At 48.4% G+C, this 57,671-nt stretch carries 55 protein-coding genes (2 of these 55 only partly in view); 49 read left to right on the forward strand and 6 right to left on the reverse strand.

Annotated elements, in window-relative coordinates:
• The 11 genes from MHH48_RS12850 to MHH48_RS12900 all read left to right on the forward strand — a co-directional run.
• Positions 1-875, forward strand: partial view of a PBP1A family penicillin-binding protein gene (locus MHH48_RS12850; protein WP_076321135.1) — the end only. The gene continues 1,810 nt to the left of window position 1, outside the view; the window shows 875 of its 2,685 coding nt (coding positions 1,811-2,685); the start codon falls outside the window, past its left edge; it ends in the stop codon at positions 873-875.
• A gap of 99 nt (positions 876-974) precedes the next feature.
• On the forward strand, positions 975-1,532 hold the full coding sequence (locus tag MHH48_RS12855; RefSeq protein WP_071218240.1) for a DUF402 domain-containing protein: 558 nt from the start codon (positions 975-977) through the stop codon (positions 1,530-1,532).
• The gene (locus tag MHH48_RS12860) at positions 1,532-2,185 is read left to right on the forward strand and encodes a YdcF family protein (protein WP_076321136.1); all 654 of its coding nucleotides are present in this window, start codon (positions 1,532-1,534) and stop codon (positions 2,183-2,185) included. Before MHH48_RS12855 ends, MHH48_RS12860 begins: the two co-directional genes overlap by 1 nt.
• A gap of 81 nt (positions 2,186-2,266) precedes the next feature.
• Entirely contained in the window at positions 2,267-3,250 is a 984-nt protein-coding gene (locus MHH48_RS12865; RefSeq protein WP_076321137.1) for an AAA family ATPase, read from the forward strand.
• Between the two features lie 121 nt (positions 3,251-3,371).
• The gene (hflX, locus tag MHH48_RS12870; RefSeq protein WP_076321138.1) at positions 3,372-4,664 is read left to right on the forward strand and encodes a GTPase HflX; all 1,293 of its coding nucleotides are present in this window, start codon (positions 3,372-3,374) and stop codon (positions 4,662-4,664) included.
• 143 nt (positions 4,665-4,807) lie between these two features.
• Positions 4,808-6,061, forward strand: coding sequence for a methionine gamma-lyase family protein (locus MHH48_RS12875; RefSeq protein WP_076321139.1), 1,254 nt, complete (start codon positions 4,808-4,810; stop codon positions 6,059-6,061).
• Positions 6,062-6,143: 82 nt separating this feature from the next.
• The gene (locus MHH48_RS12880) at positions 6,144-6,554 is read left to right on the forward strand and encodes a MerR family transcriptional regulator (protein ID WP_076321140.1); all 411 of its coding nucleotides are present in this window, start codon (positions 6,144-6,146) and stop codon (positions 6,552-6,554) included.
• Between the two features lie 61 nt (positions 6,555-6,615).
• Positions 6,616-7,944, forward strand: coding sequence for a type I glutamate--ammonia ligase (gene glnA / locus MHH48_RS12885; RefSeq protein WP_076321141.1), 1,329 nt, complete (start codon positions 6,616-6,618; stop codon positions 7,942-7,944).
• Between the two features lie 48 nt (positions 7,945-7,992).
• Positions 7,993-8,337 (forward strand): hypothetical protein, encoded by a 345-nt coding sequence (locus tag MHH48_RS12890; RefSeq protein ID WP_179090575.1) that lies wholly within the window; start codon positions 7,993-7,995, stop codon positions 8,335-8,337.
• Positions 8,338-8,497: 160 nt separating this feature from the next.
• Positions 8,498-9,034: a sigma-70 family RNA polymerase sigma factor gene (locus MHH48_RS12895; protein ID WP_076321142.1), complete on the forward strand. Its 537-nt coding sequence runs from the start codon at positions 8,498-8,500 to the stop codon at positions 9,032-9,034.
• Positions 9,027-9,815, forward strand: a complete 789-nt coding sequence (locus tag MHH48_RS12900) for a hypothetical protein (RefSeq protein WP_076321143.1) — start codon at positions 9,027-9,029, stop codon at positions 9,813-9,815. The genes MHH48_RS12895 and MHH48_RS12900 overlap by 8 nt, the downstream gene beginning before the upstream one ends.
• Positions 9,816-9,909: 94 nt before the next feature.
• Here the strand turns inward: MHH48_RS12900 and lexA are convergent, their stop codons facing one another.
• On the reverse strand, positions 9,910-10,536 hold the full coding sequence (gene lexA, locus MHH48_RS12905; RefSeq protein WP_076321144.1) for a transcriptional repressor LexA: 627 nt from the start codon (positions 10,534-10,536) through the stop codon (positions 9,910-9,912).
• Between the two features lie 175 nt (positions 10,537-10,711).
• Here lexA and MHH48_RS12910 point away from each other — a divergent pair, with 175 nt between their 5' ends.
• From MHH48_RS12910 to MHH48_RS12930, 5 genes are all read left to right on the forward strand, one after another.
• On the forward strand, positions 10,712-11,080 hold the full coding sequence (locus MHH48_RS12910; RefSeq protein ID WP_076321339.1) for a LysM peptidoglycan-binding domain-containing protein: 369 nt from the start codon (positions 10,712-10,714) through the stop codon (positions 11,078-11,080).
• Positions 11,081-11,344: 264 nt separating this feature from the next.
• Complete coding sequence (locus MHH48_RS12915) at positions 11,345-11,551, forward strand: DUF896 domain-containing protein (protein ID WP_076321145.1); 207 nt, start codon at positions 11,345-11,347, stop codon at positions 11,549-11,551.
• A gap of 160 nt (positions 11,552-11,711) precedes the next feature.
• Entirely contained in the window at positions 11,712-12,236 is a 525-nt protein-coding gene (locus MHH48_RS12920; RefSeq protein ID WP_076321146.1) for a hypothetical protein, read from the forward strand.
• Between the two features lie 42 nt (positions 12,237-12,278).
• The gene (locus tag MHH48_RS12925) at positions 12,279-13,070 is read left to right on the forward strand and encodes an HAD family hydrolase (RefSeq protein ID WP_076321147.1); all 792 of its coding nucleotides are present in this window, start codon (positions 12,279-12,281) and stop codon (positions 13,068-13,070) included.
• A gap of 282 nt (positions 13,071-13,352) precedes the next feature.
• A complete protein-coding gene (locus MHH48_RS12930) occupies positions 13,353-13,757 on the forward strand; it encodes a FixH family protein (protein ID WP_076321148.1) in 405 nt (134 codons plus the stop codon).
• A 91-nt stretch (positions 13,758-13,848) separates the two neighbouring features.
• Here MHH48_RS12930 and MHH48_RS12935 read toward each other — a convergent pair whose 3' ends face one another.
• Entirely contained in the window at positions 13,849-14,385 is a 537-nt protein-coding gene (locus MHH48_RS12935; RefSeq protein ID WP_076321149.1) for a cupin domain-containing protein, read from the reverse strand.
• A gap of 169 nt (positions 14,386-14,554) precedes the next feature.
• On the opposite strand from MHH48_RS12935, the gene metH reads away from it, so the two are divergent.
• The 22 genes from metH (at position 14,555) to MHH48_RS13045 (ending at position 39,446) form a co-directional block, all read left to right on the forward strand.
• Positions 14,555-17,995, forward strand: coding sequence for a methionine synthase (gene metH, locus MHH48_RS12940; protein ID WP_076321150.1), 3,441 nt, complete (start codon positions 14,555-14,557; stop codon positions 17,993-17,995).
• 86 nt (positions 17,996-18,081) lie between these two features.
• A complete protein-coding gene (rnz, locus tag MHH48_RS12945) occupies positions 18,082-19,011 on the forward strand; it encodes a ribonuclease Z (protein WP_076321151.1) in 930 nt (309 codons plus the stop codon).
• Positions 19,012-19,382: 371 nt separating this feature from the next.
• Positions 19,383-20,177 (forward strand): TIGR01457 family HAD-type hydrolase, encoded by a 795-nt coding sequence (locus MHH48_RS12950; RefSeq protein WP_076321152.1) that lies wholly within the window; start codon positions 19,383-19,385, stop codon positions 20,175-20,177.
• A gap of 51 nt (positions 20,178-20,228) precedes the next feature.
• Complete coding sequence (gene mutM, locus MHH48_RS12955; RefSeq protein WP_076321153.1) at positions 20,229-21,047, forward strand: DNA-formamidopyrimidine glycosylase; 819 nt, start codon at positions 20,229-20,231, stop codon at positions 21,045-21,047.
• Positions 21,037-21,885 (forward strand): deoxyribonuclease IV, encoded by an 849-nt coding sequence (locus MHH48_RS12960; protein ID WP_076321154.1) that lies wholly within the window; start codon positions 21,037-21,039, stop codon positions 21,883-21,885. Before mutM ends, MHH48_RS12960 begins: the two co-directional genes overlap by 11 nt.
• Positions 21,886-21,902: 17 nt before the next feature.
• A complete protein-coding gene (locus MHH48_RS12965; RefSeq protein ID WP_076321155.1) occupies positions 21,903-22,241 on the forward strand; it encodes a cyclic-phosphate processing receiver domain-containing protein in 339 nt (112 codons plus the stop codon).
• Positions 22,238-22,585 carry a thioredoxin family protein gene (locus tag MHH48_RS12970; RefSeq protein ID WP_083659555.1) on the forward strand — a complete coding sequence of 116 codons (348 nt, stop codon included), beginning with the start codon at positions 22,238-22,240 and terminating at the stop codon, positions 22,583-22,585. Before MHH48_RS12965 ends, MHH48_RS12970 begins: the two co-directional genes overlap by 4 nt.
• Complete coding sequence (locus MHH48_RS12975; RefSeq protein WP_076321156.1) at positions 22,582-23,355, forward strand: ATP-binding cassette domain-containing protein; 774 nt, start codon at positions 22,582-22,584, stop codon at positions 23,353-23,355. Before MHH48_RS12970 ends, MHH48_RS12975 begins: the two co-directional genes overlap by 4 nt.
• Before the next feature lie 5 nt (positions 23,356-23,360).
• The gene (locus MHH48_RS12980; protein WP_076321157.1) at positions 23,361-24,437 is read left to right on the forward strand and encodes an SAM-dependent methyltransferase; all 1,077 of its coding nucleotides are present in this window, start codon (positions 23,361-23,363) and stop codon (positions 24,435-24,437) included.
• Between the two features lie 160 nt (positions 24,438-24,597).
• On the forward strand, positions 24,598-26,064 hold the full coding sequence (locus MHH48_RS12985; RefSeq protein WP_076321158.1) for a serine/threonine-protein kinase: 1,467 nt from the start codon (positions 24,598-24,600) through the stop codon (positions 26,062-26,064).
• Positions 26,065-26,092: 28 nt separating this feature from the next.
• Entirely contained in the window at positions 26,093-27,202 is a 1,110-nt protein-coding gene (locus MHH48_RS12990) for an SAF domain-containing protein (protein ID WP_076321159.1), read from the forward strand.
• 53 nt (positions 27,203-27,255) lie between these two features.
• Positions 27,256-27,963 (forward strand): hypothetical protein, encoded by a 708-nt coding sequence (locus tag MHH48_RS12995; RefSeq protein WP_076321160.1) that lies wholly within the window; start codon positions 27,256-27,258, stop codon positions 27,961-27,963.
• Positions 27,960-28,829, forward strand: coding sequence for a hypothetical protein (locus MHH48_RS13000; RefSeq protein WP_076321161.1), 870 nt, complete (start codon positions 27,960-27,962; stop codon positions 28,827-28,829). Before MHH48_RS12995 ends, MHH48_RS13000 begins: the two co-directional genes overlap by 4 nt.
• Complete coding sequence (locus tag MHH48_RS13005; protein ID WP_076321162.1) at positions 28,816-30,726, forward strand: ATPase, T2SS/T4P/T4SS family; 1,911 nt, start codon at positions 28,816-28,818, stop codon at positions 30,724-30,726. Before MHH48_RS13000 ends, MHH48_RS13005 begins: the two co-directional genes overlap by 14 nt.
• On the forward strand, positions 30,716-32,788 hold the full coding sequence (locus tag MHH48_RS13010; RefSeq protein ID WP_076321163.1) for a hypothetical protein: 2,073 nt from the start codon (positions 30,716-30,718) through the stop codon (positions 32,786-32,788). The genes MHH48_RS13005 and MHH48_RS13010 overlap by 11 nt, the downstream gene beginning before the upstream one ends.
• A 74-nt stretch (positions 32,789-32,862) precedes the next feature.
• Positions 32,863-33,321 carry an ABC transporter permease gene (locus tag MHH48_RS13015; protein WP_076321164.1) on the forward strand — a complete coding sequence of 153 codons (459 nt, stop codon included), beginning with the start codon at positions 32,863-32,865 and terminating at the stop codon, positions 33,319-33,321.
• A 24-nt stretch (positions 33,322-33,345) separates the two neighbouring features.
• The gene (locus MHH48_RS13020) at positions 33,346-33,741 is read left to right on the forward strand and encodes a hypothetical protein (RefSeq protein ID WP_256720406.1); all 396 of its coding nucleotides are present in this window, start codon (positions 33,346-33,348) and stop codon (positions 33,739-33,741) included.
• Between the two features lie 5 nt (positions 33,742-33,746).
• A complete protein-coding gene (locus tag MHH48_RS13025) occupies positions 33,747-34,301 on the forward strand; it encodes a hypothetical protein (protein WP_076321165.1) in 555 nt (184 codons plus the stop codon).
• A complete protein-coding gene (locus tag MHH48_RS13030) occupies positions 34,288-35,283 on the forward strand; it encodes a hypothetical protein (RefSeq protein ID WP_076321166.1) in 996 nt (331 codons plus the stop codon). The genes MHH48_RS13025 and MHH48_RS13030 overlap by 14 nt, the downstream gene beginning before the upstream one ends.
• Before the next feature lie 122 nt (positions 35,284-35,405).
• Positions 35,406-36,959 carry an ABC-F family ATP-binding cassette domain-containing protein gene (locus MHH48_RS13035; RefSeq protein WP_076321167.1) on the forward strand — a complete coding sequence of 518 codons (1,554 nt, stop codon included), beginning with the start codon at positions 35,406-35,408 and terminating at the stop codon, positions 36,957-36,959.
• 422 nt (positions 36,960-37,381) lie between these two features.
• Positions 37,382-38,191: an aminoglycoside phosphotransferase family protein gene (locus MHH48_RS13040; protein WP_076321168.1), complete on the forward strand. Its 810-nt coding sequence runs from the start codon at positions 37,382-37,384 to the stop codon at positions 38,189-38,191.
• Positions 38,192-38,408: 217 nt separating this feature from the next.
• The gene (locus MHH48_RS13045; RefSeq protein ID WP_076321342.1) at positions 38,409-39,446 is read left to right on the forward strand and encodes a ThiF family adenylyltransferase; all 1,038 of its coding nucleotides are present in this window, start codon (positions 38,409-38,411) and stop codon (positions 39,444-39,446) included.
• 98 nt (positions 39,447-39,544) lie between these two features.
• Here the strand turns inward: MHH48_RS13045 and MHH48_RS13050 are convergent, their stop codons facing one another.
• On the reverse strand, positions 39,545-42,895 hold the full coding sequence (locus tag MHH48_RS13050) for a discoidin domain-containing protein (protein ID WP_076321169.1): 3,351 nt from the start codon (positions 42,893-42,895) through the stop codon (positions 39,545-39,547).
• Between the two features lie 226 nt (positions 42,896-43,121).
• Here MHH48_RS13050 and MHH48_RS13055 point away from each other — a divergent pair, with 226 nt between their 5' ends.
• Positions 43,122-43,844: a response regulator transcription factor gene (locus tag MHH48_RS13055; protein ID WP_076321170.1), complete on the forward strand. Its 723-nt coding sequence runs from the start codon at positions 43,122-43,124 to the stop codon at positions 43,842-43,844.
• 50 nt (positions 43,845-43,894) lie between these two features.
• Here MHH48_RS13055 and MHH48_RS13060 read toward each other — a convergent pair whose 3' ends face one another.
• Positions 43,895-44,389 (reverse strand): C40 family peptidase, encoded by a 495-nt coding sequence (locus MHH48_RS13060; RefSeq protein WP_076321171.1) that lies wholly within the window; start codon positions 44,387-44,389, stop codon positions 43,895-43,897.
• 267 nt (positions 44,390-44,656) lie between these two features.
• Positions 44,657-45,301, reverse strand: coding sequence for a thiamine diphosphokinase (locus MHH48_RS13065; protein ID WP_076321172.1), 645 nt, complete (start codon positions 45,299-45,301; stop codon positions 44,657-44,659).
• 137 nt (positions 45,302-45,438) lie between these two features.
• Between MHH48_RS13065 and MHH48_RS13070 the strand changes: the two genes are divergently transcribed.
• A complete protein-coding gene (locus MHH48_RS13070) occupies positions 45,439-46,086 on the forward strand; it encodes a trimeric intracellular cation channel family protein (protein ID WP_076321343.1) in 648 nt (215 codons plus the stop codon).
• Positions 46,087-46,165: 79 nt separating this feature from the next.
• The gene (locus MHH48_RS13075; RefSeq protein WP_076321173.1) at positions 46,166-46,630 is read left to right on the forward strand and encodes a low molecular weight protein-tyrosine-phosphatase; all 465 of its coding nucleotides are present in this window, start codon (positions 46,166-46,168) and stop codon (positions 46,628-46,630) included.
• 303 nt (positions 46,631-46,933) lie between these two features.
• On the opposite strand, the gene MHH48_RS13080 is transcribed toward MHH48_RS13075, so the two are convergent.
• A complete protein-coding gene (locus MHH48_RS13080) occupies positions 46,934-47,662 on the reverse strand; it encodes an alpha/beta hydrolase-fold protein (protein ID WP_076321174.1) in 729 nt (242 codons plus the stop codon).
• A gap of 256 nt (positions 47,663-47,918) precedes the next feature.
• On the opposite strand from MHH48_RS13080, the gene pdhA reads away from it, so the two are divergent.
• The 8 genes from pdhA to MHH48_RS13120 form a co-directional block, all read left to right on the forward strand.
• Positions 47,919-48,986, forward strand: a complete 1,068-nt coding sequence (gene pdhA, locus MHH48_RS13085; RefSeq protein ID WP_076321344.1) for a pyruvate dehydrogenase (acetyl-transferring) E1 component subunit alpha — start codon at positions 47,919-47,921, stop codon at positions 48,984-48,986.
• A 167-nt stretch (positions 48,987-49,153) separates the two neighbouring features.
• Positions 49,154-50,131, forward strand: a complete 978-nt coding sequence (locus MHH48_RS13090) for an alpha-ketoacid dehydrogenase subunit beta (RefSeq protein ID WP_076321175.1) — start codon at positions 49,154-49,156, stop codon at positions 50,129-50,131.
• A 29-nt stretch (positions 50,132-50,160) separates the two neighbouring features.
• On the forward strand, positions 50,161-51,480 hold the full coding sequence (locus MHH48_RS13095; protein WP_076321176.1) for a dihydrolipoamide acetyltransferase family protein: 1,320 nt from the start codon (positions 50,161-50,163) through the stop codon (positions 51,478-51,480).
• 3 nt (positions 51,481-51,483) lie between these two features.
• Positions 51,484-52,899, forward strand: a complete 1,416-nt coding sequence (lpdA, locus tag MHH48_RS13100) for a dihydrolipoyl dehydrogenase (protein WP_009589200.1) — start codon at positions 51,484-51,486, stop codon at positions 52,897-52,899.
• Between the two features lie 138 nt (positions 52,900-53,037).
• Complete coding sequence (thyA, locus tag MHH48_RS13105; RefSeq protein WP_076321177.1) at positions 53,038-53,832, forward strand: thymidylate synthase; 795 nt, start codon at positions 53,038-53,040, stop codon at positions 53,830-53,832.
• A 58-nt stretch (positions 53,833-53,890) separates the two neighbouring features.
• Positions 53,891-54,379, forward strand: a complete 489-nt coding sequence (locus tag MHH48_RS13110; RefSeq protein WP_076321178.1) for a dihydrofolate reductase — start codon at positions 53,891-53,893, stop codon at positions 54,377-54,379.
• 341 nt (positions 54,380-54,720) lie between these two features.
• Entirely contained in the window at positions 54,721-56,208 is a 1,488-nt protein-coding gene (locus MHH48_RS13115; protein ID WP_076321179.1) for a glutamate synthase subunit beta, read from the forward strand.
• Positions 56,209-56,324: 116 nt separating this feature from the next.
• On the forward strand, positions 56,325-57,671 hold the 5' portion of the coding sequence (locus tag MHH48_RS13120; protein ID WP_076321180.1) for a type IA DNA topoisomerase. It continues 945 nt past the right edge of the window; the window shows 1,347 of its 2,292 coding nt (coding positions 1-1,347); it begins with the start codon at positions 56,325-56,327; its stop codon lies beyond the right edge, outside the window.

The following is a 57,671-nucleotide window of genomic DNA, read 5'->3' on the forward strand; positions in this document are numbered from 1 at the left end:
TGTGGATGGGTTATGATAACCCAGACCGGCAGCATCTGCTGAAACGAAGCAGTTCGATCTCAGCTTCCTTATGGGGCAAAGTGATGGAGAAGGCTGTTCAAGGCTATGAAGCGAAGAGCTTCCCGAGTACCGAGCCGGTAAAGCCGCCTGTTGAAGAACCGACATTAACCGCAGTCAGCGGTTTGACGGGCTCCTATAATGGAGAGACTCAGACCGTATCACTGAGCTGGAATCCGGTTCAGGGCAACGTGCAATACCGCGTGTATCGTAAGGAAACGTCGGAATCGGAATACACCCCGATTCTCGATGCCTTGAATGGTACGTCCATTGAGGATTTGAGCGCAATGGAGGGATTGACCTATGATTATTATGTGACTGCTATAGACCCGTCTACGAGCCAGGAGTCGGCACCTTCGAACATCCTGCAGATTGTGGCCGTTTCCGAGGAATTGCCGCCTGAGGATCTCGAACCCGATCCGGGGGACATCCAGGAACCGCCTCCGGTTGATGAAGGTGACAACGGAGCAGGCAATGAGTTCCCTCCTGGGAATGAGAATGGCAACGGGAACGGAAATGGCAACGGTAATGGTAATGGTAATGGCGAGCCAGGCAATGGGAATGGTGAAGGCCCAGGCAATGGCAATGGTAACGGTAATGGAACGAACCCTCCTGACAATGGAAACGGAGCCGGGAATGGCCAAGATGGTCAAAATCCTGGCAATGGATCTGATGGCTCAGGAGATGGATCTAACCATGGTGACACAGGCACTGGAGGAACCGACAGCGATTCGGGTGATATTCCTACGGTACCGGGAACCATTGTGGATCCGTCAGATCCGGTTGATGGTTCTGACCAGTTCCAAGATAGTCCATAATGAACTTGAGAGCCTCCGCATGATTGCGGAGGCTTCTTTGTTTTGAGTGTGATACCCAAATGTGGTAAGCTGGGAATACGAATGGGGAGGAAAAGTTCCATGAAACGTAAATTCGGAGATCGGGCGAATTGGCGCCGTATCACCCGCCGGCACTTCACTTCCCGGTATGTGGAATGTGAGCAGTTTACAGGGTATCTCACGTTATATACCATATATGGCCTGAAAGAACCGTTATGGAAGACGTATGGCCGTCATACTTACCGAATCGCGGACAAAGGCTATTCATGGCTGCAGTATTATCCGAAGGACAGCCATTTCATCGTGACCGCCATGTTTGATGACAAACGAAATATTGTTCAATGGTACATCGATATTTGCAAGAAACAGGGGGTAACCGATCAGGGTGTTCCTTGGTTTGACGATCTGTATTTGGACGTTGTGGTCGTCAAGAATGGTGAAGTGTTCTTGCTGGATGAAGATGAGCTTGAGGATGCTCTAGGGCGGAATGACATTACCCGGGATGACTACAGGCTGGCCAAGGTAACCGCACGGAATCTGCTTCGGGCCATCGACGCGCATGAATTCCCTTACTTTATGATGTCTCTGAAGCATCGCGACCAGTTATTTCATAATGGAGAGTTCAGGAGGAAGAAATAATGCGTCAGGAAATACATAAGAGTCTGTCTCAAACAGGCACGAAGAAGAGAGCATGGTATCGGCGAGGGATGATTACCCTGCTCTCTCTCGTTGTTCTTGGAGTGCTATGGTCAGGTTATGCATATTGGAAGATCGAAAGTGCCGTCAGCAGTCCGTCGGAGAAAGCGGATGTCGGCATTATCCTGGGCGCTTCCATGTGGGGAGATCAGCCAAGTCCGGGGCTTCGCGAGCGGCTCGAGCATGCGCTAGTTGAATACCATGCAGGCCGTTTTGATACCTTCATCGTTTCTGGCGGCCTCGATAAGCCGGGGTATCCATATACCGAAGCCGAAGGAATGCGAAATTTCTTGGTTGACGCGGGCGTACCGGAGGAACGGATCTTCCTGGAGAACAAAGCAACGAGCACTTACGAGAATTTGCTCTTCAGCCAAGCGATTATGGAGGAGCATGGGTGGAACACCGCCATTATAATAACCCATGACTATCACGGGACGAGAGCGATGGAGGTTGCAACAACCCTTGGTTACGATCATCCTTCTATGTCGCTGACGGAATCTACCGTTTTGCCGATGGCTAAACACAAGTCTAGAGAAGTGCTGGCTTATACGAAATGGACGGCCGATCGGCTGTTGATCGCCATGGGTGTCCTATGAGGACGAAACTTCTAATAAGCAGGCTGTAAATAGAATACATTGGAATAGATAGTCAGCCCTTTGGTAAAGAGGTGAGGAGCAATGAACGGGCGTGTAACGGCCGCTAACGGCCGATCTGAAGGACGGCCATCCAGGCAGATTAATGTCGTGCTCCGCAGCGCGGAACCTCCACTCATCAGCAGTGCGGTTCCGGAACGCGAACCGGCCCCTTCGCCAAACCCTGTTTCCCAGCACAGTCTATTCCAGGAAATACAGAAAGAGCTGGATCAACTGGTAGGTCTCGAACAAATCAAAGACCTGGTATTTGAAATCTATGCATTGCTTCAAGTGGCCCAGATGCGTTTGGAAGCAGGCTTATTAAGTGGCGGTCATGTGTACCATATGATTTTTAAAGGAAACCCCGGAACTGGGAAAACCACAGTCGCCCGTATCGTGGCAAAGCTGTTCCAGAAGATGGGCGTGCTTAATAAGGGTCATCTAGTCGAAGTGGAACGGGCCGATCTCGTAGGTGAATATATCGGTCACACGGCACAAAAGACCAGAGAATTGGTCAAAAAAGCGCTTGGAGGAATTCTGTTCATCGATGAGGCTTACAGTTTGGCGCGCGGCGGTGAGAAGGATTTTGGCAAGGAAGCGATCGATACGCTGGTAAAGGCGATGGAGGATCATAAAAACCAGTTCATTCTTATTCTGGCAGGCTATAGCGATGAGATTGATTTTTTTATGGATTCGAATCCCGGCCTGTATTCCCGTTTTCCGATCCAGATGGACTTCCCGGATTACAATTTGGATCAATTGATCCAGATTTCGGAGCTGATGGCAAAGGAGAGGGATTATATCTTGATGCCGCAGTCGCTGAGCAAGCTCAAGGAACACCTGCAGATGGAGAAGGATCATGGACTGCACGCCTTCAGTAATGCGCGTTATGTACGGAATGTCATCGAGAAATCGATAAGGAATCAATCGGTTCGGCTGCTAAATCAGTACGTAACCGGAAACCCCGGCAAGCTTGAGCTTATGACCCTGCGGCCGGAGGACTTTAAGTTAAACGGAAAAATACAATGATTTTAAGCTTGTCTTCGAACATAATGAAGGGGTAACGCTGCTTTCTTTGGATCATAATGTTTATTGCAGGCAGCAGCGGTTAGTTAAATTAGGAGACGTAATGATAGAAGGAGTTGGCTATATGACAAATATAACGCATGATACCCGGACAGAGATCGAAGATAAAGCCGTTTTGGTCAGTTTGGTGACGGATGCAGTTAAACGTACAGGAATTAATCCGGAACACTCGCTGCAGGAGCTGGTTCAGCTAGCTGAAACCGCTGGAGTGGAGGTGCTGGATGTCATTACGCAGAATCGCGAAGTTCCGGATTCCAAGTGGTTTATCGGCAAAGGGAAGGTCGAAGAGCTGCGCATGGCGATTGATGGGTTGGGCGCAACAACGGCCATATTTGATCAGGAATTATCCGGCGCACAAGTACGAAATCTGGAAGAATCACTCGATGTGAAAATTATCGATCGTACTCAATTGATACTGGATATTTTCGCTCAACGTGCGAAGACCCGTGAGGGGATTATCCAGGTGGAGTTAGCACAGCTTACTTATTTGCTCCCGCGGTTGTCGGGACATGGTAAGAATCTGTCCAGGCTCGGGGCGGGGATCGGGACACGTGGACCAGGGGAAAGTAAACTCGAAACCGACCGCCGGCATATTCGTGACAGAATCAGCGACCTGAAGCGGCAGCTGGATGAAGTCACAAGGCATCGTACGCTCCATCGGGAGCGGCGGAAGAAGAGCGGTGCCGTACAGGTTGCTCTAGTCGGTTATACCAATGCCGGCAAGTCAACATTGTTAAACCGGTTAACGGCCGCAGATGTTTATATCCAAGATCAATTATTTGCTACGCTGGACCCCACTTCGCGCGTGTTGGAGCTGCCTAGCGGCAAGGAAGTGGTGCTAACGGATACCGTTGGATTTATACAGAACCTTCCTCATGATCTGGTAGCCGCGTTCCGTGCGACGCTGGAAGAAGCCAACGAAGCCGATCTGATTCTTCATGTCGTAGATGCTTCTTCCCTGATGCGGGACGAACAGATGGCTGTCGTTCAATCCATACTTCAGGATCTGGGGGCGGCGGATAAACCGCAGATCGTTCTGTTTAACAAGAAGGACGCATGTGAACCGGATCAGCTGGAGATGCTGCCTACAGGGGATGGTCAATTAAAGATTAGTGCGTATCAAGATCAGGATTTGGAAATGGTTCGTGAAGCGATTCAGGACCAGCTGTCCGGAGGGAACGTGACGTTCCGGATTCCGGCAGACCGCGGCGATCTGAACTCGGTTGTATACCGTGTCGGAGACGTGCTGGAGCAGTCTTTTGATGAGAATGATATCCTCTACGAGGTGCGAATCAATAAAGCGGATTATGAGAAAATGGGTTACTTGCTCCATGATTACGTCCAGAACGGATCTTAGGTACCAATAGGAATCGTAGTGTAAGCCCCTGTATGGGGCTTATATTGCGTGTTCAGGGTGCTCAAGCATTGCGAGTTCTATGAAATAAAAATATGTGTTAAGATGTGAGACATCATGTGTAAAAGAGGAGAGAGCAGTTGGTCATGGCAAGATTTTCGCAAGATATACTTGAATTGAGCAGTGAGATTGAGTCCAAAATCGGACAGCGTTTACGGGGGATCGATAATATCGTTGATTTTAATCAGTGGAAGGTGATTGATGCTTTCCAGAAGTTTCAGGTGAGTGATTTTCATTTTGCGGCTTCCACCGGGTATGCATACAATGATCGCGGCCGTGAAGTGCTGGATGAAGTCTACGCAGATGTATTTGGAGCCGAATCTGCCCTGGTCAGGCCGCATTTTGCTTCCGGTACCCATACGATCTCAACCGCACTGTTTGGTGTGTTAAGACCGGGAGATGAGCTGTTGTATATTTCGGGGCGTCCGTATGATACCCTCCATAAAGTAATTGGCGAACCCGGGGACGGCAGCGGGTCCCTTCGAGATTTTGGAATCGATTATCAGGAGGTTGCGCTAACAGAACAAGGGGAAATCGATTGGGGGCGGGTAGAGAAGGCAATCACGTCTTCAACCAAGGTTATCGGTATCCAGCGTTCCCGTGGATATGATTGGCGTTCTTCGTTCACGGTATCCCAGATTGGTGACATGGTAAACCGGATTCGGTCCATTCGCCCGGATTTGATTATTTTCGTTGATAACTGTTACGGTGAGTTTACGGAGCGATTGGAACCGACGGAGGTTGGCGTTGATCTGATGGCGGGGTCGCTTATCAAAAACCCTGGCGGCGGCATTGCCGAAACCGGCGGTTACATATGCGGTAAAGCAGCCTATGTGGATAAGGCAGCCTATCGGCTGACTGCTCCCGGCATCGGACGTGAAGTAGGGGCTATGCTGGGAACGACCAGAGGCATTTATCAGGGATTATTCCTGGCACCATCCACGGTTGGACAAGCGGTCAAGGGCAGCATTTATGCCGCCGCGATGTTTGAGGCAGTGGGGTTCACAACCAAGCCGGGCTGGCAGGATGAGCGGACCGATTTGATTCAGGCCGTATCGTTTACCGGAGCGGATCATCTGATCGCTTTTGTACAGGGGATTCAGCGGGCGGCGGCAGTCGACAGCCATGTAGTGCCTGAGCCTTGGGATATGCCTGGATATGAACATCCCGTAATCATGGCGGCAGGTACGTTTATCCAGGGAGGAAGCCTCGAATTATCCGCGGATGCGCCGATCCGATCACCTTATATCGGGTATATGCAAGGCGGCTTGACCTACTCTCATGTTAAATATGGTGTGCTTATGGCCCTCCAAAGCATGAAAGATCGTAATTTGTTGTGAGTTATCCTTACATGCGGTTGACGTGGTTGATCAGGAAATGTACAATAGGATCAGAATAGACCACTTGGAAGGTTGATGAGATATGGGTGATGAGATTCGGAGGAATATGGCATTATTTCCGATAGGCATTGTTATGAAGCTTACGGATTTATCCGCCAGACAAATTCGCTATTATGAGCAGCATAACTTAATTGTCCCAGCCCGTACGTCGGGCAACCAACGCCTGTTTTCCTTCAATGATGTGGAGCGACTGCTAGAGATTAAGGCTTTGATTGAAAAAGGTGTTAATATCGCCGGCATTAAGCAGGTAATGAATCCTGTCACGAAAGAGTCTGAAGAGGCTACTGTCATTACTCCTGATACCGAGAACAGACGCCGTGAGATGTCGGAGTCCCAGTTGCGACGTTTGCTGAAGCAGGAATTGATTACCGCTAGAAGACCGGGTCAGGTTTCATTGATTCAAGGGGAATTATCCCGGTTTTTTAATAAATAAGGATTGCCATGCTGTAATTCTTCATTAATTCTAGTTTTTTATTTAAAAAGGAGAGGATAAAGTGAGTTATACCAGAGAGGACATTCTACGTATTGCCAAAGAAGAAAATGTTCGATTTATCCGCTTGCAATTTACAGATTTGCTTGGAACGATTAAAAATGTTGAGATTCCTGTAAGCCAGCTGCCTAAAGCGCTTGATAATAAAATGATGTTCGACGGTTCGTCCATCGAAGGTTATGTACGTATTGAAGAATCCGATATGTATCTGTACCCGGATCTGGATACCTTCATGATCTTTCCATGGGTATCCGAGGATCGCGTCGCACGTCTGATCTGCGATGTCTACATGCCTGACGGCACTCAGTTCGCAGGAGATCCGCGCGGCATTCTGAAGAGAGCGCTGAAAGAAGCTGAAGAGATGGGCTTCACTTCTATGAATGTCGGTCCGGAGCCAGAATTCTTCCTGTTCAAAACCGATGAAAAAGGCAACCCAACCCTGGAGCTTAATGACCAAGGCGGATACTTTGACCTTGCGCCTACGGATCTCGGCGAGAACTGCCGCCGCGATATCGTACTGACACTGGAAGAGATGGGCTTTGAAATCGAAGCTTCTCACCATGAAGTTGCTCCTGGCCAGCACGAAATCGACTTCAAGTATGCCGATGCGATCAAAGCAGCTGACCAGATTCAAACATTTAAATTGGTAGTTAAGACGATTGCTCGTCAGCATGGACTGATTGCAACATTTATGCCAAAACCGCTATTCGGCGTGAACGGCTCTGGTATGCACTGTAACCAATCGCTCTTCAAAGGAAGCGAGAACGCGTTTGTCGACGAGAGTGATGAGCTTGGCTTGAGCGTAACGGCTCGTAACTATATGGCGGGTATTCTTAAGCATGCACGCGCGTTTGCTGCGATCACGAACCCAACGGTGAACTCGTACAAGCGTCTCGTGCCTGGTTACGAAGCACCTTGCTACGTAGCATGGTCTGCAAGTAACCGCAGCCCAATGATTCGAATTCCTGCATCCCGTGGCCTTAGCACGCGTATTGAAGTGCGTAACCCGGATCCGGCGGCTAACCCGTATCTGGCTCTGGCTGTCATGCTGAAAGCAGGTTTGGATGGCGTGAAGCGCGAGCTGTCGCTCCCGGCTCCAATCGACCGTAACATCTATGTGATGACGGAAGAAGAGCGTATTGAGGAAGGCATCCCTAGCTTGCCGGCAAACCTGAAAGAAGCCATTAACGAGTTGATTCGCAGCGAAGTCATTTCCGACGCGCTCGGGGATCATGCGCTGGCTCACTTCTACGAGCTGAAAGAAATCGAATGGGACATGTACCGGACGCAAGTTCATCAGTGGGAACGCGATCAGTACATTACGATGTATTAATAGAGGAATCCCTTGCGCCGTAAGGCGTGAGGGGTTTTTGTTTTTCCAATGAATATGATCAAACAGGCATATGGAATATTAGTCAGGTTTCATATAAACCGAATCATTTATGATTTGAATTTTGGGTGGACGAATTTGGAAATCCGGAATTATATTTCGGTAACTGCTGAATTTCCGCTTGAGTATTTAAATGGTTTTAAATTAGATGGTTTATTTATGTCTTTCGAAAAACATTTATACCATCTGAGCTGGGAACAGATGGATCGAAAGGGAATATATCAGTTGCGTTTTTACGGGTCTGAACAGGATTTTCAGTTAACGGCCGACAAAGAATCCATTCGAAGATTTGGTTCTCGATTTAAACAGGCCTGGGAAGAGGCTCCGTTGGTTTAATAGCAATGGCAATAGATTTTGGTTTATGATTTTGGAGAACCGTTCAGGAATGCAGCCAATACAGAATCGCCCTCCATAAAAGGGAAGATTCTTTTTTTATTTTTCGAAAAAAGGGAACCTTTACTCACTTCCATGACTCTAATTAGACGAGGTGAATCGGTTGGAGCTGGAATACTTGAAGCAGATGACGGTGATGGACACACAGACACTGGATAAAATCATGAACTTATACGGAAATGATATCTGGAATTACGCTTATTTTCTGACCAAACAGCAAGCACTGGCTGACGATATTGCTCAAGAGGTGTTTATTAAAGCTTATTTTGGCATACATACCTTTCGCGGTCGGGCGACGCTAAAAACGTGGCTGCTTACAATTACAAGACATACCGCGTATCGATATAAACAGACTTTTTTCTTTCGGAAAGTGACCCTCAAGGACAAGCTGCTCATAGATGCCTCAAGCCGCTCGGCGGAAGCAGAGTATTTGGATGGGCAGTATACCAATGAAATATGGGCCATGATTATGACCTTACCCAGGAAGTTCAGGGAGGTGTTGATCCTGGATCTTTACTATGAGATGTCAATAAATCAGATTGCGGAGTTCCTTAACCTAGCGACGGGTACCGTAAAATCAAGACTGTATCGGGCAAGGAAAAAAGTACAGAACCTGTTGAAGGAGAATGGCGATGAATGAGGATAAACCAGACTGGTATTCCCGGGCTAAAAAAGCTCCCTTTTCAGATGAAAAGTTCACATCTGAAATGAAAAAAAACGTGCATAGGTCCGTGATTTTCACCGACAGCAAGCCTAAACGTCGAAAGCACTTGCAAGTTGGATTTGCTGGAGGGTTAATGCTTCTGATTATTTTAATTGCCTTTCAATTACCTTTTGGCAGAGAGGAACAACAGAGAGCAGGGACTTTACCTCCTGGTACGGAAGAGACAATCCGGGCACAAGGCGTAACGGATGAAGGAAGGTTAAGGGTTATTGCAGTTGGACAGGAAAAAATAACGACATTGGGAGCACCGAGCTGCTTCGGTATCGAAACGGATATGTCGTTTACCGGAAACTACAGCGTACAGTATAGTACTAACCAAGTTACAAATGAAGTAACTACGCTGGGGGATCTTACTTTTATTCAACCAACATTTGCTCCGGTTGATATGATTCGCCTGCCGTTTCAAGCTGCCGATGTATTTATACTCGCACCGCAATATAGGGACTGTCATGGTATACAAATCTATGCGTTCGCAGTGGAGCATGAAACGGGTAAAGCCGTCCAGCTCCGATTTCAGGATGAATCCTTGGTTTCCTACTTTTCATATTATAGACCAGGTACTACTCCCATGGTAAAAGACAATAAGCTTGTTCTAGAGTCCACGGAGGGGCCGGGTGGGGAAGGTTCGCCGGATTATAAACCCAAACGGATGTATCGACTAGATCTTAAACAAGGCATTATGGAGCAGGCAAACTAGCTATGATCCAGCTTCGTGATCTATATAGAAAAAGCAAAGAGGTTACCATCCAATTAAGGGAGGTAACCTATTCTTCATAGATAGATATATGAAATTAGTGGACATCCCGGAAGAGTCCGATTACTTTACCGAGAATCGTAACATGGTTCAGGCGCAGTGGCTCGTAGGTAGGATTCTCCGGTTGCAATCGTACATGATCCTTCTCCTTATAGAAGGTCTTCACAGTTGCTTCGTCTTCCTCTGTCATCGCTACGACAATGTCGCCATTGTCTGCAGTTTGCTGCTGGCGAACAATGACATAGTCGCCGCTGTGAATGCCGGCTTCGATCATACTGTCACCAATAACCGACAACATGAACACCTTATCGTCGCCTACATAATGCTGTGGGAGTGGGAAGTAATCCTCAATGTTCTCCATGGCTGTAATAGGAACACCTGCAGTGACTTTTCCGACAACAGGCACTCTGGCAATGGTGTGAGTAAACAGGCTTGCGCTTTCGGACTCTTCTTGGCCAAGCAGTTCGATTGCTCTTGGTTTCGTAGGGTCACGGCGAATGAGGCCTTTCTTCTCCAAGCGGTCAAGATGTCCATGGACCGTTGAACTGGAAGCTAGTCCGACAGCCTCGCCGATTTCCCGGACAGAAGGCGGGTAACCCTTGCTACGAACTTCGTTGCGGATAAACTCTAAGATCGCCAGCTGGCGGCTGGATATTTTCGACATGCCGTATCAACCCCATTTAGTAACGTTTGGGAAAATTATAACATAGAACTTCCGTTCGTACAAACATAAGTTCTAAATAAAAATAGAACAAATGTTCTTTTTGGTATTGAATCAAACAAGTGTTCGTGTTAATATAAATCCATAAGAGAACACTTGTTTGGGAGATGATGATTCCATGTTGAAATACAGTACATACCGTAGCATTTATGAGAACGTTCCAGTGCAAACGAAGTCCTCGGAGACTTGGATCGATCAATTGAAGTCGAGAATGGCATCCATTCCTTTTATAAAGCTTTTATTCGTTCTGTTAATCGTAGCATCCTGTTGGACAGGGGCATATTCCGTTTTTGCCGGGGGGATGGATAAACCCACGGGGGAGAAGCAGGTTATTGTTCAATATGGCGATAGTTTGTGGCGGATTGCTTCCCTTCATAAACCGACAGATATGGATACGCGAGTATACCTGGATAGCATCCGAAGAATGAATGGATTGAAGGGTCCGGATATACAGGCAGGAGAGGTGTTGTCTCTACCAGTCTGGTAATGGGATAACACTACGAGAAACTCTTTCCTTATATATGTCCCTATTTCTCGCTTCATATTTGTAGGTTTGCCTGACGAAGTGATTTCACGCAGTATCGCGTGTTTAGAATAGATATCTATTGATTTCTTAACATAGAGGACCCATTTATAGGCATCATATGTTCATATTTGTTCTTAATCAGAGTTTGCAAGGGTGCAAGTTGCCTTGACAAGCTCTTTTTCACATGTTTAAGTTATACATGATATTGGAATTGGAGGAGAAGTCATGGACATCGATACTTTGGTTGAACGCATCAATGTGCTAGCAAGAAAACAGAAAAGTGAGGGATTGACCGCGGAAGAGCTCAAGGAACGGGCAGAGCTTCGGGAAATATACCTTAACAATATTCGTGGTAACTTTAGACAGCAGCTGGAATCGATCGAATGGGTAGATGAAAATGAACAAAAAGGCGGCCCGCGATTAAAGCATTAGTCGATAAACTTGCGCGTGGATCTACAACCAGTGATTCATGACCAGATAGTAGGATAGAATTATAATACTTGGGGTGCCGATTATTCGCGGGAATCGAATACGGTTACCCCAAGTTTATATGGATTGGTAATATATTGAAATTTAATCCAGGGGGAACCATATGTCACGATCATGGGAAAGAAAAGTCAACAAAAATATGTCACAGCTCAACAAGCAGCGTAAGAAGCAGGGGCTGACCTCGTACCAAGGCTCTGCCGTTACTGATAAGCATGATGTATTTAAGGGACGTAAATATGTACTTCCGTTAGTGCTTGTTGCATTGGCTGGTGTGTATGCACTTCTTGGAACGGCGACGTCCGAGGCTGCAGGTGGAAGCAACGATGTACTGAACTGGGTAGGTGTCAGCTTGTACATTCTGTTAGCGCTTATGATTTTCTTACGCAAGCCTTATTTGAAGATTGAGCGTGCTTCCGTATCCACCATGAAGTTCAATCGGGAACGTCGACTGGCTGTATCGGATATCGAGAAGATCAAATTGGCTTCGGGTTCCGTCGTGATCCAGGGCAAGGGGAAAGCAGGCAACTGGGTATTCTCGCGTATGATGAATCTTTATGATACGAAAGCGATGGGCGAAAGATTAGAAGAGTTCGCAAAAACTCATCAAATTCCAGTTGAGCATAATTAACAAATAGAATAGATCACAGTGTATATGAGGAGTGGGAGAGACATGCCGATAGCTGCGGTTTTGTTTGATTTGGACGACACGTTATTGTGGGATGAACGTAGTGTGGAAGAAGCGTTTGAAGTGACATGCCAGGCCGGAGCGAACGAGACCGGCATTGATGCGAAAGCACTTTTGGCAGCAGTACGGGAAGAAGCTAGAGCATTATATGAATCATATGATACTTTTGCTTTTACCAAAATGATTGGTATTAACCCTTTCGAAGGCTTGTGGGCTAATTTCACGGCTGGATCGCAGCCTGAATTCAGAAAGCTGCAGGAGCTGGCACCCGTATACCGCAAGGAATCATGGCGACGCGGACTTCAGCGCCTGGGCGTTGATCATGAAACATTGGCCGAAACGTTGGCTGCACAATTCGCTGCTGAACGCAGAACAAGACCCTATGTATATGAAGAAACGTTTGAAGTACTGAAGGAATTGCAGGGAAATGTAAAGCTGCTGCTTCTCACGAACGGAAGTCCGGATCTGCAGCAGGAGAAGCTGGACGGTGTTCCAGAGCTGGTTCCTTATTTTGATCATATCATCATCTCCGGTGATTTTGGCAAAGGGAAGCCGGATGTTTCCATCTTCCAGCATGCTCTGGATTTGTTGGGTGTTGAGGCGGATCAGGCCGTAATGGTGGGAGATAAGCTGACCACAGACATTAAAGGCGGGAATGCGGCAGGACTGCATACGGTTTGGATCAATCGGGTAAACCGACCTCACGATCCGTCCATTCAACCGAAGTTTGAGATCAAACATTTATCGGAGCTGCATGCCATCGTCGCATCCTTGTAAACTACACAATGAAGGACTCACACCCGAATAATGGGTGCGCAAACGTACATAGGAACAGCCCTAACAGCAGATTCTGCGGTTATGGGCTGTTTTTTTGTTGGTTACACAATTGGACTTGAGCCGTGCATTTGGCAATGATAAACGTCACACAATTGTAAGCTGCATGAGATAGAAGTAAAAGAATAATGCGATATAATGGTTTAGGTAACTTAACGAGGTTTGGTAATGACCATTACGTGAATGAACCATACATAGCCCTATTTTGTAAAAGAGGTGTAGAGCATGACCCGAAAAAAGATAGCCTTACTTGCAGCCATGGTGCTGATGGCGGTTGCGCTTGCCGCATGTAATGACAGCAAAGCGGAATCCGGAGAAGATGTGATGGCGGAACCCATTATTGTCGAGCTGTCTTTGACTCCGGAGAGCATTAAGGCTGGTGAGAAGGTGCTGATCGAAGCGAAGGTGACGCAAGCCGGCAGTCCGGTCGAAGATGCAAACAATGTGGAATTTGAAGTGACGCTGGAAGGCGGAGGCGTTCAGGCGAAGGTCCCGGTTAAGCATGATCAGGACGGGGTTTACAAAATGGAGAAAACCTTCGATGAGGCTGGAACCTATCGTATCGTTTCCCATGTCACGGCGAGAGGACAGCATTCCATGCCGTTGAAGGAACTGAAAGTAACGGAGTAACACATCGCAAAATAAATAAGGCAGCACATGGTCCGCAAGGCGGATCGATGTGCTGCCTTATTTCGTCTTCCTATTCAATCTGCCCGCAGGCTTATTGGAATTGAGGATCTTCTACCGGTGTAGCAACCCAGCCGTTCTCTTCAATGAAAAGACGAACAGCGATGATCTGCTTGTTCTCCATCAATGTGAAGAAGTGAGGTGTATTTTCCGGTACGGAAATGACATCGCCTGGCTCAAGCTCAACATTAAAGTAACCGACATCGTCGGAGCCCTTAATAATGAAGATTCCTTTACCGCCGACTATCGCACGGATTTCGTCTTCCGCGTGGGTGTGAACCTCTTCGAATTTTTTCAGCAGGTCCTCGATATTGGGCGTGGACTCGGAAAGTGTGATGACATCCCAAATTTTGTAGCCGCGTCTTGCAGCCAAGTCACGAATTTCTTCATCATAGATGTCCAAAATGCGCTTCTTATCGTCATCACTAAGCTTGAAATTTTCTTGAAGCGCTGCCGGGAGTTTTTCCATATTCCAGTGCTCGTAAACAACCTCTTGGTTACTCAGGAATTCCCGAACATTTTCTTCTCCAGTAATGCGTTCGTTCGTGTTGCGAATCACAATCTCTGCCATAGCTTTAACCCTCTTTCTCCCGTTGGATTAATATGTATTATAGCCCCCCTCACAGCATTTGTCATCTGCAAATGTTGATTTGTACCCATTGCAACGCAATATTTCGGCTTTTCTATTGAAAAATATTCTGATACACTAAGATTTAACGTTTTCGGGGGAGGTTTATGAGTTGAACAAGCCTAGCTTACAAGAAGTACTTAAAGAACGAATATTAATTCTTGATGGTGCCATGGGCACGATGATCCAGCAGGAGGACCTCTCAGCTGAAGATTTTGGCGGTCCGGACCTTGATGGCTGTAATGAAATGCTGGTCATTCATCGGCCGGATGTCATTCAGAAAATACATGAACAATATCTTGAAGCAGGTGCCGACCTGATTGAAACCAATACGTTTGGCGCAACCTCGGTTGTGCTTGCTGAATACGATATACCTGAACTTGCCCGGGAAATCAACCTAAAAGCGGCTCACTTGGCCCGCGCAGCGGTTGAAAAATATTCCACGCCGGACAGCCCGCGCTATGTGGTAGGAGCGATGGGTCCGACAACCAAGACGTTATCGGTTACCGGTGGTGTAACCTTTGCCGAATTGATCGAGAGCTACGAGGAGCAAGCCGTTGCTTTGATTGAAGGCGGGGTTGATGCGCTTCTGCTCGAAACATCGCAGGATACATTAAACGTGAAGGCCGGGAGCATTGGGATTCGCCAAGCGTTTGATAAAACGGGCGTCACGCTTCCAATTATGATATCCGGTACGATCGAACCGATGGGAACGACGCTGGCCGGACAAAATATTGAAGCATTCTACATTTCTTTGGAGCATCTGAATCCCGTATCGATTGGCCTTAACTGTGCAACGGGCCCGGAATTCATGCGTGACCATATTCGCTCCTTATCCGAAATGTCGAGAAGTGCCATCAGCTGTTATCCTAACGCGGGTCTCCCAGACGAGAACGGACAGTACCATGAATCCCCTGAATCGTTGGCTCAAAAGATGGGGGCTTTTGCTGAAAAAGGCTGGCTCAACATCGCCGGCGGATGCTGTGGGACAACACCCGACCATATTCGCGCTTTAAAACAAACGATGGATGGCTTCTCCCCGCGACCGCTGGATGGTGGGCATTTGCCGGCATTATCCGGTATCGAGCCGGTATATATCGAGCAGGAAAACCGACCATATATGGTAGGGGAGAGAACGAATGTTCTGGGTTCCAGAAAGTTTAAGCGTTTAATTGTAGAAGGTAAATATGAGGAAGCCTCCGAGATCGCTCGTGCCCAGGTCAAGAATGGCGCGCATGTCATTGATGTTTGCGTACAGGATCCGGATCGTGAAGAATCGGAAGATATGATTAAGTTCCTGGAGCTAGTAGTTAAAAAGGTTAAAGTGCCGCTCATGATCGATACCACGGATCCGGCCGTTATTGACCTGGCGCTGCAATATTCGCAAGGGAAAGCGATTATTAACTCCATTAACCTAGAAGACGGTGAAGAGAAATTTGAGCATGTGATCCCGTTGGTGCATAAATACGGTGCCGCGGTTGTCGTAGGAACCATTGATGAGACCGGTCAGGCGATCCATCGTGACGACAAGCTGAAGGTGGCCCAGCGTTCTTATGATCTGTTGGTCAACAAATATGGCGTTTCGCCGGAGGACATTATTTTCGACACGCTTGTATTCCCTGTAGGTACAGGGGACGAGCAGTATATCGGATCAGCCAAGGAAACGATTGAAGGCATCCGCATAATAAAAGAAGCCATGCCAAAAGTGCATACGATTCTCGGAATCAGTAACGTTTCCTTCGGATTGCCGGAAGCGGGCCGTGAAGTCCTGAACTCCGTGTATCTGTATGAGTGCACAAAAGCCGGATTGGACTACGCAATCGTAAATACCGAGAAGCTGGAGCGTTATGCCTCCATTCCCGAAGAAGAGCGTCGCCTAGCCGAGGATCTGATTTACAGAACCAATGATGAGACGTTGGCGGCTTTTGTCGCGGCATTCCGGGATAAAAAGATAGAGAAGAAGGTTAAGGTATCCAATCTGACACTCGAGGAGCGACTTGCATCCTATGTAGTGGAAGGTTCTAAGGAAGGCCTCGTTCCGGACTTAGATATAGCATTGACCAAATACGGCGCGCTCGAGATCATTAATGGACCACTGATGGACGGGATGACCGAGGTTGGACGTTTGTTCAACAACAATGAACTGATTGTCGCGGAGGTGCTGCAAAGTGCCGAAGTAATGAAGGCATCCGTAGCGTATCTGGAATCCTTTATGGAGAAAAACGAGACGTCGGTCAAAGGGAAAATCATGCTTGCCACCGTGAAGGGGGACGTGCACGATATCGGTAAAAATCTGGTGGAGATCATCTTGTCCAACAATGGTTATCAAATCATTAATTTGGGTATAAAAGTACCACCGGAGCAAATTATCGAGGCATACCGCCGTGAGCAGCCTGATGCTATCGGCTTGTCCGGTTTGCTGGTGAAGTCAGCCCAACAGATGGTATCCACCGCCCAGGATTTGAAAAACGCAGGCATTAGCGTTCCGATCATGGTAGGGGGGGCGGCTCTGACACGGAAATTCACGAAGACCCGCATTCGTCCCGAGTATGACGGCATGGTGCTCTATGCCAAGGACGCCATGGATGGTCTTGCGTTGGCCAACCAGCTCAGCGATCCGGTGCAGCGGACGAGAATAGCGGAAGAGATTAAGGCAGAGCAGGAAGCTGATGCTGCCGCTCCGCAAGTGGTTAAAATGATGCCGAAGCTGTCAGAAGGACTGCGATCCAAAATTTCGACCGATGCTCCTGTATATTTACCGCCGGATATGGAGCGGCATGTGCTCCGGAATTATCCGATTTCGCACATTCTGCCTTATATCAACATGCAGATGCTGTTAGGACATCATTTAGGCCTGAAAGGCTCAGTGGAACAGCTGCTGAAAGCCAATGACCCGAAGGCGGTATCGCTTAAGGAAACCGTTGATGGTATTCTGGAAGAGGCCGTTCAATCGGGGATCATACAGGCGCATGCAATGTACCGTTTCTTCCCGGCACAGTCAAGAGGAAATGATATTCTCATATACGATCCAAAAGATACAACAAAAGTATTGCATACCTTTACGTTTCCAAGACAACAGGTTGAGCCGTACCTGTGCTTGGCGGATTTCCTGAAATCCGTAGATAGCGGGGTTATGGATTACGTTGGATTCCTTGTCGTTACAGCCGGCCATGGCGTCGGAAAATTGTCCGGGGAATGGAAGGACAAGGGTGACTATTTGCGCTCCCACGCGCTTCAATCGGTCGCACTGGAAACGGCAGAAGGGCTGGCGGAGCGGATTCACCATATGATGCGGGATTCGTGGGGATACCCCGATCCGGCAGACATGACGATGAAACAGCGCTTGGGTGCGAGATACCAAGGCATTCGCGTATCTTTCGGGTATCCGGCATGCCCGGATCTGGAGGATCAGGAACCGTTATTTAAATTGATGCAGCCAGAAGATATTGGCGTTCATCTTACCGAAGGTTTCATGATGGAACCTGAGGCATCGGTATCCGCCATGGTGTTCAGTCATCCGGAAGCTCATTATTTTAACGTAGATAAGGCTTAACATTTGAATACCGGTACAGCCGGTTTGAAATCCTCCGAATGTTTCGGGGGATTTCTCCGGTTTTCAACCGAAAGGGGAGAAGAGGGATGGAACTCTATTTTCTAGGAACAAATGCGGGGGTTCCTACGCTGCAGCGTAACGTAACCTCGATTGCACTGCGTATGCTGGAAGAACGAAGAAGTTTGTGGCTGTTTGATTGTGGAGAAGGTACGCAGCATCAAATATTGAAGTCCCCGCTCAAGCTGTCCAAGCTTGAAAAGGTATTCATCACCCATATGCATGGTGATCATGTATTCGGTTTACCGGGTTTGCTGTCCAGCCGTGGTGCCCAAGGGGTAACTTCACCCCTGACGATATATGGTCCCCCTGGTATTAAGGCCTTCATTGAAACTACGCTGAACATTAGCCAATCGCGCGTTCCTTATACGATGGAGGTCATTGAACATACCGGAGGCGTGCTGTTTGAGGACGATAACTTCCTCGTGGAATCGGCAAAGCTGGATCACAGGGCCGAGAGTTATGGCTACCGTATCGTGGAGAAGGATCTTCCCGGCAGCCTGGACCTGAAACGGTTGGCGGACTATGGACTTAAGCCAGGGCCGCTTTATGGCAAACTGAAAAGAGGGGAAAGCGTAGAACTCGGCGACGGCCGATGGATTCATGCCTCTGAGGTGCTCCTGACACCGAAAAAAGGGAGAGTGGTCACGATCCTCGGGGATACAAGGCCATGCCCTGGAGTGGAGACTCTGGCCAAAGACGCCGATCTTTTGGTCCATGAAGCCACTTTCATGGAGGATCTGTCGGAGCTCGCGCACGAATACTATCACAGTACGGCTAAACAGGCGGCGGAAGCAGCGAAACGGGCTGGAGTAAGAACGCTGTTCCTGACCCATTTTAGCTCCCGGTATAAGGATATGGAGCATTTGCAGCCGCTGCTCAAGGAAGCGCAGGAGATTTTTGAGAATACACGCTTGGCAGAGGATTTCGGATTGTACCCAATCCAGCGCAAATCATAAGCCAATAGAGCTGCTATTTACAGGGAAATATCGAGTGATGGAGTGAATTATTTTCCGGGAAAGCGCAGGAAATGACAAACCGGTTGATAATCACTAATGCTTGGACACTCTTCGATTTCTTTCGACTGATTAGCTACCGGGCTGAAGTACTAGCCATGAGCCTTGCAACCGGAAGTAGCCTTCTTTACAATAATACTAACTGGGGTTTCTACGTAAGGATGCTTCAGGGTAGTGTATGAACCGAGGTTATACATATTTATACCGATATATGACGATGAATGACGATCACAGCGATGCCGAGAAAGCTCATACTTTAGCCGATGAATCATTTATGGCGTGAAGGAAAGAAATAAAGAAGGTGCTATCAATTCATGGAAAAACCAAAACCAAAAGGATTACTGATTGACCTGGATGGAACGCTTTATCATGGCCGTCATCGAATTGAGGGGGCAGACCTTCTCATCGAACGGCTGAAGGAATTGCAGATTCCGTTTCTGTATGTAACGAATAATTCATCACGAACACCCGAGCAGGTTGCGGCGCATCTGATGGAGATGGGGATACCTGCCTTGCCGGAGGAAGTCTGCACCTCTTCCCTGGCTGCAGCTAAATATATCGCGGAGAAGTCACCGGGTGCCAAAGTGGCGATGCTGGGAGAAGTGGGGCTCCGTGAAGCCCTCTTGTCTGCGGGTCTAAATATCGTGGAGCAGTCCCCTAAATATGTGATTCAAGGAATCGACCGTTCGTTCGATTACGAGAAGTTAACCCGTGCCGTTCGCTGGATTCAGGAGGGAGCCGTGTCGATATTGACCAATCCGGATTTGCAGCTTCCATCAGATACCGGCTTGATGCCAGGTGCAGGTTCGCTGGGTGCTGCGATCGAAGCCGCTTCCGGAGTGAAACCGACGGTCATCGGAAAGCCGTCCTCGATTTTAATGAAATTTGCTTCGGATCGCCTCGGTTTGGCCCCGGAGGACACTTATGTAATTGGAGATAATATACGTACGGATATCGCGGCCGGCGCGCATGCCGGCTGTAAGACGGTGCTCGTTATGACCGGAATCACGACCGATCTGAATATGGAAGCACATATGGAAGCCACGGGTGTCACACCGGACTTTATTTGCCGAGATTTGAGCGAAGTGATAAACCTGCTGTGCTCATAATGAGCGAAAGTGTACATTAACTTTTGTGATTGACGAAAGGGAAGATGAATGATGCCGGAACTGCCGGAAATGGAAAATTACCGAAGATTGTTATCGCAGAGCATTTTGAATGTGCCGATCACGAATGTTGTCGTGAACCGTGAAAAATCACTGAATGTGACGGTTGACGAGTTTACTTCCGAGTTAAAGGGAAGCAAGGTCATTTTTGTGGAGCGTAGAGGCAAACACCTCATATTCCATCTGCATAACGGAGGCAGATTGCTGCTTCACCTCATGCTGGGCGGCATTTTGTATTTAGGGCATAGGGATGAGGAGCGTCCCTCAAGGTCGACCCAGGTCGAGATCACATTTGGTGAACAGGTGCTGTATTTTATCGGTTTGCGTCTGGGTTACTTGCATTTCTTAACAGCCAGAGAAACGGAAAATGCGCTTAAAGAGCTTGGTCCTGAACTTCTGGATCGGCGAATGACCAAAGCGCGCTTCGTTGAACGGATTGGAAAACGGCGGGGCGCTTTAAAAACAACGCTGGTTAATCAGCAGGTTGTCGCCGGAATTGGCAACTGTTATGCGGATGAGATTGCCTTTGATGCTCACATTCACCCGCTGTCCAAAATTCAGGATTTATCGGAGCAGTCTTTAGAGCAGTTATACGAGAGTGCCGTTAAAGTGATGCACGAGGCGACGGATGGCGGCGGATATATGGAAATGCCGTTTCAGGAAGGGGATACTCTGACGGGAGCTTATAACGACGAGTGTAAAGTTTACGATCGCGAAGGAGAGCCCTGTGTTCGCTGCGGCACGCCGATCGTGAAGGCGGAGCATACCTCGCGCAAAGTGTTCTTTTGTCCAAATTGTCAGCATGAAGTCTAAAGTCCGGATTGGAAGTCATGTCAGCACACGAGGCGGATTTCTCGCAGCAGCTCAGCACGCAGCCGGCATCGGTTCACTCGCCTATCAGTATTTCCCGAAAAATCCGCGCAGTCTTCATTTGAAGACGCCGGATGTCCGCAATGCCGCCGCATGCTCCAAGTTTTGTCAGGAACAAGGACTCGTTTCGATCGCGCACACACCATATCCGACGAATATGGCGGTTGGCTTAACGCGGGGAGAAGAGTTTTACCAGTTGACCGTAGATTCCCTTAAGAATGATCTCATGATTGCCGAGGCTTGCGGATCGCTGGGTATCGTGGTTCATTTTGGGCATCTCAAGAGCCAGGATATCCTTGAAGGGTATCAGAATATTATTCGCTGTTTGAATGATGTGTTGGCTTCCTGGACGGGAAGGGCCAAGCTGCTGATCGAGAATCAGGCGGGAGACCATGGGTCCATGGGGATGACGCTTGAAGAGAGTGTGAAGGTTAGACAGCTTGCTGATGATCCGGAAAAAATAGGCTTTTGCCTGGATACCTGCCACTTGTTTGCTGCCGGAGGCTGGGACATTTCGAATACGGATGAGCTCCTTGCCAGAGGCAAGGAGCTAGCCTATTGGGAATCCACCGTTGCCGTTCATCTGAACGATTCGAAATATGGGGCCGGTTCAAGAAAAGATCGCCACGCCCGCATCGGACAAGGTATGATAGGCACAGAAGCCTTGAAGCGTTTGGTTCTGGCACCGGAACTTGCAGGCAAGGCATTTGTTCTGGAAAGTGAAAAAGGGGCTGACGGCACACATCGGGAAGACATCGCTAAGGTGCTGTCCTGGTCCTGATTAAGGGAGAGAGTAAAATGATTCATCTGTATTTAGACGACTGGCGCCCCAATCCGAAAGGATTTGCGCTGGCTCGAAACGGGGAAGAGTGCTTGTTGATGCTCCGTGAATGCGAAGTGGATGTTCTGTCGCTTGATTTTGAATTGGGGCACGGCCAGATGAACGGCGGCGACGTGGTTGCAGCCATGATCGCCGAAAACCTGCAGGCCAGGGAAATATACTTGCATACCTCAAGCCCGTCGGGCAGAAGAAAAATGTATGAGCTGCTCTATGAGCACATGCCGGAAAGCGTCCAGGTTCACAATGGGCCGATGCCGGAATCCGTTCTGCGGGAAGTCGCCCAGGGTTCAAGATGATTGAGGTTACACAGCGTGAATTGACAGAGAGGCTTGAATGGCACGAGCGCCTGACGAAACGAGATGCGAATGCGGAGCCTGTCATCGTATTTTTACATACGCCATTATGCGGCACATGTGCCGCTGCGCGTAAGATGATCGAGATTGTGGAACATGTGGTGCCGGATGTACAGCTGCTCGAAGCCGATGTTAACTTTCTACCGGGCATTGTGGAACGGTATCAAATTCGCAGCGTTCCTGCATTGCTGGCTATTCAGTCGAGTCCCCTCGCCGCGCCGGAGGTGCTGTACCGGATGGGTTCCGTGCAGGATATCGTAAGTTTTGTTAGGAGTGTGAGGCCGTGATTTCGTTACAGCATGTGTCGCTCGTCAGAGGGAGCCGTCATATTCTGGATGATGTTAGTATCGAGATGAAGCCGGGACAGAACTGGGCCATTTTGGGCAGGAACGGATCAGGCAAAACGACGCTGCTGGAAATGATGACAGGATATATGTTTCCTTCCCGTGGGCGTGTTGAGGTCCTGGGTCATGTTTACGGACAATGCGACGTTCGGGAGGTCCGGAAGTCCATTGGCTATATTAGCCAGTCATTATTAGAGAAATTGACCCTGAGCGACCCAGTCTGGGAGGTTGTGGCAACAGGGGCGTATGCCTTTCTGCGCTTCTACCAGGACATTCCGGAAGAGGCCAGGAATCTAGCCTATTCCCTGCTGAACGAAATGAATTTCGGCCATCTGGCGGAGCAGCCTCTCGGGACATTGTCCCAAGGTGAACGGAAAAAGGTGATGTTGGCACGCTCCCTCATGGCCGATCCGAAGATTCTGATTATGGATGAGCCTTGTGCCGGCCTGGATTTGTATGAACGGGAGAAGATGCTGCAGGAGATTCACAACCTGAGGCAGCGCGAAATTACGGTTGTGTACGTCACGCATCATATCGAGGAGATTGTCCCTTTATTTACTCATGTGGCGCTCATGAAAGACGGCCGCTTAACGGGTGCGGGAACAAAAGAAGAAGTATTAAACCATGTACTTATCAAACAAACTTATGATATCGACGCTCAGCTGGAATGGGATGGCGGACGTCCCTGGATCAAAGTTATTTCTGGAGGTTAATCCGTTTGGATGAATTAAATGTGATGCAAGAGCATGAGGAACAGAAGCAAAATCACCGGGATTTTCACAGCAAGTGGGTATGCACAGCAAACCATGGTTTTGCTCCCTACGCCCAAGAAGAGCTGCGCCGGATGTTTGGCAGTTTAAAGAGCACGATGATGATGCCGGGCGAGGTGTTTTTGGCGACACTCGGCAGTTCCGAAGAGGAGGCGAAGCGGCTAATTACGTCTTCCCCGCCAATTTTTCTGCGGCATTTGTTTCCGGTACATCTGGAGGTAGCGGCCGATACCGCTGCCGAAGCATTGCATGCGGTCGTTGAGCATGTCATGAAGCAGGAGGAGATCGGCAGCAGCCGTGTATCCATCCAGATCCGAAAGACGGAGAACAGCTCGTGGAAGGAAAACCCGGCGGCGCTTCGAGATGAATTACAGCATCGCTTGGCTGCGCTAGAAATTGAATACACGGTTCAGGCACCGGAGTGGATTATTTCACTATTCGCTGCTGACAGCGTCTGGTATGTTGGCGTGTCGCGGCCGGAGGACAACCTGTCGGATTGGAACGGAGGCGCCGTCCGCTTTCAACGGGAAGAGGGACAAATCTCAAGAGCCAAATTCAAGCTCCTTGAGGCGGAGAAACAGTTCGGGATTCCGTTTGATTCCTTCCGCAAGGCAGTTGATATCGGAGCAGCGCCTGGCGGATGGACATCCTTTCTATTGGAGCGCGGCCTGCAAGTTACGGCAGTTGATCCGGCGAAAATGCATCCATCACTCGATGGTCATAAAAACCTCCGCGTGATTCACAAGAATGCAGCGGACGTATCGTTTAGAGATTCTGAGTTTGACTTGTTGGTGTGTGATATGAGCTGGAGTCCTAAACAAATGGCCAGAATGGTGACCGGGCTGCTGCACAGCCTTCAAACGGGCGGTACTGCTGTCATTACGGTGAAGCTGCTGACTAAGAAACCGATGGCGCTGGTAAAAGAAATCATGTCGGTGTTTGAAGAGTCCAGAATGCAGATTCAGGGAGCGAAGCAGCTGTTCCATAATCGGGACGAGATTACGCTATATATGATTAAGTATTAAAAAAGTCTTTACAAGTGAATGTAACTTGTTCTATAATGATTCCAAAATTAACCAACGACAACATTAGGGAAAGCATCCCGCTATTCATCACAATTCAGTGATGAGGCGGAGTGCTTTCCTTTTTTTGTTGTGCTTGTAAGTCAGAGGAGAGGGCGTTGACATGAATCAGCCTTGCAGATTGGTACATGGGGAAGTGTTGGGCGATCGTTACGTGATTGACCGTGTGATTGGTGAAGGGGGCATGAGCTGTGTATATCTAGCCGAGGATCAGAAGCTGCCCGGGAAGAAATGGGCAGTGAAAGAGAGCTTGTCTGAACCCGGTATGCAGCGCGCCGTTCAGGATGAGGCACAGCTTCTGATTAAACTCAGTCACCCGCGGCTGCCCCGTATTGTCGATTTTTTTCATGTTCAGGATACCGGCTACACCTATTTAGTTATGGATTATATTCAGGGCATGACATTGGAGAAGTACTTCCGAGGATATCGGGGAAATGTGAATCCGGACTTCATTATGGAACTGATCGAGCAATTGCTGGATGTTCTGGAGTATCTCCATAATCACGAACCTCAGGTTATATTCCGAGATTTAAAGCCATCGAACATTATGCTGACCGATCAGCTGGAGGTTAGACTCATCGATTTTGGAATCGCGAGAAGTTATAAACAGGAGAGTGGCGAGGATACGGTCAAGCTAGGCACGGTTGGATTTGCAGCGCCGGAGCAATACGGAGGAAGGCAAAGCGATGCGAGATCGGACCTGTATGGACTTGGTGCGCTTCTGCTTTATCTCTCAACCGGAGGCAAATTCAGTGAATGGATAACGGGCGTGGACCGACATATTCGTGGCGATTTACCAAGAGAGCTTGTGCCCGTTATCCGAAAGCTGCTGCAGTATGCTCCGGAGCACCGATATCAATCCACAGTAGAGGTTCGTTCAGCACTAAACAGGCAGCAGTCGATTACTGCGAATATTGCGGGTGTTCAGTCCAACACGCTAGCCGGGACGCTTGTGACGGCCGTATTGGGGACATCGTCCGGTGTAGGAACAACGCATAGCTGTATCGCATTTGGTCATTACTTGGCATCAAGGTACGGGAAGGTAGCGATCGTGGAAATGAGCGCAAAATCCACCGCCTTTACCCGGATTCAGGAAATTGCCGAGGGCGGGAAGCTTGGATCTATCCGAAAATTCGAAATCAACGGGATTCATTTCTGGCGGCAAACGGCCAGAACGGAAGTTATTTCGCTGCTCGGAGGCAGCTACGATGCAGTTGTGTTGGATTTGGGAGCATACCGGGACAGCGAACGGCTTGAGGAGTTCCTTCGGGCCGATCTGCCTATCGTTATCGGATCAGGAGCGGAGTGGCGACAGCATGATGTGGTGACGCTGGCCCGGATGCTGTTAAGACACCCACAGGCGGCAAGGATCTATGCACTGCCTCTTGCAGGAGAAGAAACAATTCAAGAAATGAGAAGAACGCTAGGAACGAATAAAGTTTATTCTTTACCCCTGCAATTGGATCCGTTTGAAGTACCGGACAGCAGCAGGGAGGCATTTGCACAGTTATTTCAGGACTACTTGCCGCCGGCAGAAAGGAAGCGAAGATTCAGGTTTCTAAAGAATTAACCGCATTTGAACTGAAGGAGATGAAGCAATGCCGATTATCAGGAGGCGCAGCCGCAAACTGATATTTGCTGGACTTGCCGGCGCAGCCGTAACGGGTGCCGTATGTGCCGGCGCAATGATGTATTATGTGAACGGTTATAAAGAGCAGCAGAATGTAGAGCGTACTAAATACGAGCAGCGAATCACGGAGCTTGAAGAGACACAGCTTCAGCAGCTCAATTCAATGAAGGTTGCATGGGTCCCGTTAAAAGATATTCCGCCTGGTCATTTCATAGATGCGAAGGATATTAAGGAAGTGCGTTTGCCTGATGACGGTTCTTCCGGCAATCTGTTCTCGGTCAAGGAAGAGATCGCAGGGAAGGGGGCTAAGATCGAGCTGCTGCAGGGAACACCGATTACCCGCTCGATGCTCTTTGAAGAAGAACCGACACCGTCCGATCTTCGTCATCGGGAGATGAAGTCCGTATATCTGCCAAGCAATTTACGCCAAGGGGATGTGATCGATGTTAGGGTTCAGTTTCCTACCGGACAGGATTACATCATTTTATCCAAAAAGAAGATCGACAAGCTTCAAAATCCGGCGTTCTGGACAACGTTAAGCGAACAGGAGATTTTATTGCTTTCCAGCGCTTTGGTGGATGCTTATCTGCATGATGCAACGCTTTATGCACTCACCTATGTAGAGCCGGAGCTGCAAGATAGAGCGATTCCTAACTATCCTCCGAACGCTGAAGTAACGAAGCTGATTACAAGCAACCCGAATATTGTGAAGAAAGCTGAGAAGTTTTTCGAGGTTACGCTGCGAAACACGCTGGAAGAGGATTTAAAGAAGCTTCAACCGAATCAGCAGGCTCAGGTATCTGACATGCATCATAACTCGATCTTTGCCAGCGGTGCAAGGAGTCCGGACTCCTGGAGTCCTGCGTCCAACATAAGCACCCAAGCGAAATCTTCAACGGATACGGAATGGAATACCGCTGACATCCGTTCTGACGATGAGTCCAATACAGAGACTCCGATCCGTGAAGAGCGGGATTCAGAAGCGGAGCAAATTTTGGGATCATCCGGCTCGCCAGAATCCCAGAATAGCAGTGATAGGGAATCACAAGAAGCGGAGTTGATATTCTCAAGTCCTTAGTAAGACAAGGCGAACCCCGAAGAACAGATGGTAAGTGAAGGAGTGTAATCAAAGTGAAGACGTGGATATTTACAGGCATCTGTGATAAGAGCGACATGCTCCTCTATATGTGCAAAATATTAGCCAATGGAGACAATAGAGTACTGCTCGTGGATGGTGCGATTGATGCGAAGTACAAACATTGCATAGGCGTGATACATCCACAACTGCCGGTTATGGAGTTTGCCGGATTCGACGTGGCAACCGGATTTGAGAACTATACATCGCTGATGGACTATCTGGAGGAAACAGACGAGAAGAAATATGACTATATCGTCATGGACGTGGAGAAGACGGAATTCCTGGACAAGATGCAGTGGGATACAGCAGATGCCCATGTTTGGGTTAGCGGGTTTGAGGTAACAGGACTGCGTAAGAGTACGGCCTTGCTTGATGAACTGAGAGCTTCAAGAACAGATGCTCCGCTACCGCCGTTCCACCGGGTATATGTTCAGGTCATTGAAGATTTGATGGATGAAACCTACATTGAAGGCTATCTGGAAGACAGCCGGATACAGTGGCTGGGTCCTCCCGTGAAAATGCCATGGGATGAATTGTTTTTCGCCTTGAAAATAAAAAATGAACATGCAGGAAGATTGGGCATCAAGCCATTGTCCAGACAGTATAAACGATCGCTTACCGAACTTCTCCGCCTTTTAACGGAAATGGAGCAGCGGCATATTCGCCGGGCACTTCGGCAAGCAGGAAGGAGGCATGCATGAGTCTGATTGCTGTATGGAGTCCCTTGAAGAGCGGCAGTGGCAGTACGATGTTGGCTTCGAGCTTACCTATCGTATTGGCGCTTGAATATCAGGTTAAAGTGCTCCTCGCCCATGGTGGACATGCAGGGGAACGAGTGGAGCAAGCCTTTACCTGTAAACAGGAAGCATTAGATTATATGACGGCATTTCAAGATACCGGAATGGATGCCTTGGAACGGCTTCGTGCAGGCGGGCGACTGAGCCCAGAGAATGTACGCAATTATACCTTGCCGCTCCTGTCTGATCGGCTCGATCTTTTATGTGGACCGAAACGCATGCCTGCCGATGCTATACATGCAACAGGAAATGCGGAGGACAGGAAACAGGCAGAACTTATGACCAGAGTTATGGAGTCCTCCAAGCGAAGTTACGACCTCACGGTAGCCGATGCAGGAAATGGAGTTCCTGGTGCGGCAGATCGGGCGATACTTCAAGCGGCAGACTTAATCGTAGTTGGTTTGAATCAGAATTTACATATCCTGGAGAGTGCGATTGAACAGGAGAGGTTGCCTCCAGAAGTGAGTGACAAGGCATGCTTGTATATCGTCGGCAAATATGACCGGGATAGCCATTGTACACTGCATAATATCAAGCGCCGCTTTGGCATCAAGACGACGGTACTTGGTGTTCCGTATTGTTCCGGGATGACGGATGCATGGAATATGCGCTCAGTTATGCCCTACATGCAGCGAAGCCGGGGAGGAGCTGACCTGAAACGCATGAGCTCACTGTATAATGCGGTTCGTAATCTGGCTGATGCCGTGGCTGAACAGCTTGGTCTTCCTGCTGGCGGTTCGAAACTGGGAGGCCTGCATGCTCTTGGGTAATTCCTTGAATACGATATGGATCATCGTCATGATTTTGTTTGTATTGCTGTTTGTATATCTGCGTTATTTGGATACCCGAAAACCGGCGGCTACGATTTCGCGGGGATCGGACCCCTATTCTCTTGAAGCTATGACTGCGTTTGTTAAAGAAAGCCTCCATCAGCTGACGCACAGCCAGTTGTCTGATTTAGGGTTGCACGAAGAGGAGTATCGCCGCAGGCTGAACAAGCGAAGCGAATTGAGAAGTGCCCTCAAGGGCTGCGTTTCCGGAGATGTGCTGGATAAGGCGTACGTAAAGGATTTTTTAAAGCAGCTCCTGGTAAGAGACCTAGGTTTGAACGAGTCCAACATTCATGCAGCCATTCCGTTCGAAAACCTGACCGAGTTAACAGCCCAGGATCAATTCGAGATCATATTATACCTGTATAAGCAGAGGCACGGAGAGGATGCTCTATCCGTACTTCTTGAAACGTATGATCTTGCAGAGCCGCGCGTGATTCCAGGTTATGGAGAGGGCAGCGTCTATGCGGTTACCGCGGAAGACATCGCATATATCTATGAGTCAGAGCAGCGTCCGCTCTTGTTTCCGGAGAAGCTGGACATCGTCGTTCAGCGCATATATCAGCAGTACAAAGGCTTTTCCGTTGTGGATGAAATCAGGGATCAACGGATTGACGGGATCAGTGGCGGCGTTAGTGGCATTCCTGTTAATCGTGACAGCGGGCAGGATATTTTTCACTCCGAGGATGAGTTTTTGGGGCTAAGTTTTTCGCGTCCCGAATCTCCTGCAACAGGCTGTGAGAGTGTGTGGATTTTTTATCGAGGGGTGTCGCTGCATCTAGCTTTTTTATCATTTGGTTCGATGCTGGAACTTAAGAGGGTATGTCAAAACATATACAAATACAATCATCCTGGGCAGCTTTCGGAAGCCAGCGGTTATAAAGTGAATGAAATGAAGGATGGCTCCAGGGTCGTTGTGGTCCGGCCCCCATTTGCCGAGTCCTGGGCGTTCTTTGTCCGCAAGTTTGATCTGCCCAAGGCTTCGCTGGATCAGTTAATTACGGGAAACGGCTCAGAATTGGTGATCGGTTTGTTGAGGTATTTAATGAAAGGCAGCCGGATTACGGCAATCACCGGTGCTCAGGGATCCGGAAAAACAACGCTGCTCATGGCGATGGTGGGTCATATTTATGCGTCTTATACTCTTCGGGTTCAGGAGATGGCCTTTGAGCTGCATTTAAGGAAAATCTACAGCCGCAGGAATATTCTCAGCTTCAGGGAAACCGAGCATATTAGTGGGCAGGCAGGTCTGGATCTGCAGAAGAAAACGGACGGTACCGTTAATATTCTTGGTGAGGTTGCCAGTGACGAGGTTGCGTCATGGATGATACAGATGTCTCAAGTGGCAAGTTTGTTTACCGTGTTTACCCATCATGCCAAGACATTCAAAGACCTTGTACAATCCTTGCGCAACTCCTTACTCAAGAGCGGCGTTTTCAGGCAAGAGCATATTGCTGAGCAGCAGGTGGTCAGCGTGATCAACTTTGATATTCATCTACGAAGAGACGCTTACGGTAACCGTTACATAGAGCGTATTACAGAGTGCATCCCGGTTGAGAAGGGATCCCTGCCACCATTCGAGGGAACTTCAGAAAACCGTTGGAAGAGCAGCATGGAGGAGTATTTTCAGTTAAGTGCAGAACATATGCGGCGATTGAACGAAGTAAGTTATTTCGTATCCCGTAATGTAATTGAATACCGGGACGGTGCCTATATCGCTGCCGCCAAGTTATCCGAAAGCAGTGTTCGTGAAATGTCCGAGCAGATGCATCCGGAAGATGCCGAAGAATTCAGAGTGTTTCTGACTTCGGGTTGGGGGGAACAAAGTGACCTCTAAAGATGTGTTAATACTGATTTTAATCATTTCTCTGGCACTGTTTTCCATCACATTCGGTATCATGTCGTGGATGAACAAGAGACGAGGGTATCGTGAGGTAACTTCCGTCAAGGTGGATGCGGGCGAGGTAAGATCATTGCGGGGGATGTACCGGCAATGGTTTCAATTGGCCTATATGTATGGGATGAAGCTCCCGCTAATCAAAGGCTATCTTAAACGGATCAGACAGCGGATCGCGATCATGCATCCGTACGACGAAATATCACTCCGGTTTGAAACAGTGAGATTAGCCTTCGCGATTACCGGCACGATCGGCTTAACCGCCATGCTCCTTATATGGAGTCATCCGGACCTGGGGTTTATTATCATTGTTATTCTCGCAGCAACGGTTATTAACAATATGCTCGTTGAGATGTTCATTAACCGACTGGAACGAAAAATACTTATCCAATCGGTTGAATTGTTCTCCTCCGTCCGCCATCACTATCAGCAGCATGGAATGGTAGAGGAAGCTTTGTACGAGGGGGCGGAGACTTCTGGACATGAAATCTCTATGCATGCCCATCGGATCTACAATGCCTTGGTATCAAACGATCCTGATGACGAACTGGAGAGGTATTATGAGGTAGCGCCGAACCGATATCTTAAAGCGTTTGCGGGTATTTCACATCTGGTCATGGAGTTTGGCGATCATGCGAGAAAACAAGGCTCTATCTATCTGCATGGACTAAGCGGATTGACCAAGGAGATCCAATTGGAAATATTGCGCAGAGACAAGCTGGATTATTTAATGAAGGGCTTGAATGTGATTGCGTTGGCGCCGGTCTTTTTCACCAAACCGATTGAACGCTGGGCCAGAAGCAGTTTTCCATCGATGGATGTGTTTTATATGAGCAAGCTTGGGTTTATGACCAAGATATCCATTTATGTCATTATTCTCATTTCTTATATCTTGCTTCAGAAGCTCCAGCAAAATCGAGAAACGGATTACCGCGCAGAGGTTCAGAAGATGACCTTGGAAGAAAGGATGTACCGAATTCCTGTTATGCGCTGGCTTGTGAAGGTGATGGCTCCGACACCCGGTACGGTGAAATATGACAGGCAGATACGGTTACTAAAGGAAAGCAACGCGAGAATCAAATTCGAATGGCTCTATATCAGAAGGGTGACGTTTTTCCTCCTGGCTTTCTTCCTGTCGTTATCGCTGGCAGCAGGCCTGCATGTGCAGGCAAAACATCATCTGCTGTTTGTCCCCGTTTCCCTGAACCATTCCCTGTTCGGCCAGATGAATGAGATCGAGCGTCGGCAGGCAGAAGAAACGGTTGAGCGTGATCGGCTGCTAATGGAACAATTGCATATGTCGCCGGATGCAACCGATGATCAGATCAAACAAATGGTCAGTGAGACAGACCCTATTGGTTTGACCAAGGAACAAGTTGAGATCACCACCGATCGAATTATGACCAAACTGCAGCGCTATGATAGCGAGTATTTGAAATGGTGGGAGTTGCTCCTATCCTTTCTGGCAGGTGTGGCTGCATATGCGGCGCCATTATGGCTGCTGCATTTTCACCGCAAAGTTCGCAATATGGAAATGCGGCATGAAATTTATCAATTTCAGACGGTCATCTCTATATTGCGTGGAATGGAGCGAATCTCGGTTGAGGGCATATTAGAATGGCTTAATCGGTTTGCCGTTATTTTTAAGATTCCCATTCAAAAAAGCTTGCTTCATTACGAACATGGCGCACAGTTGGCATTACTTGAGTTGAAGCAAGACGTCTGGTTTCCTGAATTTCAGCGGCTGGTGGACAAGCTGCTGCTTGCGGTAGATAAAGTACCGATCAAGGATGTTTTTGATGATCTCGATGGAGAAATGATATTCAGTTTCGAGCAGCGCAAGCAGGAGTATGAAGCGATGATCGACACGAAGGCCGCATGGGGGCGAATGATCGGTTTTACTCCGATGTATGCGCTGATCTTTATGTATCTTGTCATCCCGCTAATCGGCATGAGTTTCTCCCAGATGGAGACGTACTATGAGCAAATTCAACGATTATAACGATACGAGGATGGGTCAACTGGAATAATGATTAATAAGATCAAAAAATAATTGAGAGAATGAGGGAGATTTCAATGAATAATGCATCATCCGCTTTAAAGGTTGCAGCAGGTATCTTTCTGACCATTGCTCTGATTACCATTGTTGTTATTTTGTTTATCTCGGCGCAGGAGGCAACCAAAACCGCTCAGAACAACTTTTCAGATATTCAGACAGAGCTGTCCCAGGCAGCATTTACCGTATATGACGGAACAACCATCAGCGGTTCTCAGGTGACAAACGCACTGCGCAAATACAAGGACAAGGATCAATTTGGCGTTTTCATAGCAACAGGGAAAAATAAAGCAGGGCAATGGTACGGCAATGTGTTGGAGAAGGACGGTTCGATTCCCAATCCGGATTCAAGACAGGGAAATATCGAACACGTTATGGATGAGAAAAGCCCGGAGTACGTCAATCCAAGCGGGAAATTCAAGGCCACCATCGTTAAGGATGATTCCAACGTGATCAGAGGCATCAAGTTTGATCAATAGTTATGAATGGAAAGGTGACTTGCCTTGCGTGAACAAACGATAAGCGCGCTGGAAATGGCAGCAGGGGTGGCATTATTTCTTGGCGCAGCCCTGTATGCATTCCATATTCAGACGATGGTTGATGGCGGCATATCAGCCGCAGAGAGAATGACTCAGGAGCAGCATGCGGGTGTGATCACCGTAGAGATGACGAACGAGAACAGGAAGCTCATTTATAAGGGGAGCGAAGTATTATTCACGCTGCGAGAGGTTCAAGCAGGCGGCTTTAATATGTATGTGGATGGAGCACTGTTCCGATCAGGAAGTAATCCGGAGGAACTGGATCTTTCGATCATAGATGTGAATGCCCGTTATGATGCAGAGTACATTCTGAGAATGGATGGAGATGTGGAGAGCATCCAGTTTGTTAAAGTGAGGTAACAACAATGTCAAACTCGGTTTCGAAATGGTTTGCTGCCTTTCTGGCACTTCTTCTGCTGTACTTGGTTCCCGCAGGTGAGATGGCCAGAAGACAGGATGATCTGTCACGACTTGTTGTTTATCAATCCGTCACCAAATTCGTGGACAGTGTTCGTACGAAGGGGTATATTACTCCGATCATGTACAATGACTTCCTGCAAGAGCTGGCAGCCACCGGGAACATTTACAATGTGGAGATGGAGCACCACCGCAAGAAGTACCACCCGGAATATGGGGATCCTTCAGATCCTGGTACATTCCTGAACCGTTATTCCGTCGTATATGATGCTTACTATCAAGAAGATGTTATGGGATATTTGTTCCCGGAGTCGAATGTTGATAAACACGATGATAGACGCCGATATCGCTTAACGGCCGGAGATCACTTCCAGGTAAGTGTCAGTTCTCTGAATCGAACACCCGGACTGATCATGTTCGATGCGCTGACCGGATCAAATTCAGGTGGAAAAGCAGCAATCGCATTCCCATACGGAGGCTTGGTTCTGAATGAAGATTACTGATCTTGCCATCGTATTCACCGCCGTGTTTTTCCCCATGTTTATTATTCTGGGCATGCGTGCCGAGAGTCTGGAGGATGTCCGGTACGTAGAGATGAAATACTCGGCAGCTCTGCGCACAGCCGTCCAAGACGGTGGGATGATGCTGAACGATAATGAGACCCAGGACAAAGAGTCGGCATATGATTCTTTAAAGTTTATGCGTGCGGACAAAGAGCGAGCGCTGGAGTCTTTTTCTCAGACGCTGTACATCAATATGGGGATCGCGGATGATCCGGCTGCGCAGACTGCCCTGTGGTGGTATATTCCTGCTATCGTTGTGCTGGATTATGACGGGTATTATATGTATGTTTCGCAAACCTTCACCAACGCGTATGGGGAGGAGCTCATGGAGCACAGATGGACACCCAAAATCCCTTATGCCTGGAATGATGGCAGGGGCAACAGCATCCGGTTTACATTGGATTCCTTCGTTCAGGTGTATGAATCAGGTGGAGGCTCCTCCATCTGGCACTCTGGATTTCGGGAGGATCTGACCGGCAGGACGGGTGTAGCTTTGCTGGAAGATATAGATAGGTTTGAACAAGTTAGGCGGATCACGATTGTGAATACCGTTCAAGATCATCTGGCTTATTACATACAGCGGCACAACCAAGTGGCGCTCCGAAACGGAATATCCTATACGTTCGCGCTTCCGTTGATATCCCAGGAAGAGTGGGTGAATACGATTGATGATATCGGTATGATGGCATTTATTCAAGGTATTCCCCTGGGCGATCAGTATTATAATAACTATGCCCTTGGAGGCGGCAGACTCGTTAAAGCTCCGGTTTATTTCGGAGGTGTGGATAGCAGGGGACTCAAATATTATTATCGCGATGTCTGCCAATACAACTATCGCGTGGAAGAAGTGTTTCCGAGTGCCAAGGAGGCAGCGGCAGCCGGTTATCAGGAGAAAAGCTGTTCTAATCCCGGTGTTCTATAATCTCTGAAAGTTATGGTTTCTGCCGGACTCCAGGATGTGATACAATAAACTCTTGACTGTGTATATTTCGCTAAATTAACATGAAATAAGTTCATTTTATACAGACAGGAGTTACTATAGCCATGAGTTTATTGACTGTAGAGAACGTATCACATAATTTCGGGGAACGTACTCTATTTAAGAATGTATCCTTTCGTTTGTTGGCAGGCGAACATGTTGGTTTGGTTGGAGCAAACGGCGTAGGCAAATCAACACTAATGAATATTTTGACCGGGCAGCTGTTAAAAGACAGCGGCAAGGTGGAGTGGACACCGAAGATCCGGTACGGATACCTGGATCAGCACACCAAACTGACACCTGGCAAAACGGTTCGTGATGTGTTGAAGGATGCCTTCCTGCCTCTGCTGGAGCTGGAAAAAGAAATGATGGAGATCACCAATAAGATGAGCGATGCTTCTCCCGAGGAGTTGGAGCTGCTGCTCGAACAAATGGGTGAAATTCAGGAGCAGCTGGATATCGGGGATTTCTACATGTTGGACGTAAAGGTTGAAGAGATGGCGAATGGTCTTGGGTTATCCGTCATTGGCTTGGATCGCGATGTAGCAACATTAAGCGGGGGACAGCGTACTAAAGTATTGCTTGCAAAGCTTCTTCTGGAGAAGCCCAATGTACTGTTGTTGGACGAGCCCACCAACTATCTGGATGTTGAGCATATTGATTGGCTCACTCAATATTTGAAGCAATACCCATATGCTTTCATCTTGATATCCCATGATACGGAATTTATGAACCAGGTGGTGGATGTGATCTATCATTTGGAATTTGCAAAATTGACTCGCTATACAGCGAACTACGAGAAGTTCCTGGAAATGGCCGATATCAATAAGAACCAGCATATTGATGCTTACGAGAAGCAGCAGGAATTCATCAAGAAGCAGGAAGACTTCATTCAGCGGAACAAGGCCCGTTACTCCACCTCTGGCCGAGCGAAAAGCCGGGAGAAGCAGCTGGATCGTATGGAGCGGATTGACCGCCCCGAGGAAGCAGCTAAACCTGTGTTTAACTTCAAGGAATCCCGTGCTAGTGGTAAAACGGTATTCGAGGGGATCGATTTTGAGATCGGATATGATCGACCATTGCTCCCCAAAATGAATATCCTGATCGAGCGAGGAGAGAAAATTGCTATTGTTGGCTGTAATGGCGTAGGTAAATCAACGTTGCTGAAGACCATATTAGGCAAAATCCCGGCGCTCTCCGGGAAGACGTATCAAGGGGATTTCCTGGTGCCTGCTTATTTTGAGCAGGAAGTACGTCCAGGGAATATTACGCCGATTGATGATGTGTGGAACGAATTCTCACACTTGAACCAGCACGAGGTTCGTGCAGCGCTTGCTCGCTGCGGGCTCAAAAACGAGCATATTACCCGTCCATTGAAGGCACTTAGCGGCGGAGAGCAAGCCAAGGTCCGTCTGTGTAAACTTCTGATGCGCGAAAGCAATTGGATTCTGTTTGACGAACCGACGAACCACCTTGATGTTGTGGCTAAGGAAGAACTAAGACGTGCTTTGAAAGAATATAAAGGTACAATCCTGCTGGTTTCCCATGAACCTGAGTTTTATGAGGATTGGGTGACCAAGATCTGGAACGTCGAAGACTGGTCCAACCAGAATTCCTGATTCATATCAGGATCAGAATCCAGCTCTCTGCCAGGACAAATGAAACTTTGATTATCCTAAATTTATTAGTATTCCATAAGGAGGATGGGCAGATTGCTGCCTGTCCTCCTTATCTATATCCGCAAAATGGGGCGTACGGTTACGGTTTATTGGTTTTATGTTATATCGTATATCGTATATCGTTCGTATATCGTATGTATATGCCTTATGCCTTATGTCTTATGCTTTATGCTTTATGCTTTATGCTTTATGTTTTATGGTATAAGTGCATTTATGATATGCTAGAAACAACCTGAAATGAACGGAGGAGATGTTGATGGAAGACATGGACTTATCCATCGGGGCATCATTATATGAAGGGGATTCGCATCCATAGCCCCATGAACCCGTGTAATTCCCTTCTGAAAGGGAGTCGTACTAAAATGAATTGGGAAAATAACTTAAATCAGGGAGAAGACGTCATGCTCTCTCCCGAGAAGTCGGTTATACGGCGGGGCCAGATTGTGTACCGCCCAGCCGGAGCTTGGACTCCGGCTGTACACTCATTGTTGAGGCATTTGAGGCAATCAGGGTTTACATCGATTCCGGATATTATAGGTTCAGGATGTAATGAGAAAGGCCAAGAGATGTTAAGTTATATCGAAGGCGAATTTGTTCATCCCGGGCCATGGAGCGACGAAGGCATCATCGAAGTAGGACAATTATTACGGCAGCTTCATGACGCTTCTGCTACATTTAAACCCCAACCCGGGCTTGTCTGGAAGCCATGGTTCCTGCGTAAACTGGGTGACACCAGGGTTGTATACAGCCACGGTGATATTGCCCCTTGGAATATGGTTACCCGTGATGGGAGGCCGATTGCATTAATTGACTGGGAATACGCTGGCCCTGTACATCCGTTTCTTGAACTAGCCCGCGTATGTTGGCTATTTCCACAGCTGCATGATGATGATGTAGCTGAAAGGGTTGGTTTGCCAAATGCAGAGGTTCGTGCAAGGCAGCTCCGCTTATTGGTTGACGCATATGGCCTCGATCCAACTAGTAGGGCCGCCCTCTTTGAGATGATCGTTGAAGTGGTCGTAAGGGAAACGGCAGAGGAAGCGATCGAGTTACAGGTCACGCCGGAAACGGAAGGCCTTCTATGGGGGATTGCCTGGAGGGCGCGGAGTGCGGCCTGGATTCTGCGTCATCGCAGTATAATGGAGAAGGCGCTAAATACTAGGTTGCATTAGGTTGCAATAGTTAAACAGCCCATCCTCTTCATGGGATGGGTATTTTCAATCATGGTCGTCGTCAAAAAAACTTCGTGAACGTCATCTTTTGTTAGAAGATTTGCAGATATTGATCGGAGGAAAATTCATGTCTGATTTAAGCGATAACAGGGAGGAAGTAAATCGTACACAGTCTCTCTTCGTGGCAGCCTCGGGGTCCCCGGACCGTGATGTAACAATGAAAAGGGAACGAGAGGATCGGTATTCTAGGCAAGAGCGCTTTACGCCATTTGGAAAAGAGGGCCAGCTCCGCCTCCGGGACAGTCACGTGCTCGTTCTTGGTGCTGGGGCGCTGGGAAGCGCTATAGCTGAAACTTTGGTTCGCGCAGGTGTCGGGCATGTAACGATCGTGGATCGGGATTACGTGGAATGGAGCAATCTGCAGCGTCAGCAGCTGTTTACCGAACAGGATGCGATCGATCGATTACCGAAGGCCGTAGCAGCGGCTAAACGGTTATCCGAAATTAATTCGGATGGTATCGTGGATGGTATCGTTATGGATGTACGTGCCCAGGAACTGTCGGTACTCTGTCAAGGCGTTGATTTGATGATGGATGCTACCGATAATTTCGGGACCCGGCTGATTCTGAACGACATCGGTTTTAAGCATGGAATCCCGTGGATTTACGGAGGCTGCGTGGGAAGTTCAGGCATGAGTTACACATTCTTGCCGGGAGAGACGCCATGCTTGAACTGTCTGCTTGGAACGATTCCCTTGGGTGGTGATACCTGCGACATTAACGGAATTCTTCCGCAAGCGGTACAGATGGTCGTTGCCCATCAAACGATGGAAGCGATGAAGCTTTTGTCAGGACACCGACATGCTCTTAGAAAAAAGATGCTGTCGTTCGATTTATGGCGTAATGAACGGGTGGAGTTTGGCGTGGACCGAGCGAAAAAATCGGACTGCCCCACATGCGGGGAGCATCCGAAATATCCTTACTTGACGGCTGAACACGCGGATAAAAGCGAGGTGTTGTGCGGCAGGGATACGGTACAGATTAGGCCAGCCAGACCGCTGCAGCTTCAGCTGGATGAAATGGCCGATCGATTGAACAGGCTCCATCATGGAAAAGCAACCGTAACGCCGTATATGATCATCTATCAGGTGAATCCACATCGTTTGGTTATATTCCGGGACGGCAGAACCCTGGTGCATGGCACATCGGATATCGCCAAGGCCAGGTCGCTGTACAATCAATACGTTGGTGGGTAATTACAAGGACAAGAGCAAAAGCGTTTCATCAATAATCGTAAACGCACAAAAGGAGTGGGCCTCACAGGCCCACTCCTTTTCATGTTGATCCCCAATCCTTAATTCAAAATTAAATTAAAGCCGTTCTGAATGAAATACAGATCAGGATGAGCGATATTTTCTGTTGTCAGATTGTTAAATGTTGCCGACCCATTGCCCGTATAGGTGTAAATCGCCGCACCTGGATGAGGATTCGAGAATCTTGAGGATGTGATCCCGTCTAGCCCCGTACCGTCAATATGGATGTTGTTAAATACGATGTTCTGAAAACCGCCGCCATAACCAAGCTGAACGGCACTGCGCTGGGTGTTCAGGATATCGATGTTGGTAAACGTGACATTGCGGATTGCATCATTCGATGCTTCCAGATCGATTGCGCCGCGCTCCCCATCATACAGGTCTTTACTGGTTCCACTCCCAATGATCGTTGTATCGGAGAACAGAATGCCGGTATTGTTCTGGAAATGGTATCCCGGGAACACGGTATTCATTCGAATACCGGAACCGCCTACGGTGTCAACTATCAGGTTGTGAGTAGCCTTATGTCCGCTTCCCCCAAAGAATGCGATGGCTGCTGCGCGCCAATTATTTTCGATGGTGTTATAGGAGAAGGCGTTGTTAACGCCCGCAGGTGCGCCATTCACGTTACTCGTCCATACGGCGAGACCATCGTCTCCGTTATTTCGAATGCTGCTGTTACGGACAGTTGAATGGCTGGTTCCTTGGGCAAAATTGACCCCGTCCGCGAGATTATTGCGGATTCGGCTGTTTTCAATGATCAGCCCCGCCGCGATAATGGCTGGGGTATGCGCATAATCGCCTACCCAGAATCCACACTCAAAGTGCTCGACCCACACATTGTGAATTTTGGAGTTGGTGCCGAAGTTATCCATAAATCCCTTGTAGATTGCATTTTGATTATAACGTGACCGCAGATTTGAGTTGAGGTAGATATGGCTGAAATCAAGCTGGCCCGTGATCCGAAGCGAGATCCCGCCAGAAGCGGCATTCGGGTTGGTAAATTGAATATTTGTATGCCAGATGCCTGCACCCATAATCTTGATGTCATCAATCATATTCCCAACCGAACCGATCTTCCACATGTTGCCCAGATGGAATGTCCCTTCGGGAATGTATAAGGTCTTGCCGGTTGAAGCGGCAGCCTGCACAGCAGCTTCAAACGCCGATAGGTCATCTTGGCCGTCGTTCGGGGTTGCACCGAAATCCGTTACGGATACCGAGTTTGCCGGACGGGCGATTGCCGCAGGGACCGGCTCGATTTCGATAAAATCAACGCCATATTCCAGGTTATCGGCATTGGATTTCTGAATACGAATTTTGTCTCCCTGCTGAAGCGGCGTATCCATCTTCCAGTGTACTTCATCGAACCGAAAGAGAGGGCGTCCCCCACCAGGCGCATCTGCAGGATGATCGCTGGAGAAGTATTGCCAGTTGTAGTAGGAGGTCAATGGAATGGTCTTTTTCTTCGTGCCATTCACATAAACGTCGAGTGAGCCAGTCAATCCCATGCCGTCGGGTGAGTCCGGCATCGTATAACGCATGGTTACGCCGGCCCCGCCTTCACCTGGCCGAACCGTCCATTCGAGATTGGACCCGTTGGAAGGTAGCGCTACATAACGTTGGCCGGATGCTTCTGATGCTGTGAGCGCTTGATCGAAAGTCGGTGCCGACTTTAGCAGAGCCCCGCCACCGCGTAATGCATCATCCGTATCGTAACGGGTATATGGCATGCTGGCGCCGCGGGAGGAATATACCGTGAGATTGGCCTGGCTGACGTTGTTCTCCCGTTTAACGGGTAGTTCGTTTGCATCCGGTGCTATGGATGTTGTTAACGTGTAGCTGCCATTTTCCGCTGTCCATGTGCCCGGAATATGGACAGCGGCGGAGGAACCTGCAGCAAGCGCGCCATCATAACTACCGGTGAAGGTTTGAATCGTTGAACCGGCCGGATTTTTCAGAGCGACGGAAATCGCGTGGGATCCGCTTGCCGTGGCTTTGTTGCCCTGGTTCTTAAGATTAACGGTAAAGGCTACTGCATTCCCTGCGACAGGAGTGGCGGGTGACCATTGTACGGTTCCTATCAAATCAGAGCTTTCGAGCGCACCAATAACCAGAGGGGCTGGATGCGAATAGCTGTTGTTTTCATTATTCTGTTCCATGATTTCATTATCCTCATCGACCTTGGCACTGACGGAATAGGATCCAGCCGTTTTGATTCCGGCATGAAGCGTTACCGTGGAGGATGCTCCTGCCGCTAGCGGACCTACCGGGGAGGAGCCTGCTTTCGTGTCATTTAAGTAAAAATTGACCGTCGTAGTCCCAGCTTCCAAGTCCCCAATGTTCTTAACTGTAGCACTCAGTGTAATGTTATCGTTTTCATTCGGGGAAACTGGAGTCCAGGACATATCCGTAATGGTCAGGTCCGGATTCTGTGCGGGTGTGCCGTAAACTTCGAATTCGGCAATCTGCCCTGCCGGTGCACCGGAATTGGACGTTATGTTCAATTGTAGACGTTTCACGGTCGCCGCTACCGGAATTATTACGAAGTTGCCGGACGCGGGATTGAATGTATAAGACTGAGCCGGTACCAAATCACTAAAATTTGTTGAGCTCTGGTCATGCCCGAGCACTTGTATGGTTTGGGTGCGCGTACTCCACGCTGGAGACGGATTCAGCTTCAGCACGATGGAGGTGATATCGTGATCGGTTCCCAAGTCGAGCGTCAAGGAGCTTGGGTTGCTTCCGCCTTCCCAGTAGGTTTGGATGTCATTGTCGTTAGCATGGGTTGCTACATACGTGAAGGTGCTTGAGGAGGCGGTAATCGGTTTGCCGCTCGCGATATTGTTACCCGTAGGAGGTGTTGGCGGGGAGACCGATGGTCCATAAATTTCAAACTCAGACAGCTGCGCTGCCGGCCAAGTCGTGTTACTCGTTACGGTCAGGCGAACATATCGCGTGCTCGCCTCGTCAAAACGGATAGTCACCGAGTTTCCTGCTGTAGACGGGTTGAATTCATAATCGGCCGAATCCACGATATTTGAGAATACCGAACCATTCGAGCTGCCTTGTACCATTAACGTTTGTGTCCGTGATTCCCATGTGGCAGGTAGTTTAAGGACGATCCGGTTGATGCTGGTGTCATCACCGAGATCGACTTGAATCCACTGCGGAAAGGCATGATTGGTGCTTTCCCAGTACGAACCTTGATTGCCATCGTTAACGTTAGCCGGCTCGTAGGTTTGGGATTGACCACTTGCTGTTACGGCTTTGCCGAGGGAGAGGTTTGTTTCGCCTGCGGCTGAAACTGGTGCGGGCGGCCCTGCGGCCGTGCATACGATAGATATCAGCATAGCCATGACAAGTGGCCATACCACGAGTTTTTTGCGCATGTTATTTTCCTCCTCCAAAGTGTTCACATACTTTCCCATTAAACATGAGCTAATCGGTGAAGATATCCCCCTTTCCTAATCCTATATCCCATTATAAAAATAGCGCCGCTGCAGAGATAAGATGTATTTCTACGGAAATCGTATGTGATCCCAGCATCTTTTGGAGTGAAAGCAGGATGAATCAGCCATACTTACATTATTAAGTGTTGAAAGCGGGGGGGAACCCGTGGAGAAAGTAATTCTGATCGCGGCAGACAATCAAGATCGGGTCCAGACCGTTATGGAGATTTTAAAACAAGCGGGCTATAAGGTTATGCATGCCATGAGTCATTCGGAAGTAGTCGCCATTTTGCAGCGCTCAGGCGCAAACTTGCTGCTCATCGACAGCAGACTGCCGGGTATGAACCATTTTAATCTCGTGGAACGGCTGACGGGCAAAAAGGAACAGATCCCGATCATCGTCATCGGAAATGACGGTTCTGATGAAGCCATTCAGGCATTGGAGGCAGGTGCCCATGACTATATCCCTGATGACAGAGATACAAGAGAGCTGTTGGCGCGGATTGCCAATTTGCTGAAACTTTTTCAGACAGGTCGCATGGAACAAGAGGAAGTTATTCGAATCGGAGATCTGGTGATCGATCCTCTGAGCCGGAATGTATCCCGGGAAAAGGAAGCCATTGAGCTGACTCATCGCGAATATGATCTGCTGCTGTTCTTGGCTAGAAGGCAGGGGCAAGTATGCACGCGCGAGGATATTTTAAAACAGGTGTGGGATTACGATTTTCATACGGGTACCAACGTGGTGGATGTCTATATTCTTCATCTAAGAGAGAAAATCGATAGAGGGCGCAAACAAAAGCTGCTGCGTACGATTCGGGGAACCGGATATAAACTGTTATCGCAGGAAGAAATCAATGCTGCAAGCAAAAAAGACCGCCTTCCGTGAGTGGAAGACGGTCTTTGATTTCATTCGATAGTAACAAGTGGAGTATTGAACTACAGCACGCGGCGGGCTTTCAGGTAAGTCTTGCTCCAGTTGCCTGACAGGCTGGAGATTGTTACGCCAGGTTTGCCGTAAGTGTGCAGAATTTTGTTGTTGCCCATATAAACGGCTACGTGTGTTACGTTTCTACCATTTGCGCGGCTTCCGCTTGAGAAGAATATCAAATCGCCAGCTTTTAGGTTCGATTTCGATACCGCTTTACCCACTTTGGATTGGGCAGCGGATGTACGAGGCAGGTTGACGCCGTATTTTTTAAAGATATGCTTCATAAAGGAAGAGCAATCAAATACTCTTGTCGTGGATGTGGATGCTCCGAATTTATAAGGTGTTCCCATATATTGTTTACCAAAGTTAACGACTTGAGTTCCTGTGCTTACCGATGCTGCTTCTACAGGAGCCGGTGGTGCAACAGTAAGAACTGCTCCTGCACCCAAAGTTGCGCTCAAGCTGATTACTACGGCCTTCTTAATCCAATGCTGTCGATTCATGTTGTATTACCTCCATGCTGTTTTGTTTTTTGCGATGAACCGAGTATATCAGATTTGAAACCGACTATATTTTGGATAATCGGCGCAAACCCTTGGGCAGCATGAAATGAAAGCGAATTATTAAAATATCATTAAAAGTTACAAAATATTAAGAATTAGATGCAAACGATGACTTGAAAACGAGAAAAAACCCTTGATATACAAGGGTTTTTAACAATAATTTCGATTGTTAACATTGCTGCATCAAAGATGACAAAATAGTAATGATTATTGATCCTTACTCTGAATAATAAGGAGCAGACCACCTTCGATCCGGACCGTCCCTTTGTCCTCGGTCAGTTTATTGCTAACTCCGAGAGACTGCCCCAATCGCAATGTGGCATCGTGGAGCGGGTACTCAAATCCTTCAAGATTGATCCCGGTAACTTCCGTAGTCAGCGGAAGTAGGGAGACATATGTAAACCCTTTGTTCTCAACCATGCAGCTGGAGCCCGTCAGGGTAATGAAATTGTTCTCATCTAATATAGAACACGGGATATGATGTTGGAGTCCACGAATCAGCATGTGGATATTAGCCAGCGTGTGATCCAGGCGCGTCCCCGTAGCTCCTAGAATCAGGATGGATTCGGGGGAATGCTCCAGTGCCATTTCGAAGGCAAGCTCGGTGTCGGTCAAATTTTTATCGATCGGATCACAGTCGATCACCTTACCGCTCATAGATCGTACTCGATCCATTTGGCCGGGCGGAATGGAGTCAAAATCTCCAACGGATAGGTCCGGCTTGATCCCATGTTCAATCAGGTAGAGGGCCCCGCGATCAGCCCCTATAATGAAGTCCCCGTTTTGAACCTCATCCAGGAAACGTGGTGACAACTCCCCACCTGTAAAGATCAGGACGCGAGTATGGTTCATTATAAATTCCTCCTTTTTCGAGAGAATTGTCATTGTATTCTAGTATAGAGCAGTTTTCATGCTTGCACAATTTTAATAGGCACGGCTACAATGTAGTATGTAAATTGACGGGGGAGCGGGGGAACTGAATTTTGGACATGCATCTGTTTGACGTATTCAGTATCATTGGCACCATTGCGTTTGCCATGTCCGGAGCTTTTGTAGCTATGGAAGAGGAATACGATATACTGGGGGTTGTGGTTCTGGGTTTAGTCACAGCCTTCGGCGGGGGTATTATAAGAAACGTACTGATCGGCGTGCCGGTTACCACCCTGTGGAGCCAGGGAGATTTAATCATGCTCGCGATGATTTCGGTATTTGTAGCGTTTGTGCTGCCGCTCGGTTTGATTCAGCACTGGAAGAAAACGGAGGCACTGTTCGATGCGATCGGATTATCTGCCTTTGCGATTCAAGGGGCTTTATATGCTACACAAATGAATCACCCCATGAGCGCGGTGATTGTGGCTGCTGTGCTTACCGGAAGCGGCGGGGGAATGGTCCGCGATTTATTGGCAGGGCGGAAACCGCTGGTGCTGCGTGATGAGATCTATGCGGTCTGGGCCATGATAGCAGGCGTCGCCATCGGCCTTGGTGTCGCCACCAAGACATGGGAACTGCTGGCTTTGTTTGTTGTGGTGATCGTATTCCGGATGCTGTCCGTGCTTTATAAATGGAGATTGCCCAGAAGGTCGCTGCACGAGGGTCATCCTGCGGCAGCCAATGGAAAGAAAGTCAGTTCGGGTTAATGGAAGGTAGGCAACAATACTCATTAAGTTAGATTTCTCGTAAAATGACGATTTATTATAGCGTGAAGGAGAGAGGACCATGGTATCCGTCTTGTTTGTATGTTTGGGCAATATCTGCCGCTCGCCAATGGCGGAAGCGGTGCTGCGACATAAAATTGTACAGCGTGGGCTGCAGGGAAAGATCAGCGTGGATTCTGCCGGCACAGGAGATTGGCATATCGGGAACGTTCCCCATGAAGGAACCCGAAAGCTGCTGGACAGCTGGCAAATCAGCTACGAAGGAATGGTTGCTCGCAAAGTGGTAAGCGAGGACCTCGTCAAGTTCGATTACGTCATCGGCATGGATGATTCGAATGTGGCAAATATGCGCAAGTTGACGGGCGGCGAACAGGCTGCGATTCTGAAGTTTATGGATTTGCTGCCCGATGAAAAGCTGCGCGAGGTGCCGGATCCGTATTTCACTGGAAATTTTGATGAGGTGTACCGGCTTATTGATGCGGGGTGTGACATCTTACTGGACAAAATCATGAAAGAAAAGCTATAATCGATTCGAACAAGCGGTGAGTCCACCGCTTTTTTGACGAAAATCATTGAAAGCGATACCAAGAAGAACGGGCTGCCGAACATAAAAGATGAACAATGCACATTCCATAAAAAATGCGCGGTTGTTCATCTTTTTTGAAGTGAAGCAACAGGAGTGGCATAACTTGTGCTAACTATTGCTTCAAAGGTATTCTTTTTTGCTAACTGCTTTAAAGCGTAACGCGTGAAGTCCCTGGTGGGACAGGCAATGAATTTTGCTGTAACAGGTCATTTATATAGCCAATGGATTTTGCCAATCAATCGATTAATCAAGGAAGTACATAAGAGCGGCAGGGAGCTCTTTTTGCCAGAATCCCCAAAGGTGACGGCCGTCTTTTTCAAGATAGGATAGGGTGGCACCCCGTTCTTCCAGCAATGCTTTTGTTGAACGATTCAGTTCAACGAAGTTATAGACACCTGTATCGGTTGCGTAGTTGTCTTCTTGCAAGCCTACAATCATATAGATGTCGAGCCAGGATAAATCCTGTTCTTCCTTAATCATGTTCTGAGACTTCTCATAGAAGGCGCCGGACAAGCTGATGATTCGGGTAAAGAGATGCGGGTAACGCAAGGCCAGATGCACGGAGACGCTTCCGCCAAGGGAGTCGCCGGCGAGTACTCTTTCGGCAGGCTCTTTGCGCACAGGATATTTTTGTTCAACGAAGGGAATAATCTCTTCGGCGAAGCAGGATAGGTAAGCATCGAAACGGTTGCCGAATGGCGCATACTCCTCGGTGCGAACTTTGGTGTTCACTTCCACGCCTACAATGATGAACGGCTCCACGCCTTCTTCGAGTATGAGCTGGTTGGCCCAAGTCGCGATGCGACCAAAATTGAAAAATTCCTCTCCATCCTGACAGTAAACGACAGGATAGCTGAGAATTTCATTGTATCCGGGAGGAAGGTAAATGCGCAGCGTTCGATTCTCCTGCAGAAACTTGCTTTCAATCACTTCTTTTACAATGGTTCGCTTCAATAAACGTTCATTCGTCATCATTCGTCACCTTTTTCGGGTTAGTTTTTGAAATGCGGTAAACAATAAGTTAAAATTACCCTGACATGTCTAAGTTGGCTGCTGTTCTATGATGTTTGTCATACTGTTATAGTATTTTCTATTATCTGTTATACATACAAACGTCAAGAAATATGAAATTTTATCTCGTATTTCTTTGACGAATGGAGTGGAACAGGTGTATAATAATTCTATAACAGCGGAACTTGATATTCAAATATTTATTGAGGTGAAAAAAATGACCAAGGTTCCTTATGAAGTATATACCGAGGAAGTCGATACTCTATCTGTACTTTCCCCGGATGGCAAAATCGTAAACAAAGATCTTTTGCCTGAATTGTCAGATGATCAACTGAAAGAAATTATGTACCGTATGGTATTTACCCGTACTTGGGACGACCGCGCCGTAAATCTCGGCCGTCAAGGACGTCTCGGTTTCTATGCTCCTGTATCCGGTCAAGAAGCAACAATGGTAGGTAGCGAATTCGCGCTTGAGAAAGACGACTTTGTCTGCCCGGGCTACCGTGATATGCCGCAAATCGTATGGCATGGACTTCCACTTTATCAAGCATTCCTCTACTCCCGCGGACATCAGCACGGCGGACAAATTCCGGAGGGTGTTAACGTATTGATGCCTCAGATCATCATTGGCGCGCAAATCTTGCATGCTATGGGTATCGCTATGGGTTACAAATTGAAGAAGCAAAAACAAGTTGCTATTACGTATACCGGTGACGGTGGTTCTTCCGAAGGCGACTTCTACGAAGGCTTGAACTATGCAGGCGTGTACAAATTGCCAGTTATCTTCTTCGTGCAAAACAACGGCTATGCAATCACGACTCCATTCTCCAAGCAGACTGCAGCATTGTCTATCGCACATAAAGCTGTAGCAGCTGGTATCAAGGGTGTTAAAGTTGACGGCATGGATGTTCTCGCTGTGATCAAGGCCGTTCGTGATGCTGCAGAACGCGGCCGCAATGGCGAAGGCGCAACGCTTATCGAAGCTGTGACATACCGTTTCCGTCCGCATTCCCTGTCTGACGACGCTACGAAATATCGTACGAAGGAAGAAGAGGGCGAGTGGAACGAGAAGGATCCGATCGCACGTCTTGCGAAGTACCTGGAAGCAAAAGGCCTCTGGACAGAGGAAGATACAGCTCGCGTGAGAGAAGAAGCGAAAGCGAAAGTCAACGAGCAAATTAAAAAAGCAGAACAAACGGAAAAAATGACGGTACCTGGTTTGATCGACAGCATGTTCGAACAAACACCGAAGCATCTGGAAGAGCAGAAAGCCGATTTTCAATAAAAATGACGGGCCGATGATTGTCGAAGGTTGATCCTGGATAATCATCCGGTTTGTCATGGCTGTATGCATCAGGTCTGTTTTAAATTACGTTTTGACATCGATATATAGCCGCAAGGCATAACACTGGAATTTTAGTGAACTGTATTTCTTAAGGAGGAAATGAAGCAATGGCACAAATGAACATGAAAGAAGCGATTCGCGACGCCATGCGCGTTGAATTGAGCCGTGACCCTAACGTTGTCATCTTCGGTGAAGACGTAGGTAATGTCGGCGGTGTTTTCCGGGTAACGGAAGGCCTTCAAAAAGAATTCGGGGAAGAGCGCGTATTCGATACGCCGCTGGCTGAGTCCGCTATCGGCGGTTTGGCAGTAGGTCTCGGTATTCAAGGCTTCCGTCCGATCGCTGAAATTCAATTCGTTGGATTTATCTTTGAGGCGCTTGATCAAATCGTCGTTCAAGCAGCGCGTATGCGTTACCGTTCCGGTGGACGTTACAACTCCCCAATCGTATTCCGTACGCCATTCGGCGGCGGGGTTAAAGCAGCTGAGCTGCATACGGATGCACTCGAAGGTTTGATTACACAAACCCCGGGTATTAAAGTTGTAGTACCTTCCAATCCTTATGATGCAAAAGGACTCATGATCGCAGCGATTCGCGATAATGACCCTGTGTTCTTCATGGAACACTTGAACCTGTATCATGCGTTCCGCGCTGAAGTTCCTGAAGGCGACTACACCATTGAGCTTGGTAAAGCTAACGTGGTTCGCGAAGGAACAGACGTTACGATCATCGCTTACGGCCTGATGGTTCATACCGCAACGAAAGCGGCGGACGAACTTGAGAAGAACGGAATCAAAGCGGAAATCATCGACTTGCGCACCATTTCTCCAATCGACATCGATACTGTGCTTGCTTCGGTTAAGAAAACCAACCGTGCCATCGTGGTTCAAGAAGCACAAAAATCGGCAGGCGTAGCTGCAGAAGTTATCGCTCAAATCAACGAGAAAGCGATTCTGCACTTGGAAGCTCCAGTGCTTCGCGTGACTCCGCCGGACACGGTGTATCCATTCGCGCAAATCGAGGACACTTGGTTGCCTACTCCAGCACGTATCGTGGATGCCGTCAATAAAGTATTGAATTTCTAATAGCAGCAATATCTAGGGAGGTTTTTTAGTTGGCAAAATTTGAATATCGTTTTCCAGAGCTGGGTGAAGGTCTGCATGAAGGTGAAATCATCAAAATGCATATCAAGCCAGGCGACAAAGTAACAGACGACGACATCATCATGGAAGTACAGAACGACAAGGCAGTCGTAGAAGTTCCTTGTCCCGTGAACGGTACGGTTCAAGAAGTGTTTGCCAAGGATGGTCAAGTGTGCCGTGTCGGTGAAGTGGTAGCTATCATCGATGCTGAAGGCGACATTCCTGAGCAAGAAGCTCCTGCTGAAGAGCAGTCGGCGCAAGAAGCTGACGCAGCGAAAGGCAGTGCAGATACAACTTCTTCACCGGCTCAAAATGCTCCGGCTGACGCTAAACAAGGCGGAAACGGTGAAGCAGCAGCGCCAGCAGCACCTAACCGTGAAGTTCTGGCTACACCTAGCGTGCGTAAATTCGCTCGTGAGCAAGGCGTAGACATTGCACAAGTGCAAGGCTCCGGCAACAACGGTAAAGTGACTCGCGAAGATGTTGAAGCCTTCAAAAACGGTGGAGGCCAAGCAGCAGCTCCAGCGCAAGAAGCGGCTTCCGAAACGAAAGCAGCCCCTGCAGCAGCATCCGCAGCGGTGGATACTCGTGCAGAAGAAGAGCGCGTACCATTCAAAGGTATTCGTAAAGCGATCTCGAACGCCATGGTTAAATCGGCTTACACAGCTCCTCACGTTACGATCATGGACGAAGTTGACGTAACCGAGCTGGTAGCGTTCCGTACTCGCATGAAACCGATCGCGGAGAAGAAAGGCACGAAAGTTACGTATCTGCCATTCATCGTTAAAGCACTCGTTGCGGCTAGCCGTCAATTCCCTGCTTTGAATGCGATGATCGACGAAGAAGCGAACGAAATCGTGTACAAAAAATACTACAACATCGGTATCGCTACAGATACAGACAACGGTCTGATCGTACCGGTTATCAAAGATGCGGATCGTAAGAGCATCTGGATGATCGCTGACAGCATCCGTGACCTGGCTGCTCGCGGCCGTGAAGGTAAACTGTCTCCTAACGAAATGAAGGGCAGCACGATTTCCATCACAAACATCGGATCCGCAGGCGGTATGTTCTTTACACCAATCATTAACTTCCCAGAGGTTGCTATTCTCGGTACTGGCCGCATCAGCGAAAAAGCGGTTGTGAAGAACGGCGAGATTGTAGCAGCACCTGTTATGGCATTGTCCTTGAGCTTTGACCACCGTATCATCGACGGCGCAACGGCTCAAAACTTTATGAACTATATTAAACAACTGCTCGCTAACCCTGAGCTGCTTGTTATGGAGGTGTAACTAATGGTAGTTGGAGATGCTTCTTTAGATATTGATACTCTAGTCATTGGTGCTGGTCCTGGTGGTTATGTGGCGGCGATTCGTGCCGCCCAACTGGGTCAAAAGGTTCTGATCGTTGATAAATCGGAACTCGGCGGTGTTTGCTTGAACCGTGGTTGTATTCCTTCCAAGGCTTTGATCGCTGCAGCTCATCAGTTCGAATCCGCTAAGCATGCCGATGCATTCGGTATTTCCGTGGAGAACGTAACGGTTGATTTCGCGAAAACACAGGAATTCAAAAACGGCGTTGTCAAAAAAATGACTGGCGGCGTAGCCGGTTTGCTGAAAGGCAACAAAGTGGAAGTTTTCAACGGCGAGTGCATGTTCATCAACGAAAACGAAGCGCGTGTATTCAATGATCATGAATCTCCGCGTTACCGCTTCAAGAACTGCATCATTGCTACAGGTTCCCGTCCAATCGAACTGAAGCCATTCCCGTTTGGCGGACGCATCTTGTCTTCTACCGAAGCATTGAACCTGCCTGAAGTACCGAAGAGCATGATCGTAATCGGTGGCGGCTACATCGGTGCCGAGCTTGGTCAAATGTACTCCAAATTCGGTTCGAAAGTAACGATCATCGAAGGTCTGGACAGCGTTCTGGCTGGCTTTGACAAAGACATGACAAGCCTCGTTACGAAAAACATGAAGAAAACCGGTATCGAAATTATTACAGGTGCTAAAGCTGAAAGTGCTGAGCAAAACGATAAAGAAGTTACCGTGAAATACTCCGTGAATGGCGAAACCAAAGAAGTAACAGCAGATTACCTGCTGGTTACAGTTGGCCGTCGTCCGAACACGGACGGAGAGCTCGGTCTGGACCTGATCGGCCTCGATATGGATGAGCGCGGATTCGTGAAAGTTGACCATCAAGGACGCACAAGCATTCCTCATATCTTCGCAATCGGGGATATCGTGTCTGGTCTGGCGCTTGCACACAAAGCTTCCTATGAAGGTAAAGTGGCTGCTGAGGCCATTTCCGGAATGCCTTCCGTTGTGGATTACAAGTGTATTCCAGCGGTTGTGTTTACAGATCCAGAATGCTCCAGCGTAGGTTACACCGAAGCTCAAGCGAAGGAAAAAGGCCATAAAGTGAAAGCTGGCAAATTCCCTTACGCTGGTAACGGACGTTCCGTATCCTTGAACCATCCTGAAGGCTTCGTGAAGATCGTGGCTGAAGAAGGAACAGGACTTATTCTTGGAGCGCAAATCGTAGGTCTGGAAGCTTCCAACCTGATTGCAGAGCTCGGTCTTGCGATTGAAATGGGTGCTACGCTTGAAGATGTAGCCTTGACGATCCATGCGCATCCGACGCTTGGCGAAATCGTAATGGAAGCTGCGGAATTGGTTATGGGTCATCCGATCCACATCATTGCCCGTTAATCCAAACGACGTTTTTCGAGTCATTATATATTCGGCCAGGAGGCAGAGAACGCGCAGGCGGTTTCTGCCTCCTGTTTTTGTGTGTGGATATCGAACATGGTAGACTGTTGATATGAGATTCTAGTGAGGTGACTATACATGAAACAATACTTGGAGCTGCTGCAAGACATTCTTGATCATGGAGTAGAGAAAGGGGACCGTACGGGGACGGGAACGTTATCCGTATTTGGAAGACAGCTGCGTTTTGACCTTTCCAAAGGCTTCCCTCTGATGACAACCAAGCGGATTCACCTGAAATCGGTGATCCATGAGCTTCTGTGGTTCTTAAGCGGGGAAACGAACATCCGGTATCTGAAAGAAAACGGCGTGCGGATATGGGACGAATGGGCGGATGAGGACGGCAATTTGGGACCGGTTTATGGCTCGCAGTGGCGAGCATGGGAAACGCCGGATGGACGCTATATCGACCAGATTGCCAATGTCATCGATTCGATTAAAAACAATCCCGACTCCCGGCGGCATATCGTCAGTGCCTGGAACGTGGCAGAGATCGATAACATGAAGCTGCCTCCATGCCATTTTGTATTCCAATTCTACGTGGCGGGCGGGAAACTCTCCTGTATGCTTACCATGCGTTCTGTGGACAGCTTCCTTGGGCTGCCGTTCAACATTGCGAGTTATGCGCTGCTCACCCATATGGTTGCCCAGCAGTGCGGCCTAGAGCCGGGTGAATTCATCTGGTCCGGAGGCGATGTTCATATCTATTCCAATCATATGGAACAGGTCAGAACGCAGCTTAAACGTGAGCCTTATGAGCTGCCGAAGCTGGTCATCAAGCGCAAGCCGGAGAGCATCTTTGATTATACATTCGAAGATTTTGAATTTGAGGGTTACCAGTATCATCCAACCATTAAAGCAACCGTAGCTGTATAAATAGAGTTCAAGCGGGTTTGCAGTGACATCACATATATAGGAAGGAGAGACTGGAGTCATGATATCCATGATATGGGCAATGGGCAAGGATCAGGTGATCGGGCTGAATGGTACGATGCCGTGGCGTTTGCCGCGGGATATGGCCTTTTTTAAGGAGACGACCCTGCACAAAACGATTCTGATGGGGCGCAAGACCTGGGATTCCTTTGGCAGTAAACCGCTGCCTCACCGAAAGAACATCGTGCTTACGAGAGACAAAAGCTTCACGCTGACAGAGGATCAAGGCATCGTGATCCATGATATCGATGAAGCCCTTCCCTACGCGGAGAACGGAGAACTGATGGTGATCGGCGGATCGCAGATCTATGAATTGATGCTGCCGAAAGCGGATCGTCTGTACTGCACATTTATTGATGAGACTTTTGAAGGGGATACGTTCTTCCCTGAAGTGAACTGGGATGAATGGAGGATTATTGAAGAAGTTCCCGGCATAACAGATGAGAAAAATCCATATGCCTACCGGTTTGTTACATTTGAACGAAAATAAAGAGCTTGTTGGTGAGCTTAAACGGGATAGACATCCTCCAATCCATTCATGTTGACAACACTTTGATAGTAGGATAGTACAAATGATCATGCATATAGTCCATTTAACAGGAGAAAAGCGAAATGCTACTATATTTTTAATGTTTATTCAAATCGCAGCTTAAATAGCCGCTAATCGTGGGGATTCATGCTCTGATAAAAATTTTTTTAGCATAAATAGAAAAAATAAATCAGGCTGAAACCTGTTTCTTGGGTCATCTGAAGATCGATGTCGGATGATTTATGATATGATAAATTGTACATGGTAACCAGCATGGATAGAACGGATGGGGGTAAAGCAGTATGTCTACACCAACAGGATTTATGGAATATCAGCGCCAGCTTCCGGCAGATCGGAGCCCGGCAGAACGAGTTAAAGACTGGGAAGAGTTTCATAAACATTTAGAAGAAGAAGAGCTTCAGACCCAGGGAGCACGCTGCATGGACTGCGGTACGCCATACTGCCATACAGGGATCGATATGCTCGGCGGCACTTCGGGTTGCCCGATTCACAATCTGATTCCGGAATGGAATAATCTTGTTTATCGGGGATTATGGAGAGAAGCTTTAGAGCGTCTCCATAAAACAAACAACTTCCCTGAGTTTACCGGACGCGTATGTCCTGCCCCTTGTGAGGGTTCCTGCACCGTCGGTTTGATCGGGGAGCCGGTCACGATTAAATCCATCGAACAAGCGATCATCGATAAGGGCTTTGAGGAAGGGTGGGTCGTTCCCGAGCCGCCGGCAAAGCGCACGGGACGTCGCATAGCCGTTGTCGGTTCTGGTCCAGCTGGGCTGGCTGCAGCTGCTCAACTGAATAAAGCAGGCCATTCCGTAACCGTCTTTGAACGTGCCGACCGCATCGGCGGCCTGTTGACGTACGGGATCCCATCCATGAAGCTGGACAAGGGCATTGTTCAGCGCCGTGTCGATCTGCTCGCGGCTGAAGGCGTCGAATTCGTTGTCAACACCGAAATCGGCAAGGACATTCCCGCCAAGCAGCTGATGGAAGACTACGATGCCGTCGTACTGTGCGGCGGTGCAACAAAGCCGCGCGAATTCAACATTGAGGGCAGTGATCTCAAGGGCATTCATTACGCGATGGATTATCTGAACGGAACCATCAAGAGCCTGCTGGATTCCGGTCTTGAAGACGGCAATTACTTGTCGGCAAAAGACAAGGACGTTATCGTCATTGGCGGCGGCGATACCGGCTCCGACTGCGTCGCGACAGCGCTTCGTCACGGCTGCACCAGCGTCACTCAGTTCGGTACGCATAAGCAGGCTCCGCTGGAGCGTGATCCGATTGCGAACCCTTGGCCGCAGTTCCCGAACGTGTACACGCTCGATTATGCACACGAGGAAGCCAAAGCGCTGTTTGGCAACGATCCACGCGAATTCTCCATCATGACCACGAAATTTGTCGGGGATGAAGAGGGCAATCTGAAGGAGCTTCATACCGTTCAAATCGAGCGTATTGTAGATGAAACCGGTCGTAAAGTGTATCAACCGATTCCGGGCACAGAAAAGGCATTTCCTGCTCAAATGGCGTTCATCGCCATCGGTTTTGACGGACCGGAGCATACGCTGGTCGAGCAGCTGGGGCTTGAAACGGATCGCCGTTCCAATGTGAAAGCACCGTATGGCAAATATACGACCAATGTGGATAAAGTATTTGCCGCCGGAGATATGCGTCGCGGTCAAAGCCTCGTGGTATGGGCCATCAACGAAGGACGCGAGGTGGCACGCGAGGTAGACAAATATTTGATGGGTGCGACCGTACTGGTTTAATCCTTCTCCTAAATATGCTATCATACTAATAGTAGTTAAAAGGACTTCGCGAGAGCGAAGTCCTTTTTGGAGTTAGCCACCGCGCCATGGTGACTCATCGGGGAGGAGAATGTCATTTGAAAACGTTGGTCATTGCCGAAAAGCCGGATATGGGACGGAACATCGCTGCGGTCATCGAGCCGAGGGCCAAGAATAACCGTACATATCTTGAAGGTGAGCAATATATCATAACTTGGGCTATCGGACATCTGGTTGGGCTAGCGGAGCCGGATGCATATGATCCGAAATACAAACGCTGGAATTTACGGGACCTGCCTATCATTCCGGAGCAATTCAAAATCATCCCGAATCCGAAAACCAAAGATCAGCTGAAGGTCATTGGAGAGGTCGCCAAACGCTGCAACCATATCGTAAATGCATGTGATGCGGGACGAGAAGGACAATATATTTTCGCTCTTATCCAACAGCAATTAAAATTGAAACAGCCTGTAAAAAGACTATGGATTTCGGATTTAACGGCGGAAAGCATTGCCCGTGGCTTCGCGGAACTGAAGGATGGGGTTGAATTCGAGAATTTAACGCAAGCTGCGCGCGCACGCAGTGAAGCTGATTGGTTGATCGGTATGAATGCATCGCGTGCCTTTACGACCCGTCATCAGACATTACTGTCGGTTGGGCGGGTCCAGACGCCGGTTCTGGCTCTGATCTATGACCGGCAGAAGGAAATCGAAGCCTTCGAATCGCAAACGTTTTATGACGTGAAGGCCGTGTTCAAACAAGAGCAGTTGGAGTATACCGGAACATGGCAGGGAGAGCGGCTGACCTCGCAAGAGAAAGCAGAGACGATCGCATCCAAGGTCAATGGGAAGAATGGGGTCATCACTAAATATGAAGTCAAAGAAACGAAAGAATATCCGTTCAAATTGTATGATTTGACCCTGCTTCAGCGTGAAGCCAATGCCAAATACGGATATTCTGCCAAAAAAACGCTGGATCTTGCGCAAGCGTTGTATGAGCGTCACAAGGTGATTTCATATCCGCGTACCAACTCCAATTATGTAAATGAACAGAACATCGAGGGCATGCACAAGGCACTTCATATGTTGAAATCGACCTCCTATGCATCGATGGCTGAAGGAGCGGATCCTAGCCGGGTGCACATAAATAATAAAGCGGTTTGCAATCCGCAGCGGGTTGAGGATCACCATGCCATCTTGCCGACGTTAAAGCGTCCGGGCACACTCAGCAAGGAAGAGCAGCATATTTACGATCTGGTCATCCTCAGGTTTCTGTCCCATTTCTACCCGCCGGCGATGTATAAGCAGCATACGGTGCTCACCGAGGTCGAGGGCGAAACGTTTAAGACGGGAATCAAGGAATTGCTGTCGCTAGGCTGGAAAGTGCTGATTGCCCAGGACAAAGAGCAGAAGAAAGCCAAGTCTTCCAAGAAGGGGAAAGAGGAC

The sequence above is a fragment of the Paenibacillus sp. FSL F4-0100 genome (assembly GCF_037993005.1).
GTDB lineage: Bacteria > Bacillota > Bacilli > Paenibacillales > Paenibacillaceae > Paenibacillus_AQ.

What these genes read in the sequence shown, in the direction of transcription:
- MHH48_RS13090 (WP_076321175.1), top strand. Translation starts at nt 49,154, where the DNA reads ATGGCACAAATGAACATGAAAGAAGCGATTCGCGACGCCATGCGCGTT.
- MHH48_RS12950 (WP_076321152.1), top strand. Translation starts at nt 19,383, where the DNA reads ATGGAAAAACCAAAACCAAAAGGATTACTGATTGACCTGGATGGAACG.
- MHH48_RS13045 (WP_076321342.1), top strand. Translation starts at nt 38,409, where the DNA reads ATGAAAAGGGAACGAGAGGATCGGTATTCTAGGCAAGAGCGCTTTACG.
- MHH48_RS12920 (WP_076321146.1), top strand. Translation starts at nt 11,712, where the DNA reads ATGTCACGATCATGGGAAAGAAAAGTCAACAAAAATATGTCACAGCTC.
- MHH48_RS13065 (WP_076321172.1), bottom strand. Translation starts at nt 45,301, where the DNA reads ATGAACCATACTCGCGTCCTGATCTTTACAGGTGGGGAGTTGTCACCA.
- MHH48_RS13035 (WP_076321167.1), top strand. Translation starts at nt 35,406, where the DNA reads ATGAGTTTATTGACTGTAGAGAACGTATCACATAATTTCGGGGAACGT.
- MHH48_RS13030 (WP_076321166.1), top strand. Translation starts at nt 34,288, where the DNA reads ATGAAGATTACTGATCTTGCCATCGTATTCACCGCCGTGTTTTTCCCC.
- MHH48_RS13110 (WP_076321178.1), top strand. Translation starts at nt 53,891, where the DNA reads ATGATATCCATGATATGGGCAATGGGCAAGGATCAGGTGATCGGGCTG.
- MHH48_RS12880 (WP_076321140.1), top strand. Translation starts at nt 6,144, where the DNA reads ATGGGTGATGAGATTCGGAGGAATATGGCATTATTTCCGATAGGCATT.
- thyA (WP_076321177.1), top strand. Translation starts at nt 53,038, where the DNA reads ATGAAACAATACTTGGAGCTGCTGCAAGACATTCTTGATCATGGAGTA.
- MHH48_RS12990 (WP_076321159.1), top strand. Translation starts at nt 26,093, where the DNA reads ATGCCGATTATCAGGAGGCGCAGCCGCAAACTGATATTTGCTGGACTT.
- MHH48_RS13040 (WP_076321168.1), top strand. Translation starts at nt 37,382, where the DNA reads ATGAATTGGGAAAATAACTTAAATCAGGGAGAAGACGTCATGCTCTCT.
- lexA (WP_076321144.1), bottom strand. Translation starts at nt 10,536, where the DNA reads ATGTCGAAAATATCCAGCCGCCAGCTGGCGATCTTAGAGTTTATCCGC.
- MHH48_RS12875 (WP_076321139.1), top strand. Translation starts at nt 4,808, where the DNA reads ATGGCAAGATTTTCGCAAGATATACTTGAATTGAGCAGTGAGATTGAG.
- MHH48_RS13060 (WP_076321171.1), bottom strand. Translation starts at nt 44,389, where the DNA reads ATGAATCGACAGCATTGGATTAAGAAGGCCGTAGTAATCAGCTTGAGC.
- MHH48_RS13005 (WP_076321162.1), top strand. Translation starts at nt 28,816, where the DNA reads ATGCTCTTGGGTAATTCCTTGAATACGATATGGATCATCGTCATGATT.
- pdhA (WP_076321344.1), top strand. Translation starts at nt 47,919, where the DNA reads ATGACCAAGGTTCCTTATGAAGTATATACCGAGGAAGTCGATACTCTA.
- MHH48_RS12865 (WP_076321137.1), top strand. Translation starts at nt 2,267, where the DNA reads ATGAACGGGCGTGTAACGGCCGCTAACGGCCGATCTGAAGGACGGCCA.
- MHH48_RS13070 (WP_076321343.1), top strand. Translation starts at nt 45,439, where the DNA reads ATGCATCTGTTTGACGTATTCAGTATCATTGGCACCATTGCGTTTGCC.
- MHH48_RS13025 (WP_076321165.1), top strand. Translation starts at nt 33,747, where the DNA reads ATGTCAAACTCGGTTTCGAAATGGTTTGCTGCCTTTCTGGCACTTCTT.
- MHH48_RS12930 (WP_076321148.1), top strand. Translation starts at nt 13,353, where the DNA reads ATGACCCGAAAAAAGATAGCCTTACTTGCAGCCATGGTGCTGATGGCG.
- MHH48_RS13080 (WP_076321174.1), bottom strand. Translation starts at nt 47,662, where the DNA reads ATGACGAATGAACGTTTATTGAAGCGAACCATTGTAAAAGAAGTGATT.
- MHH48_RS12855 (WP_071218240.1), top strand. Translation starts at nt 975, where the DNA reads ATGAAACGTAAATTCGGAGATCGGGCGAATTGGCGCCGTATCACCCGC.
- MHH48_RS12890 (WP_179090575.1), top strand. Translation starts at nt 7,993, where the DNA reads ATGAATATGATCAAACAGGCATATGGAATATTAGTCAGGTTTCATATA.
- MHH48_RS13015 (WP_076321164.1), top strand. Translation starts at nt 32,863, where the DNA reads ATGAATAATGCATCATCCGCTTTAAAGGTTGCAGCAGGTATCTTTCTG.
- MHH48_RS12925 (WP_076321147.1), top strand. Translation starts at nt 12,279, where the DNA reads ATGCCGATAGCTGCGGTTTTGTTTGATTTGGACGACACGTTATTGTGG.
- mutM (WP_076321153.1), top strand. Translation starts at nt 20,229, where the DNA reads ATGCCGGAACTGCCGGAAATGGAAAATTACCGAAGATTGTTATCGCAG.
- MHH48_RS12985 (WP_076321158.1), top strand. Translation starts at nt 24,598, where the DNA reads ATGAATCAGCCTTGCAGATTGGTACATGGGGAAGTGTTGGGCGATCGT.
- MHH48_RS13115 (WP_076321179.1), top strand. Translation starts at nt 54,721, where the DNA reads ATGTCTACACCAACAGGATTTATGGAATATCAGCGCCAGCTTCCGGCA.
- MHH48_RS12935 (WP_076321149.1), bottom strand. Translation starts at nt 14,385, where the DNA reads ATGGCAGAGATTGTGATTCGCAACACGAACGAACGCATTACTGGAGAA.
- MHH48_RS12965 (WP_076321155.1), top strand. Translation starts at nt 21,903, where the DNA reads ATGATTCATCTGTATTTAGACGACTGGCGCCCCAATCCGAAAGGATTT.
- MHH48_RS12910 (WP_076321339.1), top strand. Translation starts at nt 10,712, where the DNA reads ATGTTGAAATACAGTACATACCGTAGCATTTATGAGAACGTTCCAGTG.
- MHH48_RS12915 (WP_076321145.1), top strand. Translation starts at nt 11,345, where the DNA reads ATGGACATCGATACTTTGGTTGAACGCATCAATGTGCTAGCAAGAAAA.
- hflX (WP_076321138.1), top strand. Translation starts at nt 3,372, where the DNA reads ATGACAAATATAACGCATGATACCCGGACAGAGATCGAAGATAAAGCC.
- lpdA (WP_009589200.1), top strand. Translation starts at nt 51,484, where the DNA reads ATGGTAGTTGGAGATGCTTCTTTAGATATTGATACTCTAGTCATTGGT.
- MHH48_RS12900 (WP_076321143.1), top strand. Translation starts at nt 9,027, where the DNA reads ATGAATGAGGATAAACCAGACTGGTATTCCCGGGCTAAAAAAGCTCCC.
- MHH48_RS12960 (WP_076321154.1), top strand. Translation starts at nt 21,037, where the DNA reads ATGAAGTCTAAAGTCCGGATTGGAAGTCATGTCAGCACACGAGGCGGA.
- MHH48_RS13000 (WP_076321161.1), top strand. Translation starts at nt 27,960, where the DNA reads ATGAGTCTGATTGCTGTATGGAGTCCCTTGAAGAGCGGCAGTGGCAGT.
- MHH48_RS13050 (WP_076321169.1), bottom strand. Translation starts at nt 42,895, where the DNA reads ATGCGCAAAAAACTCGTGGTATGGCCACTTGTCATGGCTATGCTGATA.
- rnz (WP_076321151.1), top strand. Translation starts at nt 18,082, where the DNA reads ATGGAACTCTATTTTCTAGGAACAAATGCGGGGGTTCCTACGCTGCAG.
- MHH48_RS13075 (WP_076321173.1), top strand. Translation starts at nt 46,166, where the DNA reads ATGGTATCCGTCTTGTTTGTATGTTTGGGCAATATCTGCCGCTCGCCA.
- MHH48_RS12970 (WP_083659555.1), top strand. Translation starts at nt 22,238, where the DNA reads ATGATTGAGGTTACACAGCGTGAATTGACAGAGAGGCTTGAATGGCAC.
- MHH48_RS12860 (WP_076321136.1), top strand. Translation starts at nt 1,532, where the DNA reads ATGCGTCAGGAAATACATAAGAGTCTGTCTCAAACAGGCACGAAGAAG.